Here is a 57327-nt window from a genome sequence, read left to right on the forward strand (position 1 = left end):
ACGCGTACGGCGCGCTGGAACCACTGCCCCCACTTCTCCTGCCCGACGGTGTAGCCGTATTCGATGGCGACGCGTTCGCCCGGGTAGAGCGGGAAGCGCCCCTCGGCGTTCTCGAAGAGCAGCCACACCTCTTTGAAGGCGTCCCGGTCGTGCTTCTTGCGCCAGTGCATCGGCTCGCGGGTGGGCGGGTCGCCGCAGTTGGCCCGCAGGTCGAGTTCGTCGAAGGTCAGCGGCCGGTCGCGGTGGTAGCGGTTGGACAGCTCGGGGTCGTGCGGGTAGCGGTCGACGGCGACCCGGATGAGGTAGCGGGTGACCGGTTCGGTGCCGGCGTTGTAGAGCGCCCGGCGGATCACGCAGCGATAGGCGCCGTCCCGGTAGGACAGCGTGGCGACCTCCTGTTCGACGATGAGGCCGGTGCCGGGCGGCAGCCACTGCTCGGGTACGGGCGGGTCGCGGTGTGCCGAGCCGGGGGCCCGGGCGTGGCGGAGTTCGTCGTACTGCTGGAAGCAGCGCCAGATCGCGCCGCCGGCGCCGAGTACGGCCTCGGCCCGGCGGGCGAAGTCTTCGGTGGGCCGGTGTCGGCGGCCCTCGACGTGGCTGACGTAGGAGGGGTCGAAGCCCATCCGGGCGGCGAGCTGCTTCTTGGTCATGCCCCGGTCGACACGCCACCGGCTGAGCTCGGCGGCGAAGGTGTCGGCAGCCCGTTCGATGGGCGAGATGGTCATCGCACGTCCTATGGGCCGGGACCTTCAAGTCTCCGTTCTGACTCGCCCAGCCGGGCATCAGTGCCTTGTTACCGACATAACTATTGACAAAGGCGACATGCGCCGAAGACCGTACGGCCAGATTGATCGACGGCCGGCCCGGGTACCCCCACCCACATGACGACGAGCCGCGAAACGCCGGATACCGAGAGTGGCGATTGTGGCGTCAACACGCCCCGGCCTGGTTAGGCTAGCCTTATCGCGCTATCGTGAGCCGTCCGCGCAGGTGGCAGGGGGATTCTCAAGGTGACAGGCAAGACCATGGGACAGGGGCTGGCCCTAGTCACACCCGCCGCGTGGAACCTCACCCACCCCGGAACCGGCGACCCAGCGTGACCGCCACCGTCGACCTCCGCACCGCTCCCGGGCCGCTCGGCCCGGTGACGGCGACGCTGCGGGCGACGTTCGGCACCGACGACCTGCCCGGCCTCGCGCCCGGCCTGCTCGTCGACGACGAGCGCGGCTGGCTGCCGGCGACGGAACTGGTCGACGGCAGTCAGCTACCGCATCTGCTCGACTCGGCCGGGCGGCGCTGGGGCGGCTCCTCGCACGCCGCGACCGCGCTCGCCTGGAAGGCATACGTCTACTGGCTGGCACTGCCGGCGGTTCTGGGCTGGGCGTCGGCCCGCCGGGTGCCGCTGCCGCACCCGTCCGACGTGCTGGTACGCGTCGACGACGACGGCCCGCTGGTCACCATCGGCCTGCGCCGCTCGACGACGATCGCGGTGCTGCCCGGCGACCCGCTGGCCGTGGCCGGGCTGCCCGAGGTCGTGGTGGTCGACGGTGAGGCCGAACTGCTGGCCGCGCTGCGCACCGCGTTGGTCGACGACCACGTCACGCCGATGCTGGACGCCATCCACGATCGGGTCCGGCTCGGCACCCGTACGCTGCTCGGCTCGCTGGCCTCCGGGGTGGCGCACGCGGTGCTGCGGGCGGCCGACGCGCTGCCGGGCTCCTCGGCGCAGACGATCCGTACGCTGCTGGCGACGTTCGACGTGGGCGATCTGGTCGACCTGGTGCCGGGCCCGAACGGCGACCTCACGGTGCAGCGGCGCACCTGCTGTCTGGCGTTCACGTTGCCCCGGCCGAAGGTCTGCGCGGGCTGCTGCATCCGGTCGGAGCGAGCCTGACCCGGGCGTCAGTTCTGTTCCGCACCGCCCCGGCCCCAGACCAGGATCGACCGAATTGTGATGCGGATCACAGATCAATGCCGACCGGCATAGCCGCCAAATCGCCCACCGCCGGACACCACGCAGCGACCCTCGCCGATTCCAGCCCAACGGCCTCTTGCGCAGGGGCAACCGGTGTGATGATCTCCCCTGGCGACATGTCACGGAAACGTGACGGAAACCTGCTCCCTGAGCTGCCCGGCTCCCGCAGGCGCAAAAGTGGTAACCAGACCGTAACGGACGTAGTCCCCGAGAGTGACGTAGGTAGGCCAAAGCTGGCCGTATGATGGCCATATATCAGCCTTTGGCATGGGCAAACATGGCCCAACTCGAACATTCTGCCTACATCAGACCCTGACTTTCCTTACGGTCGCTCTAGATGGTTCACTCTTTCGGTCCCGGGCAGATCAGGTTCAGAGCGTGAGGAATCTACGCATGACACAAATTACGGGGGATCAGCGAGTCCAATCAGAGGTCCTCGAAGGCCTCGCCACCGCCGTAAACCACCGGCGCTGGTTTGTCAACCTCGCCATCCCCCACCTCGGTGACAACCCGATCGAAATCGGCAGCGGGTTGGGCGACTACGCCCTGGAATGGGCCAAGCACTTCGACCGCTTCACCGCCACCGAAGCCGACCCGGACCGTCTGGTGCTGCTCAAGGAGCGCATGTCCGCGGTACCGAACGTCGAGGTCCGCCAGATGCTGCTGCCGCACTCCGAGCACGGCGACTACAGCGCCGCGGTCTCCTACAACGTGCTGGAGCACATCGAGGACCATGTCGAGGCGCTGCAGAGCATGCGCGACCTGGTCCGGCCGGGCGGCAAGATCGTCCTGATCGTGCCGGCCTTCCCGTTCGCCATGAGCCCGGTCGACATCGCCACCGGGCACGTCCGCCGCTACACCAAGAAGACGATGCGGGCCGCACTGGAGGATGCCGGCCTCACCGTCGAGAAGCTCCACTACGCCAACGCACTCGGCCTCATCGGCTACTACATGGCGACCAGCGTCTTCAAGCTGACGCCGAAGGAAGGCCCGATGGTCAAGGTCTACGACACGTTGGTCCTGCCGACGACGAAGGCCGCCGAATCGCTGGTGCGCCCGCCGTTCGGGCAGTCGGTCTTCGCGGTCGCCCGCGTCCCGTAACCGGCCGCCGGACCGGCCCCGCCGGCAGCACATCCGACACCGACGCGCCGGTCCCGGCGCCGTGGCACGGCGGCCACGGCGCCGGATCAGCGCCTCGCTACTCCTTGACCGCGAACGTCGGCCGGATCGTCGCCCGCGCCAGCGTGTGGAACGCCAGGTTGAAGCCGACGACCGCCGGCGTCGACTCCGGCGACACGTCGAGCCGGTCGACGTCGAGCGCGTGCACCGCGAAGACGTACCGGTGCGGCCGGTCACCGGCCGGCGGCGCCGCACCGCCGTACCCGTGCGAGCCGTAGTCGGTGCGGACGCTGAACGCGCCGCCGCCCGCCACACCGCCGGCCGTCGCCTCGCTCCCGGCACCCCGGGGCAACTGGGTGACCGACACCGGCACGTTGACCAGGACCCAGTGCCAGAAGCCACTGCCGGTCGGAGCGTCCGGGTCGAAGCAGGTCACCACGAACCCACGGGTCTCGGCCGGGAAGTCCGACCACGCCAACTGCGGCGACAGGTTCTCCCCGCCGACGCTCAGGTGCGCGAACTCGACGTCCATCGGCTCGCCGTCACGCACGTCCTCGCTGATCAGCGTGAACGACGGCACGGGCGGCAGCAGGTCGTACGGATCCGGGGCGATCGGGCGCTCAAGACTCATGAGGCTTCCTTCCGTTTGGTGTGCGCTCATGGGTTCATACCCCATCGCGCGCCGGCCGCGCGTACCGAACCGCCCGTGCGGAGACCCGCTACGACCGCCAGTACCGGCCACCCGGCTGCGACCTGGCCATGAACTCCACCGAGTTCTCCTCCGCGAAGCAGCCGCTGAGCGCGGCGCAGCCCAACAGGCCGGGCCGGGCGTCACCCTCCACGTCCGCCGGACCGATCGACGACGGCGTCATCCACGCCAGGTACGACCGCCAGGCCGCCGCCCCGACCCGCGCCGGGACCGGCAGCCCCAGACCGGCGGCGGCCGTGATCACCCCGGCCACCCGGTCGTCGGACGCCCCGAGCAACGCCAGCTTGACCCAGTGGTGGAACAGCTCCCAGTCGGCACCGACCCACGTCCCACCGAGCCACTGCAGGCGCTTCATCCCCACCCAGTCGGGGCTGGTCAGGTGCCCGGCGTACGCGTCGAGGGCCGCCGCCCGGTCGGGCAGCGCGGCCAGCGCCGACGCGACCGGGGGAAAGGCGACCGACAGGACGTGCCCGTACCAGTCCACCAGCCGGGGCGAGAGCGTCGCTCCGGCCGCCGCCACCGCCGCGTCGACGGCGCCGACGTCGACATGCCCCCGCTCGACGGCGGAGACGTCGTAGACGGCACGGGCCAGTAGCGCCACCACCAGATCCGACCACCACTGGTCGGGAAGCCCGGTCACCGCCGCGACGTCGCCTTCCAGCGGCACCGGCGCGTACGAGGGGAAGAAGATCGCCCGGAACGTCGGCTGGGCCTTCAGGGGCCACGCCTGGGTGTGCGACCCCGGCGTGACCCCTTTCAGCCTGTTCACCAGCACCGACCGGGCCGTGCCGCCGACACTGTTCGACGCCTGCGCGGGCAGGGCGGCGAACAGCGCGGCCAGCGGATCGTCCGTCGGCGGCACGGGTCAGCCCACCGCCGCCGCGCCGGCGTCCTGCGGGCGTACCTCGATCGTGAACGTCACCGGCTCGGCCGCCGCGACCTCGTTGCGTACGCCGATCCGGTAGCTGCGGCGGGCCATCACCGGCGGGTACTCACCCGGCGTCTTCCAGGAGAGCTGCCCGGTCTCCGGGTTGAAGACCAGGAAGTCCGGCGGCGGCTCGGACAGCTCGAAGGTGCGCGGCATACTGCCGGGCTCGCCGAGGGCCGGACCGAACCGGCCGTCGTTCTGGTACGTGTACAGCGTCAGGTCCTGCATGGTCAGCGCGCCCGGCTGCGTCGACTCCATCTTCAGCCACCAGCCGCGCCGGTCACCGACCATTCCGACACCGCCGTTCACCTCGGCCAGGTAGCGCCAACCACCGCTGCCGTCCGGCATGGACAGTGCGAACTCGGCGCTCTCCGGCCGGCCGTCGGGGCCGGTGCCGGACGTCGACAGCACCTCGGCCCGCCACCACTGCCCCTGCCCGGCGGCCGTGGCCGGGCTCGCGGCCAGCCGCCCGTCGACGTACGTCAGGCAGTACGACGTCAGCAGCCGGTCCGCCGGCCTGGCCCGCAGCGTCGCGGTGAACCTGGCCCGGCCCTGGACGTCGGTCGTCAGGTAGAAGCAGGTCGCCGAGGTGCGGTCCAGCCCGCCGAGGGTGACCGAGCCGTCGGCGTTCATGGTCAGGTAGCGCTCGCCGAACCGCAGGGCCGCGCCGACGAGCTGCGGACGGCCCTTGGCCGGCTCGGCGACCCGGAAGTACTCGACCGCGGTGCCGTGCGGCATGTAGTAGCCGGCCTTGTCGGCCGCCCCGGTCGCGAACTGGTTGACCGCCGACTTCGGCTTCGGCCCGAACAGCATGATCAGGATCAGGACCACGCCGGCGATCGCGGCGAACGCGGCGACGGCGGTCATCGCCGCCGCGATGCTGGCCACCGCGAATCCGCCGATGGTGGCGACCCCGAAGTAGCCCAGCACCCAGCCGCCGGCGATCGCGAACAGTTCGAGGGCGGCGGACCCGAGGAACAGCGAGTTGGCGATCGTGTCCATCTCCGAGGTGGAGTTGGCGATCGCGATCGCCGACAGCACGATGTTGATGATCGCGAGCGCGGCGCCGAGCCGGGTGGCGACGAACTCGTCGAGGTTGCGTCCCAACAGCTTCGTCATCATGGTCTGCTCGTACTCGCCCGCCTGCATGAACAGGGTGCCGAACTGCTCGCTGGCCTGGATCTCGACCCGGCCGGCCTGGATCAGCCACCGGCTGACGCCGGTGTTCATCCGACCCTCGGCCAGCCGCAGGGCGTCGCCCTTGAACGTCTTCCACAGGTTGGCCCAGGTCACCCCGTCGGTGCCGAGCACCTTGGCGTACGCGACACCGCGCTTGACCAGCGCGGTGCTCATCTGCACGAAGACGTCCAGGCCGCCGACGATGAGCTGGGTACGCTCCATCGGGTCCTTGACGTCCTGCCAGTTCATGACGCCGAAGACGAACGCGGCCGTACCGGCCGAGCAGCCGGCGAGGGTGATCAGCTTCGCCGCCCCGAGCGGGATCTTGCTCATCTTCGGCCACTCGCGTTCGAACTTCGCCGCGACCTGCTCCCACGAGTAGACGCCGGCGAAGGTGGACGCGAGGTTGGCGAAGCCGTCGAGCACCTCGCGGGTCCAGTTGTGGTCCAGCGCCTCCTGGAACTGCGTGAGCATGTCCTGGATCGCCGGATCGGGGGAGTCGACGTACATGGTCACGAACTGCTTGAGGATCTCCTCGACCGCGTAGCTGAACGTGTCGACGTTGCCGGCGTAGTCGATCAGCTTCGGCAACACGTTCGTGAGCTGGAACAGCTGGATGATGTTGGCGTACTCGTGCACGAAGGAGCCGGACGGGTCCAGCACGCCGAGCGTCGCGACGTTCGTCTGGATCCGCCGGGTGTACTCCGACCCGTCGAGGTAGCTGCCGTTGAGCGACATCAGTTCCAGCAGCCGCAGCGCCGCCGGGCTGGTGGCGTGCCGCAGCAGCTTGTACGCCCAGTACCGGCCGTCCTTGCCGACCTCGGCGAGCCGCTCGATCGTCTCGACCAGGTCTTCGACCCGGTCGGGGGCGTCTTCGGTGTTGGCCACCGTGGCCCGCACCTGTGCGATCCACGCCTGGCTGTCGGCCTCGATCACCGCCTCGTACGCCTCGTAGTTGGCGTACTGGTCGATCAGGTAGTCGTCGACGTCGGGGTTGAGTTCGACGTACCGCCGGGTGTACATCTCCGGTGCCTGGGCCTGGTAGACGGTGGCCTGGGAGACCGCCTCCTTCAGCCAGGCCTGGGCCTTGCGGTCGTTGAGCTTCGCCGCGTCCGGGTCCTCGGTCCGGGCCAGCGCCTGGGTCAGGTACGCGATGCTCAGCGTCTCGTACCAGCCCTTCGCCTTCGTGCCGTCCTTGCCCGGCAGGTCGGCGATCTGCTTCAGCGCCGGATCGAGGTCGACCTTGTTCGACGTCAGGTACGTCTCCCGCAGGTCCTTGTCCATCTGGTAGAGCAGGATCTTGTAGAAGTCCTGGCCGGCGAGGTCCTGCACCCGGTCGATCCACCGGCCCTTGTCGTCCTTGCGGAACTGGGTGAAGCCGGCCAGTTCGTCGACCGACAGGTTCGGCGCCCGCCGGGCCGCGACCCGCCGGGCCCGTTTCGCCGTACCCGGCTGGCCGGCGAGCGCTTCCCGGTGCCCGGCCAGGCTCTCGTAGCTGGTGCGGTGACCGGCCGCGATCCCGGTGCCGGACAGCACCCGGGCACCGTCCGGTGAGAAGAACCAGGTGCCCGCCGGCGGCAGTCCGGTGGCGATGGCGGCGGCCCGGTCCAGCCCGCGCCACGACACCGTGTCGCCGCGCCGGTGCAACACCGCGACCGGTCGCTCGTCGACGACCAGCTCCCCGGCGCCGAGCCCGACCGCGATCCAGCGGCCGTCCGGCCGGCGCAGCCGGTACATGCCGATCGTCGCGCTGTTGTCGGCGACGCCACGGACCGCGTAGACGCCGGTGGCGGGGTTCGTGCCGGTCCGCACCGCCCCGGTGATCGAGTCACCGAACGGGTCGAAGTCGAACGCCATCTCGTACGGCAGCACCGACTGGATGCCGGACGCCGGTGCCGGCAGCCCGCTGCGGTCGTCCTCCGGCGGCTCCACGTACGGGTAGGCGGTGAACGTGAACCGCAGGTCGCCGTTGACCAGGTAGGAGAAGTCGCCGACGTCCGGCGTCCAGTCGACCCCGGTCTGCAGGTCGGCGAAGGCGACCCGGACGTCGTACTGCGGGGCGCCGACCGCCGGGGCGGCGGTGATGTCGTAGCCGAACCGCAGCGCCCGGTCCACCCAGGTCGCGGCCGTCCACTTCGAACTGTCCGGGGCCGGCCAGGTCAACGCGTGGGTCGCGGTGTTGTAATAGGCGCCGGCGTCGGCCGCCAGGTCACAGGTGTATTCGATCGGGGCGAGCGTCACCTCGACCGGGCTGGTCCGGTCGCCGACCGTGGTGCTGCCGTACCCGGTCAGGCCGTCGGGCGTGAACTCGACACCGCCCGCCAGGTGGTGGGCGCCGGTGCCGTACGACCAGTGCAGCCGGTTCGCGCGGCGGTCCCAGCCCCAGTTCCGGGCCGGAATCGGATGGTGGTCGACTAACAGCAGTTCCCGGCCCTCCGTACGCGGGTTGGCGCGGACCAGGGTCAGCCGGGCGACCCGGGGCGCGTCGCCGCCCGCCGGCATCTCGCGTACCAGGTACGAGCGGACCCGCCGCATGCGGCGGTCCGCGACCGAGACCGGGCCGGGGCGGTCGGTGGTGGGGTGGTCGATGGTCATTTCGGGTTCCTCACGGGATCGGTGTCGGCGGCTGGCGCTCGCCGGTGAGGCAGACCCGTGATCCGGTGCCCGTGATACGGCTACGCACCGTCATGAACCCGACATGCTCGCGTGCCGGCCCGGTCCCGGCGGTGCCGGGCCGCCGATACCGGAGCCGCCGGTCAGCCCGCCCCGAAGCAGACGAACGCCGCCGCGGTCGCCGACCGCTCGTCGAGGGTGCCGTTCATCGCCGCCTGCGCCGCCGCCAGCGCGGCCGCCGCACCGCTCCCGCCGGCCAGCCGGCGGTGCAGGTCCAGCATCAGTTCGAGGGTGGCCTCGTCCTGGGCCGGCAGCACACTGCCGAGCACCGTCGCGGTCCCGACCCCGAGCAACGCCGCGGCCAGCCCCATCAGCTCGTCGCCCGGATGCACGGTCGACAGCCCGGACTCGCACGCCGACAGCACCACGACCGCCGGCGGGCGGGCCACCTGCTCCAGGTCGTAGACGGTGATCGGCCCGTCGGCGAGCCGCAGGTAGGAGAACATCGGGTTGTCCGACCGGAACCCGCCGTGGGCCGCGACATGCGCCAGCGGGGCGCCGTCGAGCGCGGCCAGGACCGGTTCCGCGCCCGCCGCCGCCCCGACGAACACCTCGGCCGGCGCGAGCGCGTCGGCGAGCCGTCGTACCTCCCGGTCGACGTGCGTCAGCCCCGGTCCCGCCACCAGCAGCGGCCGCCCGCCCGGCGAGGCCCCGGCCGCCCGCGCCGTCGCGTCCAGCCACGCCGTCGCCGACGGCGCGACGCTGACCGCACGTCCCCGGCAGGTCGGCAGCAGCGCCCACGGCGTCGCGTGCAGCAACCCCACCGGTACGACCACCAGTTCGCCGTCCCCGAGCCAGCCCCGTACCGGCGCGAACAGCGCCCGGTCGAGCTGCTCGGCGGCGTGCCGGGCACCCTGCACGGCGGCGGACCGCGACGCCGGCCCGCCGTGGCGCAGCACGATCCGGCGCAGCGCGAACCGCAACGCCTCCAACTCCGCGACCACCCGGTCCGTACGCCCCAACGGCCGGCTCCGGAACCGGCCCCGGTGCACCACGATCACGTGCAGCTCGCCACCGATGTCGATCAGCTCGAACAGGGTGCGGTCGGCCAGCTCCCCACCGAGGCGGGCGAGCAGGTTGGGGGACCGGCTGGCCGAACCACTGCCCCGGGCGTGCCAGCTCCGCCGCCGGATCCGCTCCTCCAGCGCCCGCCGCTGCCGCCACAGCGCGTTGACCCGCCCGGCCGCCACCCCGGAGTCCGCCTCGGCGACCGCCCGACGCAGCTCGGCGAGGTCGGCGGCCAGCGCCGGCTCGTGCGGCGGCCGGGCCGGCGGCAGCCGCAGCGCCGCCGCCTTCCACCGCTCCGCCCACCACAGCACCGACCGGGCCCGCCCGGTCTGCCGGGCCAACCGCAACCCCGTCGCGGCAAGGTCGGTGGCATAGCTGGCGGCCAACGTACGCAGCTCGGTCGCGCCCAGCGCGGCCCGGTAGGTGTCGAGAATCCGGGCCCCGGCCAGCAGCGCCCGGCGGGCACCGGCGGCATCCCCGACCGCGTCGCGCAGCAGGGCGGCGGCGTGCCAGGCGCGTACCCGCAGCTCCGCCGGCCCGTTACGGCCGGCCGCCAGCACCAGCCGCAGCTCCTCGGCCCCCTCGGCCCGGCCGGCGGCCAGCCCGGCGGCGTAGAGGCGGGCGTCGAGCGCGGGCGTCGGCCAGCCGGCGGCGGCGAGTTCGGCGGCCACCTCCCGGGCCCGGCGCAGCCGCCGCGCCGGCGCCGTCTCGTCGGCCGCCCGCAACGCCGTATACCTGGCCAGCGCCGCCCACGCCGGTCGGCCCTGCCGCACGAAGGCGCGGTACGCGGCCGACGCGTGCCGGCGGGCCGTCCGGCGGTCACCGCCACCAATCGCGACCTCGGCCAGCATGAGCCGCGCCTGCGCCTCGTAGAGCCGGGTCCGGCCGGCCCGCGCCGCCTCCAGCGCCGCCTGCGCGACATCTCGGGCCTCGGGCAGCAGCCGGGCCCGCAACAGCAGCTCACCACGGTCCATGAGGGCGATCGCGGGACGGCCGTTGCGGGCGAAGTACTCGTCGGCGACGTCGTACCACCGCAACGCCCCCGGCACGTCACCGGCCTGCGCGGCCACGAACCCGAGGTTGTGCCGCACCTGCGCCACCGCCAGGTGCTGCCCGAGGTCGTCGTACAGGCGCTCGGCGGCGAACAGGTCGGCCTCGGCCTGCCGCAGGCTGCCCCGGTAGGCGTGCAGGACACCGCGGTTGGTCAGCGCCCGGGCCTGCCAGAGCTGGTCACCGGCCCGCCGGAACGCCGCGATCGCACCGGTGTAGCCGTCCATCGCCTCGGCGAACCGGCTCAGCCGGTCCAGCGTCAACGCCCGCTGCATGCCCAGCCGGGCGGCGGGCAGGCCGTCCAGCGCCGGTGCCGCCTCGTCGAGCTCACGCAACGCCTGGCCGGGCCGCCCCACCTCGGCCAGGACCAGCGCCAGACTCATTCGCGCCTCGGCCGTCCGCTGCGCCAGCCCGGCCGCCCGGGCCACCCGGACCGCCCGCCGCAGGTGCCGCAGCGCCGTACCGGAGTCGTTCAGCTCCCGGGCCGCCAGCCCGAGCGCCCGCTCGGCCGTCGACTCGGCGTCCCGGTCCCCGGCCCGGCGCGCCTCGCGCCGGGCCTCCACCGCCAACCTGCCCGCCTGCCGCGGATCGGCGGTCACCAGTCGCAACGCCCGCTGGGCCGGCCCGTCCCCCAACGCCCCCTCGATGGCGGTCACCGGACGATCCTGGCACGCCGCCCGGCTGTCGGGTACCGGACGTATCGGCGGCCCCGGTACCGCCGTCTGATCTATGAGGTCAGACAACGTCCACGAAAGACGAACCGGGAGGCCCCATGTCACCGTCCGACGACCGGCTCGCCGGCTACCACCACCGCCGGCAGCGCCGGCTGCGGAGCCTGCCCAGACTGCGGTCCACCGCCACCCGTCCGGACCACCCGGTCTGGTACGTCGCCGACGAACTGCTCGTGGTCGAGGAGGACCGGCGACACGTGGAGCGTTACCTGACCGGCCAGCGCCGGGAGGTGAACGCACTCGGCGACGAGGAGGTCGTACCCGGGCTGCGCCGCTACTTCGCCACCGGCCTCGACGTGCCCGACACCGTCCGGACCGTACGCGGCGGCGCGCCCCGGGGTGCCGCGGTGCTCTGCCCCAACCACGTCTTCCTCGGCACCCCGTTCAACCACGGCGGGCCGTGCGGGCCGCCGGTCCCGGCCGGTGCCGCCGAGCTGGCCGGCCGCCCGCACGACGAGGACCTGGTCTCGGTGGCCATCGTGGACACCGGGGTGTGGGCCGACAGCAAGCTGCCGGCCGGCTACTACCGGCCCGGTGGCGTCGACGTGGAGACCGAGACCGACGTCGACAACGACGGCCTGCTCGACGGCGACGTCGGACATGCCAACTTCATCGCCGGCGTCATCGTCCGGCACGCGCCCCAGGTGGAACTGAGCGTGCTCAAGGTGCTGGACACGTTCGGTGTCTGCACCGAGGAGCAGCTCGTCCGGGCGCTCGGCCGGCTCGATCCGACGGTGCAGATCGTCAACCTCTCCCTCGGCGGCTTCACCGAGGACGACCTGCCGCCGGTCGGGATGCGGGTCGCTTTGGAGAACGTGCTCGCCGTACCGGACCGGGTGGTGGTCGCCGCCGCCGGCAACAACGGCAACCGGACCAGCCCGTTCTGGCCGGCCGCGTTCGCCGGTGCCGGGCACCCGTGGAGCGACCGGATCGTCGCCGTCGCCGCTCACGACGGTGCCGCGATCTGCGACTGGAGCAACGCCGGCCCCTGGGTGACGCTGGCCGCCCACGGCCAGGACATCCACAGCACGTTCATCAACCACGACAAGTTCTTCCCGTCCGGCTGGGCGGAGTGGAGCGGTACGTCGTTCGCCACCCCACGGGTGGTCGCCGAGATCGCCGGTCACGTCGCCGCCGGCCGGTCGCCCGTGGCGGCGCTGCGGCAGGTCGTCGGCACCGCCGGTAGCACCTTCGACGGCTACATCGGACTGCCATGAGCATCTCCGTCGACCCCCGCCCCGGCCGGCACCGTGGCCGGGCAACCACCGCCACCGCCCGGATAGGCTCCGAAGCGATGGACGCCGACCCGAACACCCTCGTCGCGGCGGCGGCCGCCGGCGACCGCGACGCCTGGAACTCCCTTGTGGACCGCTACGCCGGACTGGTCTGGGCGACCGCGCGGGCCTTCCGGCTCAACGACGCCGACGCCGCCGACGTCAGCCAGGTCACCTGGCTACGCGCCGTCGAACACCTCGACGATCTGCGCAACCCGGCCGCACTCAGCTCGTGGCTGGTCACCACCACCCGCCGCGAAGCGCTGAACCTGCTCCGCCAGCGCCGCACCGGCGCGCTGCCGGACGCCGACGCCCCCGAGGTGGCCGACGACGAGCAGCCGCCGCCCTGGCACGACATCCTCGTCGACGAACGCAACCGCGAACTGTGGACCGCGTTCCGCCGGCTCTCCGCCCGCTGCCAGACCCTGCTCCGGCTGCTCGTCATCGACCCGGCCGGCAGCTACACGAAGGTGGCGGCCGCGCTCGACGTACCGGTCGGCAGCCTCGGCCCGACCCGGGCCCGCTGCCTGACCACCCTGCGCGGCCACCTCGCGCAGTCGGGAGTGGACGGATGAACCCCGCCGAGCACCCGGACGACACCGCCCTGCTCGCCGAACTGCGCGACATGCTGTGGCGGGTCGACCCCGTACCGGCCCGCGCCATCGAGGCGGCCCGCAACAGCTACGACTGGCGGACGCTCGACCTCGAACTCGCCGCACTCACCGCCGACAGCTCGCTGGCCACCGCCGACGTCCGGGGCGAACCCGCCCGGCTGCTCAGCTACGAGGCCGGGTCGTGCTCGATCGACGTCGAGGTCGGCGAGGCCGCCGGCCGGCTGCGCATCCTCGGCCAGCTGGTGCCGCCGCAGGCGGCCCGGCTCCGCGTCGAGCAGCCCGGCGTGAGCGTCGAGGTGACGGCCGACGAGATGGGCCGGTTCACCGTACGCGACCTGCCGCCCGGCCCGACCCGGTTCGTCGTCGAGCCGGCGGACCCGGCCGCACCCGGGAGCGGCGTACGCACCGACTGGGTCCGGCTGTGAACGGATAGGAGGCCGGCCACCGACCGCTTCGCCGGCGGAGTCAGTCGATGACGGCGGTGGCCTCCACCTCGACCAGCAGATCGGGCTCGCCCAGGGCGGCGACACCGAGCAGGGTGATCGGCTTGACCGGGTCGACCCCCAGTCGCGCGGCCGCCCGGCCCACGCCTTCGCCCAGCGCCGGCAGCTTGTCCGGAGACCAGTCGACGACGTAGACGGTCAGCTTCGCCACGTCGTCGAACGAGCCGCCGGCCGCGGCGAGAGCCGTGCCGATGTTGACGTACGCCTGCTCGACCTGGGCGGCCAGGTCCCCCTCGCCGACCGGGTTCCCCTCGGCGTCGCGGGCGACCTGCCCCGCCAGGAACACCAGCCTCGAACCGGTGGCGATCGACATCTGTCGGTACATCTCGGGCTTCGGCAGCCCGTCCGGGTTGATCAGTTCCACGGCCATGAGTCACTCCCTGCATCCGGTGGTCCGTTGGCTAAACATAGCAGCGCTATGTAATGTGACGCCATGGTCCGAACAAAAGACCCCGCGGTCCGCACCCTGCTGATCGAGCGGGCCGCGCAGATGCTGCGCGCCCGGGAGCCGGTAACCCTGCGCTCGATCGTCGCGGGCACCGGCGTGTCGACGATGGCCGTATACACGTACTTCGGCGGCATGGACGGCCTGTGGCAGGCGGTGCGTCAGGAGGGATTCACCCGGTTGGCCGCCAGACTCGCGACCGTCCCCCTGACCCCGGATCCCGTTCGAGACCTCGCCGCCCTGGGTGCCGCGTACATGTCCAACGCCCTGAGCAACCCCGACCTCTACCGGGTGATGTTCGACGCCGGCTTCGCCCTGGAAGACCCCGCCGCCGCGGACGAATCGCTGCACTCCCTGGTACGCGCCATCGAGCGGGCCAAGGACACCGGACGGTTCCGTCCCGACGTCGACACCGTCGCCCTGGCCACCCAGACCTGGGTCATCGGCCACGGGCTGGTGTCCCTGGTGGCCACCGGCCCTCTGCCGCGCCAGGCACTCGACCACGGCGTACCCATGCTCACCGCCCTGTTCACCAGTTGCGGCGACGCACCGGACCGGTCCCGCCAATCGGTCGAACTCGGCTGGCACCCGAACCCGTGAGCCGCCGTCGACCCGACAGGAGCGCTACCAGCGGTCGGGGCGGGCATGCACGGCGATGAGCGCGGCCTCGACCCGGTTCCGGGCACCCGTCGTACGCAGGATCGAGGTGACGTGCGCCTTCACCGTGCCCTCCGACAGGAACAACCGGCCGGCGATCTCGGGGTTCGACAACCCGTCGCCGATGAGAAGCAGCACCTCCCGCTCACGTGGCGTAAGCCGCTCGAAGCGCCGGCCGGCCTCGTCCTGCTCGATGAAGCGGGTGGTGACCCGGGAACCGATCAGCTTGCGGGAGATCGCCGGCGAGAAGAAGGCACCACCGGCGGCGACCGCGTGCACCGCGAGGAGAATCTCACGGGGGTCGCCGGACTTCAGCAGGAACCCGTCCGCGCCGAGGGTAATCGCCCGGGCGACGTACGCGTCCTCGCCGAAGGTGGTGACCATGAGGACCCGCGGAACCTCACCCGTGCGCCGCAGTTCCTCGAGCGTGCGAAGGCCGTCCATGCCTGCCATGCGGATGTCCAGCAGCACCACGTCGACCCGGTGGCCGCGGACGAAACTCAACGCCTCCTCGCCGCTGGCGCACTCGGCCACGACCCGGATCGCGGGATCCGTGCCGAGGATGCTCGCCAGGCCCAGCCGGATCAGTTGTTCGTCGTCGACGATCAGCACCCGCAGTGCCGCGCCGTCACCGTGCGGACCGCCGCCGCTCACCGGTGCCCAGCCGAGATCAGGTCGGCCGACGCGACCACGTCGCCGTCGAAGCAGATCCGGTAGTAGTCACCGGACGCGTCGTCCAGGGGATTCGAGGTGACGGCGTAGTAGGAGCAGTCGCCCCCGGCCGGCGGGTCGTCGTCGATGTCGAGTTGCCCGCCGGGCAGCAGCGGTTCGACACCGGCGCGGGCGTCGCCGGGAGCGATCTGGGCGAACACCTCCGGTTCGAGTTCCGCCTCGCGGGCCCGCTGCAGAGTCAACAACTGGACCGCGACCGCGATGCAGCCGACGGCGACGACCGGAACCAACGCCGCCGCCCAGATCAGGGCCGTGCTGCGCCGCCGCGCCCGCACCACCTCGTTCGGCGCCTGCCCGACCGATACCGGCCGGTCGGCTGTCACGGTCCCCTCCCTCGGCAGCACCACCGACAGCGTGAACCCGTCACCGTCGCTCGTCTCGACCGTGCCCCCGGCGAGGCGGACACGTTCACCAAGCGCCACCAGGCCGTAGCCGCCCCCGCCCCCGGAGCGGTCGGATCCCCGCCCGGCGGGTACGTCGTTGGTGACGGTGATGCGCAGCCGGTTTCCCGCGTCGTCGAACCGCAGCGTCACCGGCTGCCCCGGGGCGTGTTTGACAGCGTTGGTCACGCCCTCCTGGACAACGCGGAACACGGTCGCGGCACCGAACTCGGCCACCCGGTCGGCCGATGGCCGGCCAACCACCTCGATCAGCGCACCGGCGGCGCGGGCATCCGCCACCAACCCGTCCAGGTCGACCTGCCGATGCCGGGACACCAGCGCGGCTTGCTCGCCACTGCGCAACACCTCGACCGAGGCGCCGAGCCGGGCGACCGCCTCGGCCACCTGCCGGCGGGACGCGGCGATCGCGTCCCGGCTCGGCTCCTCGATCCTGGGCTCCAACTCCAACCTGCCCAGGTTCAACGCCACGAGGCTGAGCGCGTGCCCGAGATCGTCGTGCAACTCCTCGGCGAGCAGCATCCGCTCGCGGGCGAGAGCGGCCTCGGCCTCGTGGCGTCGTACCCGCTCACGCTGCTCCGCGGCGGCCGCCGCCGCCTCCGTCGACGCGCGACGCGCCCGCCAGGCCACCGCCACCAGCCACGGCAACACACCGAAGCAGACGTCCAGAGCAGCCACGACCAGTACGCCCTGCAGCGAGACCGCCGAGACCACCGGCGCCATCGCGCCCACGACGGCGGCCGCCAGAAGCGCCAGCCCTCCGGACCAAGCACCCCGACTCGACCAGCCACACGTCGCGGCGACGACGGCCAGCGGGATCACGAACACCCCGGACACCGGGGGCAGCACCAGCAGCACCGCGAACGCGGCCGCGACCAGGGCGTCACCGACCCGGCGCCCGCCGCCCGGCGAACGCCTCCCACCAGCGGGCGCGGACGCGCGGACCCAGGAGACCATCCGCCCCATCATCGCCCGCCGCCCGCACAGCGTGACCAGACCAGGGTCATGACCGCCACCGGCCGTTCTACGACCAGGGTCGTAGTCGACCCCGGAATCCGGTCAGAAGCACGGCGACCGCGACGTTCCTAGCGTCGAGGTACATGAACCCACCACGCCGAACCCTGCCCGCCCTCGCGCTGGCCACCGGCCTGCTCGTCGTCCTGAGCATCGTCGCGTACACCGCCCGTGACCGGCTCTACCGCGCCGTCGCCGGACTCGACCGGATGCCGCCGGAGGCGATGCGTGACGCGATTGACCTGACCGCCCGCCAGGGGCTCCTCGTCCTGGTCGCGATCACCGGACTGGTCTCGATCGTCGCGTGGCGACGAGGACGCGACTCGTTCGTCCTGCTCGCCTGCCTCGGCGCCGGCACGATCAGCGCCTACCTGACCAGCGAACTCGTCAAGCTGGTCGTACGCGAGGAACGCCCCTGCCGCACACTCGACCCGGTGACCGTGCTCGCCTGTCCGGCACCTGGCGACTGGTCCTGGCCCAGCAACCACTCCACGATCGCGGCGGCGCTCGCGACCGCGTGCATCCTCGTCGTCCGGCGTAGCTGGTACGTCGTCGCACCCATCGCGGCCCTCATCGCGCTGTCCCGGGTCGGCGCCGGCGTGCACTACGTCCACGACGTAACCGCCGGGCTCGCCGTCGGAATCGTCGTCACCTGCGCCGTCGGGCTGCTCGGCAACACCGTCGTACGGCCGCTGCTCGCGCCCCGGCCCCATCCGGTGCGGGGCCCCCGAGCTGCTGCCACCCCGACCGAGGTCCTAGAGACCCCGCCGCCGACACCGACGTGCGGCCCTCTCCCCGAGAGGAAAGGGCCGCACGCGGCTAAGCGCCTACCTACCGGCTCACTGGGGTGACCGTCACCTGGCTGGTCGCGTCCCCGATCTGGACGTCCAGCGTGATGTCGGCGCCGGCACGCAGGGCCTCGCGGGCCGCACCCCGGAAGTTGAGCGTCAGCTGGCGCGAGGCGTCCGCCTCGATCGTGACCTGCTTGGTGTCGATGGTCTCGCCCTCGTACGTGACCGTGACACGCTCGCGGCACCACGGCTTGTCGGTGCTGCACTGGAGGGTGAGCACCACCTGGGCGACGGCGTTGCCCTTGGCCGGCACGCGCGCCGTCACGGAGGTGTCGCGGATGGTCATCGGCCCGGTCGGCTGCTGCGGATTGGTCGCCGGATCGGTGGGGCTGATGTGCATCGACCGGATCTGCAGGGGCAGGTTGTCCGCGCCCCGCAGCCGCATGTCCGCGCCACCGTTCTGCCGGTTCTGGAACTGGGCGGCCGGCAGGTGCCACGTGGCCGACTTCCAGACGCCGACGTCCCCGGCGGTGACGGTGACCGGGTCGGTCGACAGGTACGCGGCGCCGGTCACGGCGTCCTCGTACTGCAGCTCGAACCTGCCCTCGACCGGCGAGCGGTACTCGATGGTGAACCAGACCTCGTGCGGCCCGCCGTAGAGCGTGGCGTCGTCCGCGGTCAGGTAGAGGTTGTTGCCCGAGTTGATCGTGTTGCGCTGGACCTGCAGGTAGCTGCCCGTGTCGTCGGACTCGAGAGTGAACGGACCGGACTCGTAGGCGATCGGGTCGAGGCCGCCCGCCCGCTCCGGGCTCCAGGACACGGGGTTGAGGACGCTGCCGGGGATGGTCGGCGGCTCCTCCTCCGTCGGCGGGTCGGGCGTGTTCGCCGGGTCGACCGTGGTCAGGCGCATCTCGGCGATCGCCATCGGGTAGTTCTGCGGCAGGCGCAGGCGGAAGTCGGCGCCGCCGTTCTGCCGGTTGTTGAACGCGGCGTCCGGGAGGTCGACGGTCGTGGTCTGCCAGGTGCCCACCTGGTCGGCGGTCACCTCGACGACGGTGGCGTTGTAGTAGGTGGTGCCGACGGCGGCGTTCTCGTACTGGACCTGGAACCGGCCGGCTGTCTGCGGCAGGTAGGTCAGCACCAGCCAGGCGTGCTGCGGACCGCCGGACAGGTAGCGGTCGTCGACCGCCATGTAGAGGTTGCCGGAGGTGGTCGACTCGGGGTTCGGCTGGGTCTGCAGCACCTGCCGGCCGTCGGCCTCGCCCCACGTGAACGGTCCGCTGGAGTATTCGACGGGAGCGAGCCCGTCCGGCTCCTGACCCGCCACCATCCGCGCGGTCACGCCGGCGGGCGCGGTGCTGCGGATCGTGATCGCCGAGATCGCCAGCGGCAGGTTCGCCGGGGCGGTGAGACGCAGGTCGGAGCTGCCGTTCTGCCGGTTGTTGAACGCGGCGGCGGGCAGCGGGATCGTCGCGGTCTGCCACGTGCCGACCTGGCCGCCCGCGATCGTCACCGGGGTGGCGGGCGAGTACGCCTCACCGATCGCGGCGTTCTCGTACTGCAGGTTGAAGGACCCGGCGACGGGGCTGCGGTACGTAACCTCCGCCGCCATGTCGAACGGGCCGCCGGACATCGCGGCGTCGTCGACCTGCAGGTAGAGCTGGTTGGCGCCGCCCATCGGGTTGGTCTGCAACTGGATCGCCCGGCGTCCGTCCACCTCGGCCTGCGTCCACGGGCCGTCCGGGTACTGGACCGCGGTCAGGCCGTCGGTCGTGCCGGCGGCGACGTCGAAGGAGACCTCGCGCTTCGCGGGAACCGCGGGGTTGGGGTCGGTGCCGCCACCGGGGTCCACCTCGGACTGGTCGAGGACGACCGTGTCGCCGTCGGCGTCGTGGCCGAGGGTGAACTCGTACAGGGTCTCGCCGCCGAGGGCCACGAACTCTGCCCGGAGGGTCTCGGGGGTGATGGTGAGGCGCATCGCACCGAGGTGCTTGTTGTCACGCCACTGGCTGCCCGTGGTCGGGGTGAAGAGTCGCGTGGTGCCGTCGCCGCCGTTGCCGGTGAGGACGAGGTTGTCGCCGTCCGGGGTGATGATGTGCTCGGTGTGGTGGTCGTGGCCCGAGATCAGCAGGTCGACCTGGGGCTGGATCGCCCAGCGGCGGTTGATGTTGTTGCCGGAGACGCCCGAGGAGTAGGGCGGCTGGTGGACGCCGGTGAGCACCCAGGACGCCTGGGAGTTCTGGACGGTGGCGAGGTAGTCGTCGTAGATCGCCGGCATCCTGGTGCCGTTGGAGGTCTGGCAGGCGCCGTTGGGGTTCACCCACTCCAGCAGGCCGTTGCCGAGAACGGCCCGGTAGGACAGCGGCACCTTGAAGTACTGCATCGAGTACTGCGCGCCGACGGCGTCACACGTGTTGCCGAAGTCGTGGTTGCCGAAGATCGGGAAGAACTTCCCCGCCTCGATGTCGGCCATGTAGGGCTCGGCCGACAGGCGGACCTGCTCCTCGGTGGCCTGCTGCTGGTTGTTGTCGCCGCCGGTGAGGATGAAATCCGGGTTCCACGAGTGGATCATGTCGGCGACGGCGTTCTGGTCCGCGCACTTGGCCGGGATTCCGTAGCCACAGGCACCGAAGTCGCTGACGACGGCCACCCGGAGCACGTCGGCGCGCGGCTGCGCCGGGTCGATGTCGCTGGTGAGCAGTTCGAGACCGGGCGCGTCCACGGCCGCGTTCGCGGTGGGGGCGAGGGTGATCAGGCCGGTCAGGGTCACGGCCGCCGCGGCCGCCGCCGCTGCCAGTCTTCGGGGGACGGGAGTTACCCGCATCAGACGCTCCTTGCTAGCTCAGATGATCGGCACCGTCGTGACGACGCCGATCACCGAACGTAAGCAAGTGCCGTTGCGCCAAGATCGCCCCTTGCCGAACCCTGCCCAGCCGGCGGGTGAAGCGTTCGTGCTGCTCAGGGGGCGTTTCGCTGTCGCGAGAGCGGAGGGTGTGGGATTCGAACCCACGAAGAGATTGCTCCCTTACCGGTTTTCAAGACCAGCGCCATCGGCCTCTAGGCGAACCCTCCTTGACCCGGCCCTGCTTGCGCCGACCCGGAGTCGTGCCTAGTGTGCCACGGTCATGCACGCCTCACCCGGAAGGAGGACGCGGGTGCCCACCAGCGTCGAGCGACCGCAGGCAGTCGTGCTGCTCACCGGCATCATGGCCGCCGGCAAGTCGACCGTCGCGCAGGCGCTCGCCGAACGCCTGCCCCGCTCCGTACACGTACGGGGTGACGTGTTCCGCCGGATGGTGGTCAACGGGCGCGCCGACATGACGCCCGACACGGAAGAGGAGGCGCGGCGGCAGCTCCGGCTGCGGCACACGCTGACCGCGGACGTCACCGACGGCTACTTCGACGCCGGGTTCACCGTCGTCGCCCAGGATGTCGTACTCGGGGCCGAGCTGCCGGCGATGGTGGCCCGGATCCGGAGCCGGCCGCTGCTGGTCGTGGTGCTCGCGCCGTCGGTCGCGGCGGTCACCGCCCGCGAGGCCGGCCGGCCCAAGACCGGGTACGGCGACTGGACGCCCGCCGACCTCGACGCCGGGTTGCGGGCGGGCACCCCCCGGATCGGGCTGTGGCTGGACACGTCGGCGCAGTCGCCGGAGCAGACCGTCGACGAGATCCTGGCCCAGGCCTGGTCCGAGGCGGCCGTACCGGACTGACCAGGCCGGCCGGAGCCGCCGCGAGCGCCCACAGGCGAACCAGTCGCCACGCGGGGACGGCGGATCTGCGGTATGACTGGGACGTGCACGCGATCACGATCACCGAGCCCGGCGGCCCCGACGTGCTGGCCTGGACCGAGGTCCCCGATCCGACGCCCGGTCCCGATGAGGTGCTCGTCGAGACGGTGGCCGCCGCGGTCAACCGCGCCGACCTGCTGCAACGGCAGGGCCACTATCCGCCGCCGAAGGGTGCTCCGCCGTACCCGGGTCTGGAGTGTTCCGGGGTCGTCGCCGGCACCGGCGAGCAGGTCTGCGCGCTGCTGGCCGGCGGCGGCTACGCGGAGAAGGTGGCCGTGCCGCGGGCGCACACGCTGCCGGTGCCGCGCGGGCTGTCCGTCGAGGAGGCGGCGGCGCTGCCGGAGGTGGCATGCACGGTCTGGTCCAACGTCGTACGGCTGGCCGGGCTGCGTCGGGGCGAGACGCTGCTGGTGCACGGCGGTGGCAGTGGGATCGGCACGTTCGCGATCCAGTTGGGTGCCGCGCTGGGTGCGACGGTCGTCACGACGGCCCGGCCGGGCAAGCATGCCGCGCTGCGGGAGCTGGGCGCGGCGCACACGATCGACTACACGAGCACCGACTTCGTCGAGGAGGTACGCCGGGTCGCCGGTGGCGCGGACGTGATCCTCGACATCATGGGTGCCGCCTACCTGGACCGGAACGTCCGGGCGCTGGCCACCGGCGGGCGGCTGGTCGTGATCGGGATGCAGGGTGGGCGGAAGGCCGAACTGGATCTGGGTGCCCTGCTCGCCAAGCGTGGCTCGGTCTTCGCCACCGCGCTGCGGTCGCGGCCCGACGACGAGAAGGCCGAGATCGTCCGGGGCGTACGTGAGCAGGTGTGGCCGCTGGTCGAGTCGGGTGCGATCCGGCCGGTGATCGACCAGCGGGTGCCGATGCCGGACGCGGCCCGCGCCCACCGGATCGTGGAGGGCAGCGACCACCTGGGCAAGGTCCTGCTCACCCTCGGCTGAGGACGGCCGCCGGACCGGTGAGAACCGCCGGCCCGGTGGCGCTCAGCCGCGGCGGCGGGGCCGTACGGGCGGTTGCGCCGGTGCCGGGCGGCCGGGCTGCATCAGCCGGGGGCCCGGCCCCTCGGCGGCCAGGGTGTCGTCGGGGTTGTAGAGGGCGCAGCGTTGCAGGGACAGGCAGCCACAGCCGATGCAGCCGCTCAGGTCGTCGCGTAGCCGGGTGAGCAGGTCGATCCGCTCGTCGAGCTTGGCCCGCCAGCCCGCCGACAGCCGGGCCCAGTCGGTGGCGGTCGGCGTACGGGCGTCCGGCAGCGAGTCGAGGGCGGCCCGGATGTCCGACAGTGGCACGCCGACTTGCTGGGCGATCCGGATGAACGCGACCCGGCGCAGTTCGGCCCGTTCGTAGCGGCGCTGGTTGCCGCCGGTGCGTCCGGCGCGGATCAGGCCGAGCCGCTCGTAGTAGCGCAGTGCGGACGCGGCCACCCCGGACCGCGCGGACAGATCACCGATGGTGAGTGTCTCCTGCATCGCCTCGCCCTTGAGTTGAAGTCCACTTCAACTTGCAGGCTACCGGCATGACAGTCACGACAACGACCGCCGATGCGTCCGTGCTCGGCGGGCTGCTGCGCCGGGTGACCGGCGACGAGAAGCACGCCCCGAGCGCCCACTCGACCCTCGACGTGCTGTGGGTCCTCTACGACCGGATCCTGCGGGTGACCCCGGACACCGTGGACGCCCCGGACCGGGACCGGTTCCTGCTGTCGAAGGGGCACGGTCCGGCCGCCTACTACGCCGTACTGGCCGCCAAGGGGTTCATCCCGCCCGAATGGCTCGACGACCTGGGCGGGCCGGACAGCCGGCTCGGCTACCACCCGGACCGGCTGCTGGTGCCCGGCGTCGAGATCGGCTCCGGCTCGCTGGGGCACGGTCTGGGGCTGGGCGTCGGCACCGCGCTCGGCCTGCGCGCCCAGGGCCTGACCGACCCCCGGGTGTACGTCCTGCTCGGCGACGCCGAACTCGACGAGGGCGCCAACCACGAGGCGATCGCGTACGCGGGCGCCACCGGACTCGACACGCTGACCGCCGTCGTCGTCGACAACCGCTCTGCCACCCACGGCTGGCCGGGCGGCATCGACACCCGGTTCACCGTCAACGGCTGGACCGCGGCGACGGTCGACGGTCGCGACCACGACGCCCTCGCCGCCGCGCTCACCGCGCATCGGCCCGGGCGTCCGCACGTCGTGGTCGCCGTTGTCGCCCCGAAGCACTGACCGATCCGAGACGGAGAAACCCCATGCGTGACACCTTCATCGAGACCACGACGACCCTGCTGGCCGAGAATCCGCGTACGGCGGTGGTGCTGGCCGACATCTCGGTCGTCGCACTGGAACCGGCGGCACGCCGGCACCCCGACCGGGTGCTCAACGTCGGCATCCGCGAGCAGTTGATGATCGGCGTCGCCGGCGAGCTGGCCCTGACCGGACTGCGGCCGATCGTGCACTCGTACGCGACGTTCGTGGTCGACCGCGCGTACGAGCAGATCAAGCTCGACCTGGACCACCAGGGGGTCGGGGCGGTCCTGGTCAGCGTCGGCGCCTCGTACGACGGGGCGGAGATGGGCCGGACCCACATGTCCCCTGGTGACGTACGGCTCTTCGACACGCTGACCGGCTGGACGGTGCAGGTACCCGGGCACCGCGACGAGGTGCCGGCGCTGCTGCGGGCGGCGGCCGACCACGACGAGCCGGTGTACGTCCGCCTCAGCACCGCGTCGAACGCGACCGCGCTGCCCGGCAGCGGGCGGCTGCGGGTGGTCCGCCGGGCCGGCGCCGGGGCGCCGCTGGCGGTGGCGGTCGGGCCGACCCTCGATCCGCTGCTGGCGGCGACGGAGGGGCTGGACGTGACGGTGGCGTACACGCACACCCCGCGCCCGTTCGACGTGGCCGGGCTACGGACGCTCGCCGGCCGCGACGTGATCCTGGTGGAGCCGTATCTGGCCGGGACGTCGAGCGCGGTGGTGGCCCGGGGGCTGTCCGACCTGCCGCACCGGCTGCTCGCGCTCGGTGTGGGCGGCAGTGACCTGCGGCGCTACGGCACCCCGGCCGACCACGACCGGTGGCACGGGCTGGACGCCGCCGGGCTGCGGCGTTCGATCAACGCTTTCCTGGCTTGACCTGGCGGCGGGCGCGTTCCCGGCCCAGGATCCACAGCGCCTCGACGCCGTCCTTCCAGGTGATCTTCTTGCCTTCCTCGCGGCCCCGGGCCCGGTAGCTGATCGGCACTTCGTAGGGGCGGATGCGGCGGCGCAGCAGCTTGCCCGTCACCTCCGCCTCCATGCCGAAGCCCTTGGAGCGCACGTCGAGCGACCGGTAGAGGGCGACGGGCAGCAGCTTGAAGCACGTCTCCAGGTCGCCGATGTAGGAATTGAACATGACGTTGGCGGCGGTCGTCACAGCCTTGTTGCCCATCACGTACCAGAAGCTGTAGGCGCTGTGGCTGCCGAAGGTCCGATTTCCGTAGACGACCGTGGCACGACCGTCGAGCACCGGGTCGAGCAGTTTCGGAATGTCCTGCGGGTCGTATTCGAGATCGGCGTCGAGGATGACCATGTATTCACCCTCGGCGTTGTCGACCGCCGTCCGGATCGCCGCACCCTTGCCGGCGTTGCGCTGGTGGGTGATCACCCGGACCCGGGCGTCGTCGGCCCGGCCGAGGATCTCGGACGTGCCGTCCCGGCTGCCGTCGTCGACCACGACCAGCTCGATCTCGCACGGGTAGTCGACCGCCAGAGCCTGCTTGAGCGCGTCCGCAACGCGGTCTTCCTCGTTGTAGACCGGCATGAGGATCGAGAGTTTCACTTGAACTCCACCTTACGGACGACTGGTCGGCTTTAGCCTAGCCTGGAGAGACTCCGCCACCGGCCCCGGTCGCGGATCGGCGCTCAGCATGGTGGTGTTTACTTCCCGCCATGTCGGCTGCGTGGTCACCCCTTCTCGTGACGCCGGTCGTGGCGTTCGGCGCGCTCGTCTATGCCACGTGGCCGCCGGCCGGCACCATCGCGCCGCTGCGGCTGGCGGTGGTGCGCGCCGCGCTCGCCGTCGGGGCGTACGCCGTACTGGTGGTCGAAGGGCTCGGCGCGCTCGGGGCGTTGACCGCCCCGGCCGTGGCGCTGGCCTGGCTGCTGTTCCTGGCCGGTGCCGGCACGCTGGCCGGGCTGCGCCGCCGCCGCGGCGCGGACCACCGCCCGTGGGCCTCCGCCGTCGGCCGGCTGCGCGGGTTCCGGCGTACGGCCGGTCGCGGCGAGCTGCTGCTGGCCGGCGGGATCGGGCTGCTCGTCGTCGCCGAGCTGGTCGTGGCGCTGCTGGCCGAGCCCAACAACTTCGACTCGCAGACCTACCACCTGCCGAAGATCGAGCGGTGGGTGGCGCAGGCCGACCTGACGCCCTGGCCGACCGCGATCCACCGGCAGGTCACGATTCCGCCGGGTGCCGAATACCTGCTGCTGCACCTGCGGCTGCTGACCGGCGGCGACGCGCTCTACAACCTTGTGCAGTGGGCCGCCGGGGTCGGCTGCCTGCTGCTGGTGGCCCGGATCGTCGCCCAGCTCGGCGGCGGCCGGCGGGCGCAGCTGCTCGCCGCGTTCCTGATCGGTACGACCCCGATGGTGACGCTCCAGGCCACCAGCACCCAGACCGACCTGGTCGTGGCGGCGTGGACGGTGTGCGTGGCCACGCTGGCGCTCGACGGGCTGCGCCGCCGGGCGACGGCGGGCGAGATGCTGGCGCTCGGCGCGGCGACCGGGTTGATCGCGATCACCAAGACCAGCGGGCTGCTCGGTGCCGCACCGATGCTGGTGCTGTGGGGGGTCGCCCAGTTGCGGGTGACGACGACCGGCTCGGCGGTCGACGCCGGGCCGGCCGGCGGCGGGTGGTGGCGGGGCACCCTGCGTACGGCCGGCGCGTCGGTCGCCATCCTGATGGTGGCCGCCACGCTGGCCGGGCCGTTCCTGATCCGGATGACCGCCGACTTCGACCACCCGCTCGGGCCGCCCCGGCTGCGCGAGTCGATCCCGATGCAACGCCACGACCCGCAGTCCATCCTGGTCAACGGTCTGCGGATCGCCCACACCGCGCTGGACACCCCGATCGCGCCGCTGCGCGACGTGTCGGCGGCCGCGATCGAGGGGGTGGCCCGGCTGGTCGGCGTCGACCCGCAGGACCGGGCGATCACCTTCGGGACGACGACGTTCCCGGTCCGGTCCTGGTATCCCGACGAGGACCGGGTCGCGTTCCCGCTGGCCGGAACGCTCTGCCTGATCGGCGGCACGCTGGCGCTGCTGCGCCCCGGGCGGATCGCCCCGGCGCGCGCCGGGGCGGTGCGGGCGTACGCCGCGGCGGTGGGGGTGGCGGTGCTGCTGCACGTCTCCACCATCAAGTGGCAGCCGTGGGGCAACCGGCTGATCCTGTTCGCGCTGATCCTGGCCGCCCCGCTGGCGGCGCTGTGGCTCGACGCGCTCTTCCGCCGCCGGGCCACGATCGGGGCCGGGGCCGGGGCCACCGACACGGGCCGGCCCCGCGCGGCAGCCGGGCGGCGGTCCGTGGCGGCCGGGCTGGCCGTCGCCGTGCTCGCCGGATCGGCGCTGGCCGGGGTGCTCGCGATCTCGTACGGCTTCCCGCGCCGGCTGGTCGGCGCCGGCTCACTGCTGACCACCAGTGACTGGGACACCCGGTTCATCCGCCGGCCGCAGTGGGCCGAGGAGTTCCGGTGGGCGGCCCGGCAGGTCGACGAGGCGGGTGCCCGCCGGGTCGGGCTGGTGCAGCAGAACGACAACTGGGAGTACCCCTGGTGGCTGCTGCTGCGGGACGGGGCACCGCACGGCCGGCCGGACCGCGAGATCGTCGCGCTCCAGTCGGTGCTGCCGCAGCGTCCGGCGGCCGATCCGGCGGGTGTCGACGCGATCGTCTGCACCGGAAACCGGGACGTGTGCGCGGACCTGGTGCCGGACGGCTGGCAGCTGGAGTTCCGCGGGTACGTCGGCTACGCCGTCCCGCCGACGTGAGCGCCCGCCGGGTCGAAACGGTCAGCCGGTCACCGGCTCGGCGTGTTTGCCGAGCGCCGAGCGCAGATGGGCCTTCGGCCGGGATCCGACGACCGATCCGACGACGTCGCCGTCGCGGAACACCAGCAGCGTCGGTAGCGACATGACGCCGTAGGCCCGTGCGGTGGCCGGGTTCTCGTCGATGTTCAGCGTGGCCACGGCCATCCGGTCGCCGAATTCGGCGGCCAGCTCGACCAGGCTCTGCGAGATCGCCTTGCAGGGCGGGCACCACTGCGCCCAGAAGTCGACCACCACCGGCCGGTCGCTGGCCAGCACGGTGCTCGCGAAGGTGTCGTCGGTGACGACGGCTAGCGCACCGGCTTCGGTGTCGTGCAGCATGTTTCCTCCCGGTTGGCGATGGCGAGGGTGAGTTGCGTGTGCAGCTGCCGGCGTACCGCGCTCAGCCGGTCGACGTAGGCGTCGACCTCGGCGATCTTGCGCCGAAGCACGGCCACCGAGTCCGGGCAGACGTCACCGGAGCTGTTCCCGGCGCGCAGGCAGGCGACGAACGGGCGGATGTCGTCGAGGCCGAAGCCGACGGCGAGCAGGGTGCGGATCTCGTGCACGACCCGCAGCTCCGCCTCGTCGTAGTCCCGGTAGCCGTTGGCGGAGCGCTCGGCCCGGACCAGCCCGTGTTCCTCGTAGTACCGCAGGGTGCGGGTGCTCGTGCCGGCGCGTCCCGCCAGTTCGCCGATCCGCATCTTCGACCTCCTTGCCCGGCCCGTCACAGCCACGCTAAACGTTCTCGCCGGCGTCAAGGCAAGGTGCGCACGTCGACACAGGGACGGTGACCTGGAAATCAACCGGAAACATATTTAACGAAATCTATTCACATCTGCCCGCCCGTCACGCTACGTTCTGAAGACTCGATCGATCCTCGACGATCAGATTGAAGGGAGTGCGTCGATGCCTGGCACCCGTGCGCCGGGAGGACGCACCGCGCGAACGTCCCGGCGGCGCAGCCTCACCGCCGCGACCCTCGTCGCGGGACTCGTCCTTCCCCTGCTCGCCGGCGTGGCCACTCCGGCCGGCGCCGCCGACCGTCCCGTCGTCCAGCCGCTGCCCGCCAACCTGGAAGCGATCCGCGCCGCCGAGGCGACCGAACTCTACGGCAGCCCGGCCATCCGCCCGTTCGAGCAGCGCAAGGCCGCCCTCATCACGATGGGCGACAGCGAGATCTCCGGTGAGGGGGTCGGCAACTACGTCCCCGGCACCCATCAGGCCGGCAACTGGTGTGACCGCAGCTTCGACCAGGCCGTGTTCCGGACCGGCATCGCCTCCGACGTGCAGTTCAACGTCGCCTGCTCCGGCGCCACGCCGTGGAACCTGGTCGCCGGCGGTCCGACCCAGTGGAACGAACTCAACCAGGGCGACAATCTCGCGATCAAGGCCCGGAACACCCGGATCAAGCTGATCTGGGTCGTCGCCGGCGCCAACGGCGAGGGCACCATCCAGTTCGGACCCGTCGCCACCGACTGCGCGATCAGCCGGGTCTTCTTCCTCGGCAACTGCTTCCCCGACTACACCGACCAGTGGACCATCCGCACCGACGGCAGCCGCGCGGCGGTCGAGGAGGCGCTGAACAGCATCCGCGACACCATGACGAAGGCCGGCTACCTGCGCACCGACTACGAGCTGGTGCTGCAGTCGTACCCGGGTCCGGTCAGCCCGGACGTCGAGGACAATCCGAACTTCCCCGGCTGGTACTCGGGCGGCTGCCTGTTCTACCTGTCCGACACCGCGTTCGCCCGCAACAAGGCCGTACCGCTGTTCGAGGCGGCGCTGCGCCGGGCGGCGACCAACACCGGCACCCGCTACCTCGACGCCAGCCGGCTCTTCCACGGCCACGAGGTGTGCACCGACGACACGTCGGTGCGCGGGCTCTTCATCGAGGTCGGGATCTGGGACGAGAACGCCGCCCGGCAGTCGTTCCACCCCAACTACCGCGGCCACGGCATGTTCGCCGAATGCATGACGGCGTTCTACAACTCCGGACAGGAGCGGGCGACCTGCGTCGACCCGGCCAGCACCGGGAGCGGCGTCCTCTACCCGGGCCTGTTCGAGTTCAAGCAGCTCCGCAACGCCGGCACCGGCAACTGCCTCGACGGCAAGGGGTACGACTCACGCAACGGCACCCCGCAGCAGCCGTACACCTGCCACGGTGGCCGGAACCAGGGCTTCTGGTACGACCCGACCAACCGTTCACTGCACTCGGAGCTGTCACACGACCGGTGCCTCGACGTCTCCGGCGGCACGCTGGCGGCCGGCCAGGCGGTCAACATCCACGACTGCCACGGCGGCGCCAACCAGAAGTTCGTCTTCGCCGGCAACCAGATCAAGCCGGCCGGCGCCGGCAACCTGTGCCTCGCCTTCGACAACCCGATCATCGGTTCGCCCCGGCTGCGGCTGGCCAACTGCGGCGGCAACGCCCGGCAGCAGTGGTCGTTCGAGTCGCCCTCGTTCGCCAACCCGGTGGGCTACGGCCACGACGACTTCATCGGGTCGCGGGTCTACTGACGCCCGCGGGCGAAGGTGCCCGCCGGGCCGATCGGGCGGCTCGGCGGGCACCTCCGTCACGTCGAACCCGGACACCCGACGGTGCCCGGGTTCAGAACGCGACGGCGGGGCTGAGCTTCGGCGCACGGGGAGCGCCGGCCAGCCCCTTTCGGGTCTCGGTGCGGTCCACGGTGATCCGCGGCCGGAAAAGGTGGGTCAGCAACGCGTCGACGTGCCAGACCTGCTTCGGTTGGCTGACCGGGATCGCGAACCGCTCCCGTACGCCGTCGACGGCGGTGGCGGCCACCTCGATCGCGGACGTACGCGGGTCCGGGTTCCAGGTCACGTTGCTCAGGTGCCGCAGTTCGGTGTTGAGGTGCAGGCGCAGCCGGTGCAGCAGCCGGGTCTCCTGGGTGACGACGAGGCGCCGGTAGGTCAGCAGCATCAGGAACTCTCCCCGCAGCGGGCGGTCGACCCGGATGCAGCGACTGACCAGCACGGTCGCGTCGTCGGCCTCGACACACCGGCGGAAGACCGGCATGTGCCGGCTCACCGTCGGGATGGCCACCCCGGCCTCGGCCGCGGCGGGAAGGAACGTACGTGAGAACACGTCCATGACCTGGTTAACGACGCGTTGACACATTATGACGCGGCGTCGGTCGTGAAAAGTGCGGCTAAAGAAGTTCCACGATGGTCGCGTTCGCCATCCCGCCGCCCTCGCACATGGTCTGCAGGCCGTAGCGGATGCCGTTGTCCCGCATGTGGTGCAGCATCGTCGTCATGATCCGGGCGCCGGAGCCGCCGAGCGGGTGACCGAGGGCGATCGCCCCGCCGCGCGGGTTGAGCCGGGCCGGGTCGGCCCCGGTCTCGCCCAGCCAGGCCAGCGGCACCGGGGCGAACGCCTCGTTGACCTCGTAGACGCCGATGTCGGTGATGTCGAGACCGGCCCGGCGCAGCGCCTTCGCGGTGGCCGGGATCGGCGCGGTCAGCATGATCACCGGGTCGTCGGCGGCGACCACGGCGGTGTGCACACGGGCCAGTGGGCACAGGCCGTGGGCGCGGGCCCACTCCGAGGTGGTGACGGCCAGGGCGGCGGCTCCGTCGGAGATCTGCGAGGCGGAGCCGGCGGTGACCACGCCGTCGGCCCGGAACGGGGTCTTCAACTCGGCGAGCCTGGCGACCGAGGTGTCCCGGCGTACCCCCTCGTCGGCGGTCACCTTGCCGCCGTCGGGCGTGCCGACCGGCGCGATCTCGGCGTCGAAGGCACCGGCGTCCTGGGCCGCCGCCGCCCGCTCGTGGCTCGCCAGCGCGAACTCGTCGAGCCGGGTGCGGGACAGGCCCCACCGCCGGGCGATCATCTCGGCGCCGACCCCCTGGTTGAACGGGACCGGCTCGTCGACCGCGAACCCCTCGACGCCCCGGTAGCGGTCCCGCACCTGGTTGCCGTACGGCAGCCCGCCGGCCGCGCTGGCACCCATCTGCACCCGGCTCATCGACTCGACGCCGCCGGCGACGACGAGGTCGGCCTGGCCGGAGACGACGGTGGCGGCGGCGAAGTGCAGTGCCTGCTGGCTCGACCCGCACTGCCGGTCGAGGGTGGTGCCGGGGACCGACTCCGGCCAGCCGGCGGCGAGTACGGCGTTGCGACCGACGTTCCACGACTGGTCGCCGACCTGTGACACGCAGCCCCAGACCACGTCTTCGACGTCGGCGGGGTCGAGGCCGGTGCGCTCGGCGAGGGCGCGCAGGACGTGGGCGGAGAGGTCGACCGGGTGGACGCCGGACAGCCCGCCCTTGCGTCGCCCGACCGGGGTCCGTACCGCGCCGACGATGACCGCATCCCGCATATCTACTCCCCGGTAACTTGAGTCGGATCGATACTACCGCCCGCCACGCGCACCCGCCCCCTCAAGATCGCGTCGATCAAGGGGATGTCCCCGACAAATCAGGGCGCGAATCCCGCAACTACTCCTTGATCAGCGACAAGAAGCGGCGGGGGCAGCAGAAGGCGGCGGGGGCGGGTGGCGGGGAGGCGGGGTGGCATGCTCGGGGGATGGGTGACGTGGGTGTGGTGACGAGTTGGCGGGTCGCCCGGTCGATGCCGCTGCTCAAACTCGTCAGTGCCGCGGCGCTGCTGCTCATCGGGTACGGCCTCGCCGGCGGTGACCCGGTCACCCTGGGCCTGGCGGTGCTGGTCGCGGTGGTCCTGCTGGGCTGGGCGGTACGCGACCTCGTCGTGCCGGTCCGGCTGGCCGTCGACGAGGACGGCGTCACCGTCGTCACCGGCTATGCCCGCCGACGACACCTGCCCTGGGGCCGCATCGAGCGGATCACCGTCGACACCCGGCCCCGCCTCGGGCTGCGTACCGAGACCCTGGAGATCGACGCCGGGGATTCGCTGCACCTGCTCGGGGCGTACGACCTCGGCGCCGCCCCGGCCGACGTGGCCGCCACCCTCCAGGCGGCCCGGCGGGTGGCCGCGGGCGACCCGCCCGGCTGACCATCCGGCCCGGCCCGCCCGGGTAGGCGGCCACCGGCCGTCAGATGCTCAGCATCGCCGTTCGCATGATCGTCAGGGCGACCAGCAGCAGGAAGATCGCCCCGCAGCCGACCCCCTGGACCAGGTTGCGGTGCTCGCGTGGGGCGTACGCCAGGATCGTGCCGACCAGCCCACCGACCACCATGCCGCCGAGGTGCCCGGCGATCGAGATCCCCGGTACGGCGAACGTGAACACGATGTTGATGATGATCACGGGCAGCACGGCCGAGGTGTCCCGGCCCATCCGGCGCAGCAGCAGGAACAGCCCGGCGAAGAGACCGAAGATCGCGCCGGACGCGCCCGCGGTCAGCGCGTTGGGGGCGAAGTAGTAGACCGCGACGCTGCCGCCGAGCCCGGACAGCAGGTAGAGGCCGAGGAAGCGCAGCGGTCCGAGGGCGGATTCCAGGTTGCGGCCGAGAACCCACAGCGCCCACATGTTCATCAGCAGGTGCAGCACGCCGTAGTGCAGGAACAGCGAGGTGAACATGCGGTAGTACTCGCCCTGCACGATGCCGCCGATGAGCGTCCCGTCGGAGAGCTGGGTCTGCAGCACCGGGTCGCCCGCGTAGTTGGCGCCCCAGCCGATCAGCGGCGTGTAGCCGCCGAGCAGGCCGCCCCAGCCACCACCGGCGAGGCCCTCGCCGCCGCCGGAGATGACCGAAAGGATCATCATCAGGACGTTGAGCCCGAGCAGGGTCTTGGTGACCAACCCCCGCTGGCCGGCGGCACCGCCGCCGAAGGCGGTGCGCACCGGCCGCTGGGTCCGCCGGCCCTCGGCCACGCATTCGGGACACTGGTGACCGACTGCTGCGTCACGCATGCATTCGGGGCAGATCGGCCGGTCGCACCGGGTGCACCGGATGTAGGTCTCGCGGCCCGGGTGGCGGTAGCAGACCGGGACGGTCGGCGGGGACTGGCTCACCGGGTCGCCCCGCGCCGGGGCGACCGGCGGTGATCATCGACGGCATGGGGCGGGACGGCCCGCGAGCAGCGCTCGGTCATGCCGGCAAAGATACCCGCAGGACGTATCAGGCGGCGGTGCGCTCGATCTCGACCCGCTCGATGACGACCTCGCTGCGGGGACGGTCGCCCGGGCCGGTCGGGGTGTTGGCGATCGAATCGACGACCTTCTTCGACTCTTCGTCGGCGACCTCACCGAAGATGGTGTGCGCGTTGGTCAGGTGCGGCGTCGGGCTGACGGTGATGAAGAACTGCGAACCGTTGGTGACCGGGCGCGAGGTGTTCGCCATACCCAGGAGGTAGGGCCGGTTGAAGCTCAGCTCGGGGTGGAACTCGTCGGCGAACGTGTAGCCCGGGCCACCGCGGCCGGTGCCGGTCGGGTCACCCATCTGGATCATGAAGCCGCTGATCACCCGGTGCGAGATCGTGCCGTCGTAGTACGGGCCGCTGCCCGGCTGGCCGGTGCGCGGGTCGGTGTATTCCTGGGTGCCCTCGGCGAGCCCGACGAAGTTGCGGACCGTCTTCGGCGCGTGGTTGGGGAAGAGCTCCAACCGGATCGCGCCGTGGTTCGTGTGCAGAGTGGCGTAAATGGCCTCGGCCACGGGTACTCCTCTGTCGTTGGTCAGTTCCTTGCGGATCCTCCCATGTGCCCGTTCCGGCAGTGCGGAGGCATCCGAAGGTGCAGGATGACATTGGAACAACACCCAGGGAGGTGGGGACTGGTGTTTGGAATCGGGCGGCGCAAGACCCATGGCCAGCTCGCCAAGTCTGAACTGAGCGAGAGCTTCGACCATCTGAGGCAGGCCGCGACACACGCGGCCGGCGGGGTCGGCGCGACCGTCGGACCGCGGGTCCAATCGGCACGCGAGTACATGCAGCCGACGGCGGGACGGATCCGCGACGGCGCGATGTCGGGCTGGGGGTCGACGATGGCCGCGCTCGCACCGCTGGCCGTCGCCGCGTCCGACGGAGCGCGGCAGGCCGGCACGGTGGCGCGCAAGGCCAAGAGCAACAACCTCAAGAAGCTGCGGAAGCCCGGGTCGAAGCGGTCGGGCCGCAAGTGGCCGATGATCACCGGACTGGTGGTGGCGGGGGCCGCGGTGGGCACGGTCGGCGCGATCGCGATGCGCCGCCGGCAGCAACAGCAGTGGGAGGAGTACGACCCGAGCCGCCCCCTGGACACGCTGCCCGACGACCCCGCCTCGGCCATCGACACCGCGCCGGACAACCCGCTGCGCGATCCGGCGGCGGGACGTTCGACGACCGGCGAGCAGGTCGGATCGATGGGCGACCGGACCGCCGCGGCGATGGACGAGGCGAAGAACCGGGCCGCCTCGGCCCTGAGCGAGGCCAAGGGCAAGGCGTCCTCGGCCGCCGACTCGGCCTCGTCGAAGGCGAAGTCGACGACGGAGCCCGCCAAGCAGAGCACCGGCAACGCCATGAAGCCCGACGGGGTGATGAGCAACGCCTCCGCGCCGTCGCGCAACAGCCGTAGCTGACCGGCCCGGCTCGGCCCCGGCGTGGCACCGCCCGCCGGGGCCGATTCGTGTCCCGGCGCGTTTCGCCCGGTCGCGGGACGGGTCGTTTCGCGAGGTCGCGGGACGGGGTCAGAGCCAGCCGTTACGGCGGAACCAGCGGTAGAGCCCGACCGAGCTGAGCACCATCACGGTGAGCACGATCGGATAGCCGTACCGCCAGCCGAGTTCCGGCATGAACGTGAAGTTCATGCCGTAGATGCCGGCGATCGCGGTCCACACCGCGGCGATACCCGCCCACGCGGCGATCTTGCGCATGTCGTTGTTCTGGTCGACGGTGACCTGCGCCAGCCGGGCCTGCAGGATCGAGTTGAGCAGGTCGTCGTACGAGTTGACCTGCTCGACGGTGCGGGTCAGATGGTCCTGCACGTCCCGGAAGTAGCGCCGGATCTCCTTCGGCACCTCGCGGTTGATCTGCGCGGTCAGCGTCATCAGCGGCCGCTGGAGCGGAGCCACCGCCCGCTTGAACTCGACCAGTTCGCGCTTCATCTGGTAGATCCGCTGGATCCGGCCGTGGCCGTGGCGGGCGAAGACCTCCGACTCCAGCGCGTCGAGGTCGATCTCGACCTGGTCGGCGACCGCGATGTAGAGGTCGACGACCCGGTCGGCGACCGCGTACGCCACCGCCCACGGACCGTGTGCCAGCAGGTCCCGCTTGGCTTCCAGGTCGGCCCGGACCGGGGAGAGCCGGCAGGCGTCGCCGTGCCGCACGCTGATCACGAAGGACGGGCCGATGAACAGCATCACCTGGCCGGTCTCCACGACCTCGGAGTTCTCGGTCAGTTCGCCGTGCTCGACGTAGCGGGCGGTACGCAGCACCAGGAAGTTGATCTCACCGAAGCGCTCCAGCTTCGGGCGTTGTTCGGCCTTGACCGCGTCTTCGACCGCCAGTTCGTGCAGCCCGAACGTCTGGGCGATCTGCGTCATCTCCGGCAGTTCGGGCTCGTGCAGGCCGACCCAGACGAAGGCGCGGTCGGCCTCGCGGGCGGCGGCCAGCGCGTCGGCGTAGTGCCATTGGCCCGGTTGCCGCGTCCCGTCGACGTAGAGGGCGCAGTCGACGATGGCGCTACGGCCGGACGACGGCGCGGAACGGGTCGGCGGCCGCGGGGGTTCGGGGGTGAGGATGCGGGTCACCGCTCGTACGGGGCCCCGCCAGGCACGTCGGTTCATGTCGACCTCCCTCCACCGGCACGGGTGTGCGGGTTGCACGGTACGCCGCTCGGGCGGGGTCCGGCGGGAGGATCACGAGGGTGTGCCGGCGTGCCGACGGGGTGGCGCCGGGCGGACCGACCGCTTACAGGGGGGTGGGGTGCGAGCGGCCCGCCCGGCGCCGAGGGGCGGGGGTGGTGTCCAGGGGGTCATCCGTACGGGGATCGACCGCTCGCAGCATTGTGGGCCGTTGGCCGGCCCGGCGGGAACCCCGGACCGGCCACGACGGCTCATTGTCAAAAATCCGACACAAATTTAGCGGCGGACGGCCTCGACGGCAGCCGCCAGACGACGTACACCCTCGTCGATACGATCGACGGTCACCGCCGAGTACGCCAGCCGCAACGCGTGCTCCCCGCCCTCGGCGACGAAGTCACTGCCCTTGACGACCGCCACACCGCGCTCCTGCGCCGCGACGAACACGTCCGCCGCGAACACGTCGTCGGGCAGCTCGATCCAGAGGAAGTAACCGCCGTCCGGCTCGGTGAACCGCACTCCCGGGATGTGCTCACGCAACGCGGCGGCCAGCAGGCCGGCCCGCTCACCGAGCGCGTCGCACACGGTGCGGATCGACCGGTCGATGTCGCCGGAGACGCAGAACTGGTGGACGATGCCCTGCGCGACCATGCCGGGCGAGATGTAGAGGTTGGTGGCCCGCTTCGCGATGTCGGCGATCAGCGCCGCCGGCCCGATCAGGTAGCCGACCCGTACGCCCGGGCAGACCGTCTTGGTGAAGCTGGACGCGTGCACGACCACGCCGTGCTCGTCGAGCGAGAGCATCGACGGCAACGCGTCGCCCCGGAACCGGATGTCGGCGTACGGGTCGTCCTCGAAGATCGTGAAGCCGTACTCGACGGCGAGGGCGAGCAGGGCGCGGCGCTTCTCCAGCGACAGCGTCACCCCGGCCGGGTTCTGGTAGTTCGGGATGATGTGCGCCAGCTTCGGGCGTACTCCGGACTCCAGCAGCTTGCGCAGCTCGTCGGTGTCGACGCCGTCCGGCGTGATCGTGACGGCGTGCACCTCGGCACCCTGCTGCCGCAGGTTGAGCAGGGTGCGGTCGTACGTCGGCCGCTCCACCACGACCGCGTCGCCCTCACGCACCAGGTAGTCGAAGAGGAACGCGTCGGCCTGCAGCGACCCGTTGGTGATGAGCACCTGCTCCGGGGTCACGCCGTGCTTGTCGGCGATCCACTTGCGCAGCGGCAGGTAGCCGACCGACGTGCCGTACGCGGTAAGGCCGGCCGGGTCGGCCTCGAAGGCGCGCACAGCCGCGGCCTTGAGCCCTTCGATGTCGACGATGTCCAGCGAGGGCGCCCCACGGGCGAAGGAGATCAACTGCTCGGCGGTCATGGTTCTTCAGCCTACGGCCGCCGTCGCGCCCTTTTCCGGCGACCGGGCGAAGTCCGCATCCTGAGCAGTCCGGCGTGGGTCGCCTCGTCCTGTTCGAGGGTTCCCCCTGATCGCTACTGTCAGGGCGTGTCCACCGAGCCCCTCTCGTGCGCCGGAGCGTTGATCGTCGACGACGACGGCCGGATCTTCGTCCAGCGCCGGTCCGCCGCCCGCAAACTCTTCCCCAACTGCTGGGACGTGGTCGGCGGCCACGTCGAGCCCGGCGAGAGCATCGAGGACGCGCTGCAGCGCGAGGTGACCGAGGAGACCGGGTGGACCGTGTCACACGTGCTCGGTCTGGTCGGTGAATACACGTACGTCGGCGACGACGACATCGCCCGGGTCGAGAGCGACTTCCTGGTCCGGGTCGACGGCGACCTGACCCGACCCCGGCTGGAGGCCGGCAAGCACACCGAGTTCCGCTGGCTCGCCGAGCACGAGACCGTCCTGCTCGACGAGCACCGGCACGTCAACGACGGGCTGATCCGGCGCATCGTCGAGGACGGGTTCGCGGCACTGCACGTCATCGGCCTGTGATCGACCCTGTCCCGCTCGACCCGCCGGGCTTCGCCGCCCTGGTCGCGCCGGCCGTCGACCGGCTCGTCGTCGGCACCGCCGCGACCGGCTGGGAGCGCGGCGGCGCGGCCCTGAGCCAGCGGTACGGCGGGCCGGCGGCGACCGGCTTCCTGATGGAGTTCCGCACCCGGCTCGCGGCGCCGGGCGGCACCGTCAGCGCCCCCGGCTTCGCCGCCGTCACCCGCCACCGCGACCCGGTGCGCTGCCAACGTGGCCTCGACAAGCAGGTCGCGTACGCGATGATCCACCGCACCGCGGAGGGCGGGTTGCAGGCCACCGAACGCGGCCGGACCTACCTCGCCGAGGTCTACGAACTGCACGCCCGGATCACCGGCGAACTGTGGGAGCAACGGCACGGCGGGCGGGTCGCCCGGCTGGTCGACGTACTCGGGGTGCTGGTCACCGAGGCGGCGCGCGACGGTGGCGACGCCTTCGGCGCGCTGGCCCCGCCGTACGAGCCGGACGGCTGCCCACCCGGGGTGCTGCTACTCAACCGGCTGAGCGTGCTGCGCCAGCACCGGGCCGACGCCCACGCCGCCGCCTGGACCGCCGCCGGCCACACCCGGCTCACCATCGCCGACCTGCCATCCGGCCCGGAACGCCTGGCCATCGAACAGGAAACCGACCGCCGCTCCGCCGCCCCGTACGCCGCGCTGGCGCCGGAAGCCCGCCTCCGCCTCCTGGCCGATCTGGCCGCCCTCCCCACCTGACCCGTTTTCCTTGATCGCCCCTATCCGCCGCGCCCGCCAAGATCCCCGTGATCAGGGAATAAGTCGCGCGTGTCGTCGGCGCGGCGCGGCTCCAGGTCCCTGATCACCCGGATCTTGGAAGGCCGCCCGACCGCCACGACCGGTGGACCGGTTGGTGTGGCGGATATCCTCCGTCCGTCAGGTGTTCACCTTCAGAGAGGATCTCGTGATGATCGGTCTGGTGCTCGCCGCCGGTGCGGGCCGCCGGCTGCGCCCTTACACCGACACCCTGCCCAAGGCCCTGGTGCCGGTCGATGGCGACACCACGATCCTCGACATCGCGCTGCGCAACCTCGCCGAGGTCGGCCTCACCGACGTCACGGTCGTCGTCGGCTACGCCGCCGGCGCGGTCGAGGACCGCAAGGCCGGCTTCGAGCGGCGCTACGGCGTCAAGCTGACCCTCGTGCACAACGACCGGGCCGAGGAGTGGAACAACGCATACTCACTCTGGCTCGCCCGCGACCGGTTCGCGCAGGGCGCGCTGCTGGTCAACGGCGACACCGTCCACCCGGTCGGAATCGAGAAGACCCTGCTCGCCGAACGCGGGCCGGGCATCCTGCTCGCCATCGACAACGTCAAGCGGCTCGCCGACGAGGAGATGAAGACGACCTTCGACGCGTCCGGCCAGCTCACCCGGATCACCAAGCTGATGGACCCGGCCGCCGCGTTCGGGGAGTACATCGGGGCGACGGTGATCGAGCCGCACGCCGCCGCCGGCCTGGCCGAGGCGCTGGAGGCGACCTGGCGGCGCGACCCCAACCTCTACTACGAGGACGGCTACCAGGAATACGCCGACCGTGGCGGCGAGGTACGCGCGGCCACCATCGGCGAGGTCGACTGGGTGGAGGTCGACAACCACGACGACCTGGCCCGGGCGCGGGAGATCGCGTGCCGTTACTAGCCCGGACCGTCAGCACGCCGCTGGCCATCGAGGTACGCCGCGGCGCCGTCGCCGAACTCGGCGCCCTGCTCGCCGACCGGCGGATCTCGGCCGGCGGCGACGTCGCCCTGGTCGTCGGCCCCGGACAGGGCGAGCGGATCGCCGACCTGTGCCTGCCCGGGCTGCACCGGGCCGACCTGTTCACCGTCGCCGGCGGCACCCTCGACGCCGCCAACCAGCTGGGTGACCGGTTACGCGAGCGGTCGTACGACGCCGTCGTCGGCATCGGCGGCGGCAAGACCATCGACACCGCCAAATACGCCGCCAGTCGGCTCGCGATCCCGATGGTGTCGGTGGCGACCAGCCTCGCCAACGACGGGATCGCCTCCCCGGTCGCCTCCCTCGACCACGGCACCGGCAAGGGCTCCTACGGCACCCACGTGCCGATCGCCATCGTGGTCGACCTCGACTTCGTCGAGAACGGGCCGGACCGGCAGACCCAGGCCGGCATCGGCGACGCCGTCAGCAACATCAACGCGGTCGCGGACTGGGAACTCGCGCACCGGGTCCGGGCCGAGCCGATCGACGGACTCGCCGTGACGCTGGCGCGTACCGGCGCCGAGGCGCTGGTCAACCACCCCGGCAAGATCACCGACGACGGCTTCCTGACCACACTCGCGGAAGCACTCATCCTCGGCGGAATCTCGATGGCGGTCTGCGGCTCCAGCCGCCCCGCCAGCGGCGGCTGCCACGAGATCTCCCACGCCATCGACCACCTCCACCCCGGCACCGGCTCGCACGGCGAGCAGGTCGGGCTCGGCGCGCTCTTCTGCACCTTCCTGCGCGACGAGCCGGAACGGTTCGGGCAACTCGCGCTCTGCCTGCGCCGGCACGGCCTGCCCGTACACCCGGCCGACCTGGGACTCACCGACGAGCAGTTCGTCGATGTCGTCGCCCACGCGCCGGCCACCCGGCCGGACCGCTACACCATCCTCGAACACCTCGCGATGGGGCCCGACGAGATCCGTAGGCGGCTGGCAGACTACGCCGATGCACTCCGCGACCATGCCGGTTGATCTTCCCCGGCCGACGTTCAACGACTTCTACCGCGTCAACCGTGGTGGTGGGCTGTTCAGCGAGGCACTGAGCCAGCGGCTGGGCGCCGCCTTCGCCCTGACCGGCCAGCGCTTCGGGCTCAGCCCCACCGCGCTGACGCTGACCAACCTGGTCATCGGCCTGTCGGCCTCGGTCGCGGTGATCGCGCTTGCCGGGCCGGTCGCGGACGGGTCCCTGCCGGCCTGGGTGGTCGGACTGGTCGCGCTGGTCGGCTGGCAGGTCGCATACGCCCTGGACTGCGCGGACGGTCAGTTGGCCCGGGTCACCGGCAAGGGCAGCGCGGCCGGCGCCCGGATCGACATCCTCTGTGACGTGGCCGCCCAGATCGCCCTGGTCACGGCACTGTCCGCGACCACGGTCGCGCAACGGCCGGACACTCCGGTCTGGCTGGTCGCGGTGTTCGCCGGCACCTGGATGGTCAACCTGGTGACGTCGGTGCTCCAGTCCGGAGACAACGCGGCCAGCATGGTCACCTCGACGTCGCTTCCGGTGCGTCTGGTGAAGCTGATCCGCGACTACGGCGCGGTGATCTTCGTGGCCGCGCTGGTCCTGCTGTTCGCCCCGGCCCTGACGGTGTGGCTGATCGCCGCCTTCAGCCTGGTCAACGGTGGCTTCCTGCTGGCGAGCATCGCCTTCTCCGCCCGCGCCGCCGTCCGCTAGACCGCGTCCCTACCGCCCCGCTCGCTGTTGGAGCGCCCCGAGATCCGCGTGATCAGGGAGTTCGTGCCGCCGCCCGCCGACGGCACGTGCAAGTCAACCCCTGATCACGCGGATCTCGGGGCGGACATGTTGGCGTAGACGTCGAGCAGTTGCTTGGTGACCACGTCGGGGTGGAAGGTGCGTTCGTAGCGGGAGCGGGCGACCGCCGACAGTTCAGCCGCACCGGCCCGGGCCACCGCGAGCGCGGCCGACATCGCCGCCGGCTCCGCCGGCACCACCCACCCCGCCGGCACCTCGCCGGACCCGTCGGCACCGAGCAGGTAGGGGATGCCGCCGAGCGCGGTGCCCAACACCGGCCGGCCGGCCGCGAACGCCTCGATCACCACCGTCGGCAGCACGTCGTGCCAGGTCGACGCGGCGACCACGACCGCCGAGGCCCGCAGCGCCCGGCGTACGCCGTCCCGGTCGAGGGGCCCCAGGAACTCGACGTCCGACCGGTTCGCCGCGACCTCTTCGGCCAGCGATCGCAACTCGCCGTCACCGGCGATCCGCAGCGGCCCCAGCGCCCCGTCGGGGTGCCGCCGCCACGCGTCCAGCAGCAGCCCGAGCCCCTTCTCCGGCGACAACCGGCCGAGGAACAGGAACCCGTCGCCGAGCGGAGCCGGTGGTCCCGGGTCGGGGATCGCGTTCGGCTTGACCACGATCCGGTCGGCCGGTACCCCGTAGTCGACCAGATGGTCCTTGATCGCCGAAGTCAACGCGATGTAGCGGTCCACCGACTTCCACGTCGGCCGGTGCACCGCCAGCGTCGTGGCCATCAGGGCGCTCTGCGCCCGTGAGTCCCGGTAGCACCGGTTCACCACCGCCGGCAGCCCGAACGCCTTGCCGCGGCAGTCCTGGCAGATCTTCCCGTCCCGGAAGTAGAGCCCCGACGAGCACACCTGCCGGTAGTTGTGCACGGTCTGCACGACCGGCACGCCGTGCCGGTGCGCGGTCCGCACGATCCACGGCGAGATCAACGGGTACGGGTTGTGCAGGTGCAGCACGTCCGGCCGATGCTCGGTGATCAGCCGGGTCAGGTCCTGCTGCGCCTTCGGCGCGTAGATCGGCGAGAGCGGCAGCAGCGCCTTGCCGGCCTTCGACATCGACGGGATCTCGTCGGAGCTGCGCAGGAACGGCAGCACCTCGACACCGGCCGCCGTCAACTGGTCGATCTCCAGGTCGACGATGATGTTCTCGCCGGACGGCTGCGCCTGCCGGTAGCGGTTGTGCGCCACCACGACCTTCACCGCGCCACCCACCCGTCTGTTCCACCTGCCCGGTCGCGCCAGAGGCTACCTTTGATGACGTGCCCGAACTACCCGAGGTCGAAGCACTCGGCGCCTACCTGCGCGAGCGCGCTGTCGGCCGGCGTGTCGAGCGGGTCGAGATCGCGGCGATCAGCGCCCTGAAGACGTACGACCCACCGCCGACGGCGGCCGCCGGCCGTACCCTGGTCGGCGCCACCCGGCACGGCAAGTTCCTCGACGTGGTCCTCGACGGCGACCTGCATCTGGTCGTGCACCTGGCCCGGGCCGGCTGGCTCCACTACCGTGACTCGTTCGCCTCACCCGCCCCGCTCAAACCGGGCAAGGGCCCGATCGCGGTCCGGGTACGCCTCGACGACGGCTCCGGCTTCGACCTGACCGAGGCCGGCACCCAGAAGAAGCTGGCCGCCTACCTGGTGACCGACCCGGCCCAGGTGCCCGGCGTGGCGAAACTCGGCCCCGACGCCCTGGCCGCCGACCTCGCCACCTTCGGCGACCGCGTCCGCGGCCGGCGCGGCCAGATCAAGGGCGTGCTCACCGACCAGTCGGTGCTCTCCGGAGTCGGCAACGCCTACTCGGACGAGATCCTGCACGCGGCGAAACTGTCTCCGTTCGCGATCTCCAGCCGGCTCACCGACGAGCAACTGGCCACCCTGCACGGCGCCACCCGCGAGGTGCTCACCGACGCCGTCACCCGGTCGGTCGGGCAGCGGGCCGCGACCCTCAAGGGCGAGAAACGCTCCGGGCTCAAGGTGCACGCCCGCACCGGACTGCCGTGCCCGGTGTGCGGCGACACCGTACGGGAGGTGTCCTTCGCCGACTCCAGCCTCCAGTACTGCGCCACCTGCCAGACCGGCGGCAAGCCACTCGCTGACCGTAGGTTGTCCCGACTTGTGCGGTAAGTAACAGCGGTGCTGTCACGCTGAGGGAAACGTCCGCGAAGCGATGAACCACGCACAACGGAGACTTCCCACAGCATCATCCATCGGTATAGTGACCCGGTCCGCGCGTCAGTCCGCGGCGAAACCACAGGGGCCACGCCGGTGTGACAGCCCGGCGTAATGTCTCCCGGGTCACCGTCCACGAACGGTCACCATGCAAGACTTGAGCGGTGGCGACCCGGACCTCGGTGGCTTCGGGCGGCACGTGTCATACGGGAGGACGTAGGTGAGGTGACGACCAGCCTCCAGCGCCCGGTGACCTACATAGGCCGGAGCACCGTGCGCCACCTCAACAGCTTCGAGATCCAGCCGACACCGCCGCCGGCCCCCAACGGCGTGCCCCGGTCCGCATGGTCGCGTTCGCGTCGGCGGGCGTCCCGCTGGCACCGTCCCTACACCGTCGCGCTGCTCCTGCTCGACTTCGCCGCCGCCGTACTCGCGAGCTGGATCTCGATCACCCTCTTCGAGAAGGCGACGGCCGGCTTCACCGACGCCGACCAGGACGCCACCTGGTTCCACACCGTCACCTACCTCCTGCTGCCGCTCGGCTGGCTGATCGTGCTGTGGGGCAACGGGGCGTACGACCGCCGATATCTCGGGCTCGGCACCGACGAGTTCAAACGAGTCATCCGGGCCGCGGTCACGGCCACCGCCAGCGTCTCCTTCCTCGCGTTCGCCACCAAGACCGACCTCTCCCGGCTCTCCGTCGCCACCGCCCTCGTCGGCGCGATGGTGCTGATCCTCCTGGCCCGCTACCAGGCCCGGTTCGTCCTGCACCTCATCCGCAAACGAGCCGGCCAGGCCGGCCACCGGATGGTGCTGGTCGGCACCCTGCCGGAGTGCCTGGAGGTCTACACCGCGGTCACCCGCAGCCCCGCCGCCGGGCTGGTGCCCGTCGCCATCCACATCACCGACGGATACGCCGCCGCCCGCGGCATGCAGACCCCGATCCCGGTGTACGCCGGACGCGACGTACTCGCCCTCGTCCGTGAGGTCGGCGGCGACACCATCGCGGTCTGCGGCTCGGCCAGCTCCGAACCCGGCGAGCTGCGCCGGCTCGCCTGGCAGCTCGAAGGCTCCGGCATCGACCTCGTCGTGGCGCCACAGCTCACCGACATCGCCGGCCCACGGGTGCACATCCGCCCCATCGAGGGCCTACCGCTGCTGCACGTCGAAGAACCCACCCTGTCCGGCGTCGCCTGGCTGGTGAAGAACCTGATCGACCGGGTCGCGGCCGCCGTCGGCCTCATCGCGCTCGTACCCGTCTTCATGGCCATCGCCATCGCCATCCGGCTCTCGGACCCCGGCCCGGTGTTCTTCCGCCAACCCCGCGTCGGCCACGAGGGCCGCACCTTCCGGGTCTGGAAATTCCGGACCATGTACGTCGACGCCGAAGACCGCCTCGCGTCACTGGTCGACCAGAACGAGACCGACGGCATGCTCTTCAAGATCCGAAAGGATCCCCGGGTCTTCCCCGTCGGCCGCTTCCTGAGGGCCAGCTCGCTCGACGAGCTACCCCAGTTGATCAACGTGCTCTGGGGCGAGATGTCCCTCGTCGGCCCGCGCCCCCTACCCGCCGACGACGGCGACTTCCTCGGCGACGTACGCCGCCGGCTCCTGGTCCGCCCCGGCATCACCGGCCTCTGGCAGGTCTCCGGACGCTCCGACCTCTCCTGGGACGAAGCCGTCCGCCTCGACCTCTACTACGTCGACAACTGGTCCCTCGCCTACGACCTCAGCATCCTCTGGCGCACCATCGGCGTCGTCGTGGCCCGCAAGGGCGCGTACTGAGTTAGTTGGTCCTCGCTCCGCTCGGACGGCTCGCTCCGCTTCGCGCCGCCTAAATGCACCGTCTTCACCCTGCGGGCATGACGGCTTCGCCGCATGTCCTCGGGCTCCAGACGGTGCGGCGGCGCTCGGTCGACTCGCGACCTGGGTTGCGGTCCAGGGCTGTCCGTCGATTGCTTCGTCGATCGGTGGCGGGCCCGCGTGGCTCGAGTGTCGGGGGGCGTATCTGGGACGGCCGTTGTTGATCTGGGCGGTAGCCACCTGACCGGCGATGAATAAGGTGGTTTGCGCCCAGATCAACTCACCATTCGTGCGCTGCGGGGTGCCTGTCGCGTGTCGTTTGGTGTGGGTGGTGGTGCTCGCCTCTGGCGGATCGGGGGGCGAACCGACAGGATTTCGGCGTGGGTGCCAACCTGTCCGCCGTACTTGCCGTGCTGGCGCTGGTCAGCGCGCTGGCCGGAGCGGTGTTCGCGGTCGTACGACTGCGCGCCCGGCGGGGCATCGCGACCGCCACCCAGCGGGCCACGTACGAGGTGCTGCACACCGCCGGCCTGGCCGCCGAGCCGCTGCGCACCGGGCTGAGGCCGACGGGCGCGGCCAAAGCCGTACGGCATCTGCGGGCCCTGGTCGGCGCACCCGGACTCGCGGTGGTCGACGGTGCGGAGGTGCTGGCGATCGACGGCCGGGGCGGGCACCACTCGGCGCAGTTCGTCGCGGCCGCCAGGCGGGCACTGGACACCGACCGGTCGACGGTGCTCGGCCAGCGGGAGCTGCGCTGCGACCGGGTCGACTGCCCCGTACGCGGCGCCGTGGTGGCGCCGATGACCGGGCCGGACGGTCAGGCGGCCGCGGTCGTGGTGTCGATCGCCGACAGCGAGCCCGCACCCGGGCTGGTGCAGGCGACGCTGGAGACCGCACGCTGGGCCGGGGCGCAGTTGGCGCTGGCGGAACTGGACTCGTCGCGGGAGCGGCTGGCCCGCGCCGAGGTCCGGGCCCTCCGGGCGCAGATCAGCCCGCACTTCATCTACAACGCGCTGACGGCGATCGCCTCGTTCGTACGCACCGATCCGGAACGGGCCCGCGAGCTGATCCTGGAGTTCGCCGACTTCACCCGCTACTCGTTCCGGGCCCACGGCGAGTTCACCACGCTGGCCGAGGAACTGCGGTCGATCGACCGCTACCTGACGATCGAGCGGGCCAGGTTCGGCGACCGGTTGCAGGTCAGGTTGCAGATCGCGCCGGAGGTGCTGCCGGTCGGCCTGCCGTTCCTGTGCCTGCAACCGCTGGTCGAGAACGCCGTCCGGCACGGACTGTCGCGCAAGCCGGGCGTCGGTATGGTGAGCATCGAGGCCCGTGACGCCGGCGCCGAGTGTCACATCACGGTCGAGGACGACGGCGTCGGCATGGATCCGGCCGTGCTGGCCGCCCGGATCGCCGAGGGGGTCGTCGACCCGGCCGACGACTCGGGTCAGCACGTCGGGCTGTCGAACGTCGACGAGCGGCTGCGGGCGGTCTTCGGCGACCAGTTCGGCCTGGTGGTCGACACGGGTGTAGGGGCGGGTACGAGAGTGAGCATGCGGGTTCCGAAGTTCCACCGCCACGTTCGGGCAAGCACGTGACCGAGCGGCGCGGTGAAGCCGAGCGGAGCGAGGTGGCACCGTGACCGCGTTCCTGCGGGTGCTGGCCGTCGACGACGAGCCGCCGGCCCTGGACGAACTCGCCTACCTGCTGCGGGCAGATCACCGGGTCGCCCGGCTGCACACGGCCGGCGACGCGACCGAGGCGCTGCGGGTGCTGCGCGACAACGACATCGACGTGGTGTTCCTCGACATCCGGATGCCGGGGCTGGACGGGATGGAGTTGGCCCGGATCCTGCACCGGTTCGCCCGGCCGCCGGCCATCGTGTTCGTGACCGCGTACGACGACGGTGCGGTGGACGCCTTCGATCTCGGGGTCACCGATTACGTACGTAAGCCGGTGCGGGCGGAGCGGTTGGCGGAGTCGTTGCGGCGGGTGGTCAACTCACGGGTGGTGCCGTCGCATCCGGCGGCGCTGGCGCGGGCGGAGGACGATCCGACGATTCCGGTGGAGTTGGCGGGGACCACCCGGATGCTGCCCCGCTCGGCCGTGCGCTGGGTGGAGGCGCAGGGTGACTACGCCCGGCTGCACACCGCCGACGCCTCCCATCTCGTACGGGTGTCGCTGGCCACTCTCGCCGACCGGTGGGCCGATGCCGGTTTCGTTCGGATCCATCGCTCCTTCCTGGTGCAGTTGCGGCTGATCGCCGAGTTGCGGCTGGCCAACACCGGCTACGTGGTGGTCATCGACGGCACCGAGCTGCCGGTCAGCCGCCGGCACACCCGGGAACTGAAGGACAAACTGGTACGGGCGGCGAAGCAGGACTGGAACCGCTGACCGGTGGGTGAGAACGGCTCGGGCGGTACGACAGCGGCCGAACTGCTCGGCGTACGCCTGCCGTCGCCGCTGGTCCGGCTGGTGGACGACCGGGTGGACCGGCACGGCGTACGGCTGCTGCTCAAGCGCGACGACCTGCTCAGCCCGGTGGTGCCGGGCAACAAGTGGCGCAAGCTGAAGCACAACCTGGTCGCGGCCGGCCGGGGTGGGCACCGGACGTTGCTGACGTTCGGCGGCGCCTATTCGAACCATCTGCGGGCGGTCGCGGCGGCGGGACGGGCCTGTGGGTTCGCCACGATCGGGGTGGTTCGGGGCGAAGAGCATGTCCCGCTGAACTGGTCGCTGTCGCGGGCCAGCGACTTGGGGATGACGCTGACCTACCTGGACCGGACGACCTGGCGGCGGAAGACGTCTCCGGAGGTCGTCGCCGCGCTGCGTCGCAGGTTCGGCGACTTCTTCCTGATTCCCGAGGGCGGCAGCAACCGGCTCGCGCTGCCCGGCTGCACCGAGTTGGTGGCCGAGATCGCCGAGCCGTTCGACGTGATCTGCTGCCCGGTCGGCACTGGAGGCACCCTGGCCGGCATCATCTCGGCCCTGTCCACCAGACCAACCGAAGCCGCCGGCCCAGCCGGCCACGCCCACCCGGCCGAAGCCGCCAACCCGGCCGGACCCCGGCCCCGGGCGATCGGCTTCGCGGCGTTGAAGGGCGGCACGTTCCTGACCGCCGAGGTCGCCGCCCTGATCGACCCGGCCGCCCCGTCGACCGAACCACACCGGACCGCCGGCCCCGCATCCGACCGGGCGGCACCGCGCAGAACGCACCGGGCGGCGGCATCCGAACCGGGCGTCGACTGGGCTGTGGAAACCGACTTCCACTTCGGTGGGTTCGCCCGTACCACTCCCGAACTCGACGCGTTCGTCGCCGATTTCGAGGTCCGGCACGGCGTCCGGCTCGACCGGATCTACGTCGGGAAGATGCTCGCCGGCCTGTTCACGATGATCGGGGCGGGACGGTTCGCGCCGGGTACGACGATCGTGGCCGTGGTGACCGGTCCGGCCGAGCCCTGACGAGCGCGATCCACAGCCCGCACAACACACAAGTTATCCACAGGCCATCTGAGTTATCCACAGCTTGTGCACAGAGCTGTCCACCTTGTGGATAACACCTCGTCTTGACTTTCCGCCGCAGCCGGCCAGACTGCCGGCATGGAGGCCCCCGCCGACCCGCCCCCACCCCGAGCCGCAGTCCCGCGCCCGGCCACGAACCCACCACCCACCCCGGCCACGGAGCCTCGGCCGGCCCCGAACCAACGCCCGGCCGCGAACCAAAGCCCGACCCCGGGCCCGAGTCCGACCCCGGACCAACGCCCGGCCCCGGACCGGCAACCACAGCCGCCCACAACCCCGCAGCGAACCAGGGTGGTGCTCGCCGACGTCACCCGCCGACCGGCCGACGACGACCGCACCCGCAGTGAACTGACCGAGCAGACCCAGGTCGGCGAGGCCCTCGTACGCGGTCTGGTCCGGGCCCAACTCGCCCTCGCCCTGCGGCTCTGCCTGGTCGTCGCGATCGGTCTCGGCGCCCTGCCGCTGCTGTTCGCGGTGGCGCCTACGGTCAGTGACGTGCAGGTTCTCGGCGTCGACCTGCCGTGGCTGCTGCTCGGGCTGGGTTCCTTCCCGTTCCTGGTCGCGGTCGGGTGGACCTACGTCCATCTGGCCGAACGCAACGAGCAGGACTTCACCGCCGTGGTCCGGCGCCCGGAGCGCTGAGTGGACAACCCGTACATCGTTCCGGGCATCGTCGCGGTCACCCTGGTCACCGCCGCGATCGGCTTCTACGGCCTGCGGCTGGCCCGGACGACGTCGGACTTCCTGGTCGCCTCGCGTACGGTCAGCCCGACCTGGAACGCGTCGGCGATCGGCGGCGAATACCTGTCGGCGGCGTCGTTCCTCGGGGTCGCCGGCATGATCCTCGCCGAGGGTGTCGACATGCTCTGGTATCCGGTCGGGTTCGCCGCCGGCTACCTGGCCCTGCTGCTCTTCGTGGCCGGACCGTTGCGCCGCTCGGGCGCCTTCACCCTGCCCGACTTCTGCGAGGTGCGGCTCGGTTCGCGCCGGCTGCGCAAGCTGGCCACCGTCTTCGTGATCTTCATCGGCTGGCTCTACCTCGTACCGCAGTTGCAGGGCGCCGGCCTGACCCTGAGCACGGTCACCGGCAGCCCGTACGAGCTGGGGGCGGTGCTGGTCGGCGCGGTCGTCACCGCGAACGTGGCGCTGGGCGGGATGCGGGCGATCACCTTCGTGCAGGCGTTCCAGTACTGGCTGAAGCTCACCGCGCTCGCCGTACCCGCGATCTTCCTGGTCCTGCAGTGGCAGGCCGACGGGCGGCCGGCGATCACCCCGCCGGACGGTCCGGCGTTCCGGACCGCGACCACCGTCGTGGTCGAGCAGTCCGCGACCCTCACCCTCGACGACGGCACCACCATCCGGGTACGCCCCGGCGACGAGCTGTCGTTCGCCGCCGGTGATCCGGTGCCGCAGGTGGCAGGGGTGCCGGACGGGTTGGACTGGCTGCTGCCCGGCGATCCGACGCAGGAGGGTGGCGGGCTGTTCGCCACCTATTCACTGATCCTGGCGACGTTCCTGGGCACGATGGGGCTTCCGCACGTACTCGTCCGCTTCTACACCAACCCGGACGGGGCCGCCGCCCGCCGGACGACGCTGGTGGTGCTGGCGCTCGTCGGGCTGTTCTATCTCTTCCCCACCCTGTACGGCGTGCTCGGCCGGGTCTACACCCCGCAGTTGGTGATGACCGGGCAGACCGACGCGACGGTGCTGCTGCTGCCCGGCGCCGCGCTCGGCGACGGGCTGACCGGCCAACTGCTGGCCGCGCTGGTGGCCGCCGGGGCGTTCGCCGCGTTCCTGTCGACCTCGTCCGGGCTGCTGACCAGCGTCGCCGGGGTGATCTCAACCGATGTGCTCGGCCGGGGTTCGGTGCGCGACTTCCGGCTCGCCACGCTGATCGCGGGTCTGGTGCCGCTGGTGCTCGCGATCAACGTGGCCGGGCTGGACGTCTCGCAGGTGGTCGGGTTGGCGTTCGCGGTGGCCGCGTCCAGTTTCTGCCCGCTTCTGGTGTTGGGCATCTGGTGGCGGCGGCTGACCGACGCGGGCGCCGCGGCCGGGATCGTCGCCGGTGGCGGCGCGGCGGTGGTGGCTGCCCTGATAACGGTCGCCGGTCCGCCGCTGGAAGGCTGGCCGGCGACCCTGGTCGCACATCCGGCGGCCTGGACGGTGCCGCTCGCGTTCGCCGTGATGGTGCTGGTGTCGATCGCCACCCGGCGCCGTACGCCGCTCGACGTCGGCGCGACCATGCTCCGGCTGCACGCGCCCGAGTCGCTGCGTCTCTGACCTCCCGGAACCCGCGTCGGGGCAGGTCCTTCCCGAGGAGGAGCGGAAGATCCCCCGTGGGCCGGAGCGCGCCTCACGGGTACGGGATAACGTCGTCTCATGACTGGTGAGCACGCCGCACTCGCCCTGCGCGGGCTGGCCAAACGATTCGAGACGAAGGTCGCCGTACGCGGCGTCGACCTCGACGTTCCGGCCGGTTCCTTCTACGGGCTGCTCGGCCCGAACGGCGCGGGCAAGACGACCACCCTGTCGATGGCGGTCGGCCTGCTCCGCCCCGACCACGGCCGGGCGTGGGTGCTCGGCCACGACGTGTGGGGCAGCACGACCGAGGCGAAGCGACTGCTCGGCGTGATGCCCGACGGCGTACGTCTCTTCGACCGGCTCAACGGCGCCGAACTGCTCGCGTACAACGGCTTGTTGCGCGGCATGGACCCGCAGGTGGTCGACCAGCGGGCACACGAACTGCTCGACGTGCTCGCCCTCGGCGACGCCGGAAACACGCTCGTCGTCGACTATTCGGCGGGGATGAAGAAGAAGATCGGCCTGGCCTGCGCGCTGCTGCACGGCCCTCGCCTGCTCGTGCTCGACGAGCCGTTCGAGGCGGTCGACCCGGTCTCCGCCGCCCTGATCCGCGACATCCTCCAGCGCTACGTGGCCGGCGGCGGCACGGTGATCTTCTCCAGCCACGTGATGGAGGTCGTCGAGCGGCTCTGCAGCCACGTGGCGATCCTCGCCGACGGGGCGATCAAGCGGGTGGGAACCCTCGCCGAGGTGCGCGGCAACCGTTCGCTGGAGGAGGTGTTCGTCGAGGTGGTCGGCGGACGGACCGCGACCGGTGCGGAACTGGCATGGCTGTGACCGCCACCGGCGGCGGCCCCGCCGGTCCTGGGCCGGCGGGCGTCGGCGAGCCGGCGGCGGTGACCGCACCGGCCCGGCAGGGTGTCCGGCCGGTCACACCCGGGTTGTTCGTACGGCTCAAGCTGCGGGTGATGGCCAACAACTTCCGTGGCCAGGCCTGGCGGATCGGCCTGTTCGTCGGCGGCGGCCTGGTCGGGCTGTTCTTCGCGGCCATGGGATTCCTGCTCTTCGCGGTCACCGGGGTGGCCGACGACATCGGCATCGCCCGCCTGGCGGCGGCGTTCGGTGGCGGTGCCCTGGTGCTCGGCTGGCTGTTGTTGCCGCTGGTCTTCTTCGGCGTCGACGAGACGCTCGATCCGGCCCGGTTCGCGCTGCTGCCGCTGCCCCGGCGGACCCTGGTCGGCGGCCTGTTCGTGGCCGCCCTGGTGGGCGTGCCGGCACTGGCCCTGGTGATCGCCACGTCCGGGCTGATCGTGTCGGCGGGGCTGCACGGCGGTTGGTTCGCCGCGCTCGTCGCCGCGGTCGGCGTGGTCGCCGGGCTTCTCCTGTGCGTCGCGGTGAGCCGGGCGGTGACCAGCGCCTTCGCCACGATGCTGCGGTCGCGGCGGGTCCGCGACCTGGCGGCCGTGCTGCTGGCCGTACTCGCGGCGCTGCTCGGCCCGCTGCAGATCGCCGTGCTCGGCGCGGCGGAGAACACCGACTGGCGCCGGTTCACCGGTGCCGCGGAGATCATCGGGTGGACGCCGTTCGGTGCCCCGTACACGATGGGCCTGGACGTCGCGGATGGGCGGCTGTGGGCCGTACCGGTCAAGCTCGCGCTGCTCGCGGCGACCCTGTCGCTGCTGCTCTGGTGGTGGTCGCGGTCGCTGGAGTCGGCGATGGTCGGCGCGGTCAGCGGCGGTCCGGTCCGGGCCGCGAAGGGCGAGCCCGGGCAGGCCGTCGACCAACTCTTCCCGGCGAGCCTGCGCTGGGTGCCGCGTTCCCGGTTCGGTGCGCTGGTCGCCCGCGAGGCTCGCTACTGGTGGCGGGACGCCCGTCGCCGGGCCAACCTGATCACGCTGGCGATCGTCGGCATCTTCGTCCCGGCCATGATCAACTTCACCTCGTTCGAATTCAACGGCGAGGTCTCCGGCCTGACCGCCTCGCCGACGACCGTCGCCCTGTCGATGCTCTTCGTCGGCATGCTCGCCGCGGTCACCCTGGCCAACCAGTTCGGCTTCGACGGGAGCGCGTACGCGGCCAACGTCGTCGCGGGGGTGCCCGGCCGGGTGGAACTCCAGGCCCGGGTGGCGGCGTTCTCGCTGTACATCGTGCCGTTCCTGGCCCTGGTCACGGTCGGCTTCGGCCTCCTGCTCGGCGAGCCGGGCTGGATCGGGATGATCGGTGGCACCGTCGCCGCCGCGTACGGCACCGGGCTGGCGGTCAACCTCGTCATGTCGGTGGCCGCCGCGTACGCGCTGCCGGAGACGTCGAACCCGTTCGCGATCAACACCGGTGCCGGCGTGGCCAAGAGCATGCTCAGCCTGGTGGCGATGGTGGGATCGGCCGCCCTGGGCCTGCCGATGATCATCGCCACGGCGCTGCTGCCCGACTTCTGGCTGTGGCTGGCACTTCCGGTCGGCATCGGCTACGGCTACGGCGCGGTGGCGCTCGGTACGTACATCACCGGCGACATCCTCGACCGCCGGATGCCGGAGCTGTTGCAGACCGTCACCCCGCGCCGCTAGCCGGGGACAATGTTTCACGTGAATCATCCGGAGCCGGGTGGACGTATCCACCACACCGACCCGTTCGCCGCGCCGGCCCACGAGCGGTCGCCCGTACGCCGGTTGCGGGGCCGGCTGGCGGCGGCCGTGACGCTGTGGACGGCGCCCGGACCGGCGGGCCTGACCGTGTCGTCCACGCTGGTCGCCGACGGCGAGCCGGGCCGGCTGCTCGGTCTGGTCGACGACGAGTCCGACCTGTGGGCCGCGGTGTCCGCCGCCGGGCGCTTCGCCGTCGCGCCGCTCGGGCCGGCCCACCGGCAGCTCGCCGACCGCTTCGCCGGCCTGATGCCGGCACCCGGCGGCCTCTTCAGGGGGCACGACTGGACGGAGACCGACTACGGCCCGGTGCCGGCCGACGCCGGCGGCTGGGCCGGGTGCCGCCTCGACGGCGCCCGCGAGTACGGCTGGGCGCTGCTGGTCGAGGCGACGATCGAGCACGTCGAGCTGGGTGACGACCCGGGACCGCTGATCCACCACCGGGGCCGCTACCGCACCTGATCCCGCGATCAGCGCCTTCTCCGCCGTTCGGCGACGTGACCGGGGTCACTCGGCGCAGCCAACCGCCCGTTCGGCGCACCCGGTCGCAATGACGAGGATCACAGCTTCCCGTCGATGGGTACACCTCCCTACGGTGCGCAGGACCCACTCACGTCCTGCACAAAGGTGGTGACCCGCATGAGTACGGATACACCCGCGCCGACCACGTCCACGCCGGACCGATACGTCGTCGTGCAGCGTTCTGACGAGTTCGCCGGGCTACGCAAGGCGTTGCGCGGCTTCATCTTCCCGATGACCGTCGCGTTCTTCCTCTGGTACGCGCTCTACGTGATCCTCTCGGCGTACGCGCGGGACTTCATGGGCACCAAACTGATCGGCAACATCAACATCGCCCTCCTCTTCGGCCTGCTCCAGTTCGTCACCACGTTCCTGATCGCCTGGCTGTACTCCCGGTACGCCGCCCGCAAGGTGGACCCGATCGCCGAACGGATCCACGCCGACCTCGAAGGGAAGGGTGACAAGCGGTGAGCGGCAACCTGACGCTCGACGGCGTCGTCGACGGCGTACGCAACCTCGCCGCCGAGGCCGGCAACAGCACGGCCCGGACCCTGACCATCACGCTGTTCCTGGTGTTCGTCGCGGTGACGCTCGGCATCACGCTCTGGGCCAGCCGGCAGACCAAGACCGCCACCGACTTCTACGCCGGTGGCCGGTCGTTCTCCGGCTTCCAGAACGGGATGGCGATCGGCGGCGACTACATGTCGGCGGCGTCGTTCCTCGGCATCGCCGGCATGATCGCCCTGTACGGCTACGACGGCTTCCTCTACTCGATCGGCTTCCTCGTCGCCTGGCTGGTGGCCCTGCTGCTGGTGGCGGAGCTGCTCCGGAACTCGGGCCGGTACACGATGGCCGACGTGCTGGCGTTCCGGATGCGGCAGCGTCCGGTGCGTACCGCCGCCGCCGTCTCCACCATCACCGTGTCGATCTTCTACCTGCTGGCCCAGATGGTCGGCGCGGGCGCCCTGGTGGCGCTGCTGCTCGGCATCCGGCCCGACACGACGTTCCTCGGCATGGACGCCGACACCGCCAAGGTCGCCACCATCATCCTGGTCGGCGCCCTGATGATCATCTACGTGACGGTCGGCGGCATGAAGGGCACCACCTACGTGCAGATCGTCAAGGCGTTCCTGCTGATGGGCGGCGCGCTGATCATGACGGTGCTGGTGCTGGCGCACTACAAGTTCAACCTGTCGGCGCTGCTCGGCGACGCGGCGGCCACCTCCGGCAAAGGCAACGCGTTCCTCGAACCCGGGCTGAGATACGGCGTCGAGGTCGCCGGCAACGCGACACAGACCTTCTACAACAAGATGGACCTGCTGTCGCTGGGCATCGCGCTGGTGCTCGGCACCGCCGGCCTGCCGCACATCCTGATCCGCTTCTACACGGTGCCGACAGCCAAGGCGGCCCGCAAGAGCGTGCTCTGGGCGATCGGCATCATCGGCACCTTCTACCTGTTCACCCTGGCCCTGGGCTTCGGCGCGGCGGCCCTGGTCGGCGGCGAGGCGATCACCACCCAGGACGCGGCCGGAAACACCGCGGCACCACAGCTCGCCCAGGCCCTCGGCGTCGACTTCTTCGGCGGCGAACTCGGCGGCGCGGCGATGCTCGCGGTGATCGCCGCGGTCGCGTTCGCCACCATCCTGGCGGTGGTGGCCGGCCTGACCCTGGCCTCGTCGTCCAGCCTGGCCCACGACTTCTACGCCAACGTGCTCAAGCGGGGCGAGGCGTCGGAGCGCCAGGAGGTACGGGTGGCCCGGATCTCCGCCTTCGTGATCGGCGCGGTCTCCATCGTGTTGTCGATCTTCGCGCAGAACCTCAACGTGGCGTTCCTGGTGGCGCTGGCCTTCGCGGTCGCCGCCTCCGGCAACCTGCCGGCGATCCTCTACAGCCTGTTCTGGAAGCGGTTCAACACCTCGGGCGCGGTCTGGTCGATCTACGGCGGTCTGCTCGCCGCGGTGGTGCTGGTCTTCTTCTCCCCGGTGGTCTCCGGTGCCCCGTCGTCGATGTTCCCCGACGCGGACTGGCAGTGGTTTCCGCTCTCCAACCCGGGCATCATCTCGATCCCGCTCGGCTTCCTCGCCGGCTGGATCGGGACGGTGATCTCCAAGGAACGCGACGAGGACAAGTACGCCGAACTGGAGGTCAGGTCGCTGACCGGACACGGCGCGCACTGACCGCGACCGGTGCCGGGTGGGTCGACACCCACCCGGCACCGGCGGGTCGGGCGCCGGGGTCCACTCACCTCATGCCGGGCCCGATCGCGACAAGTAGGCTGACGGCATGGTGGTAGCTCAACGTTATGGAAAAGGTCAGCGAATCCTCGTCACCGGCGGTGCGGGCTTCATGCCGTCGCATCTCGTCGATGCGCTGCTGGCCCGGGGCTGCGCCGTCGTCGCGATCGACAACTTCGTGACCGGATCCAAGAACAACGTTGCCCACCTGGCCGAGAACCCGCTGTTCACGCTGGTGGAGGCGGATGTTTCGGACGGTCTGCCGGTGCACCACCCGGCCGTGGCCGAGCGGTTCGACGCCATCATGCACATG

52 protein-coding genes, 1 tRNA gene and 1 pseudogene (2 of these 54 running past the window's edge) are annotated in these 57327 nt (G+C 71.6%); 33 read left to right on the forward strand and 21 right to left on the reverse strand.

The window, feature by feature from the left end; translation table 11 throughout:
• Positions 1 to 725: the 5' end (the start) of a peptide deformylase gene (locus tag AB0I42_RS07005; protein WP_357534932.1), read on the reverse strand. The gene continues 910 nt to the left of window position 1, outside the view; the window shows 725 of its 1635 coding nt (coding positions 1–725); the start codon lies at positions 723 to 725; the stop codon falls past the left edge of the window.
• Between the two features lie 371 nt (positions 726 to 1096).
• Between AB0I42_RS07005 and AB0I42_RS07010 the strand changes: the two genes are divergently transcribed.
• On the forward strand, positions 1097 to 1894 hold the full coding sequence (locus AB0I42_RS07010; protein WP_357534934.1) for a ferric iron reductase: 798 nt from the start codon (positions 1097 to 1099) through the stop codon (positions 1892 to 1894).
• 474 nt (positions 1895 to 2368) lie between these two features.
• Positions 2369 to 3076, forward strand: a complete 708-nt coding sequence (locus tag AB0I42_RS07015; protein WP_357534936.1) for a class I SAM-dependent methyltransferase — start codon at positions 2369 to 2371, stop codon at positions 3074 to 3076.
• Between the two features lie 97 nt (positions 3077 to 3173).
• Here AB0I42_RS07015 and AB0I42_RS07020 read toward each other — a convergent pair whose 3' ends face one another.
• The 4 genes from AB0I42_RS07020 to AB0I42_RS07035 all read right to left on the reverse strand — a co-directional run bounded on the left by AB0I42_RS07020 (position 3174) and on the right by AB0I42_RS07035 (position 11288).
• Positions 3174 to 3725: a YbhB/YbcL family Raf kinase inhibitor-like protein gene (locus AB0I42_RS07020; protein WP_357534937.1), complete on the reverse strand. Its 552-nt coding sequence runs from the start codon at positions 3723 to 3725 to the stop codon at positions 3174 to 3176.
• Between the two features lie 88 nt (positions 3726 to 3813).
• On the reverse strand, positions 3814 to 4665 hold the full coding sequence (locus AB0I42_RS07025; protein WP_357534939.1) for a hypothetical protein: 852 nt from the start codon (positions 4663 to 4665) through the stop codon (positions 3814 to 3816).
• A gap of 3 nt (positions 4666 to 4668) precedes the next feature.
• Entirely contained in the window at positions 4669 to 8505 is a 3837-nt protein-coding gene (locus AB0I42_RS07030) for a hypothetical protein (RefSeq protein WP_357534940.1), read from the reverse strand.
• Positions 8506 to 8666: 161 nt separating this feature from the next.
• The gene (locus AB0I42_RS07035) at positions 8667 to 11288 is read right to left on the reverse strand and encodes a CHAT domain-containing protein (RefSeq protein ID WP_357535243.1); all 2622 of its coding nucleotides are present in this window, start codon (positions 11286 to 11288) and stop codon (positions 8667 to 8669) included.
• A 125-nt stretch (positions 11289 to 11413) separates the two neighbouring features.
• Between AB0I42_RS07035 and AB0I42_RS07040 the strand changes: the two genes are divergently transcribed.
• The 3 genes from AB0I42_RS07040 (at position 11414) to AB0I42_RS07050 (ending at position 13685) form a co-directional block, all read left to right on the forward strand.
• Positions 11414 to 12589 (forward strand): S8/S53 family peptidase, encoded by a 1176-nt coding sequence (locus tag AB0I42_RS07040; RefSeq protein ID WP_357534942.1) that lies wholly within the window; start codon positions 11414 to 11416, stop codon positions 12587 to 12589.
• Between the two features lie 77 nt (positions 12590 to 12666).
• Entirely contained in the window at positions 12667 to 13221 is a 555-nt protein-coding gene (locus AB0I42_RS07045; protein ID WP_357535245.1) for a sigma-70 family RNA polymerase sigma factor, read from the forward strand.
• Complete coding sequence (locus tag AB0I42_RS07050) at positions 13218 to 13685, forward strand: hypothetical protein (RefSeq protein ID WP_357534944.1); 468 nt, start codon at positions 13218 to 13220, stop codon at positions 13683 to 13685. Before AB0I42_RS07045 ends, AB0I42_RS07050 begins: the two co-directional genes overlap by 4 nt.
• A 40-nt stretch (positions 13686 to 13725) precedes the next feature.
• Here the strand turns inward: AB0I42_RS07050 and AB0I42_RS07055 are convergent, their stop codons facing one another.
• Entirely contained in the window at positions 13726 to 14133 is a 408-nt protein-coding gene (locus AB0I42_RS07055; protein ID WP_357534945.1) for a RidA family protein, read from the reverse strand.
• 63 nt (positions 14134 to 14196) lie between these two features.
• Here AB0I42_RS07055 and AB0I42_RS07060 point away from each other — a divergent pair, with 63 nt between their 5' ends.
• Positions 14197 to 14808 (forward strand): TetR/AcrR family transcriptional regulator, encoded by a 612-nt coding sequence (locus AB0I42_RS07060; protein ID WP_357534946.1) that lies wholly within the window; start codon positions 14197 to 14199, stop codon positions 14806 to 14808.
• Positions 14809 to 14832: 24 nt separating this feature from the next.
• On the opposite strand, the gene AB0I42_RS07065 is transcribed toward AB0I42_RS07060, so the two are convergent.
• Entirely contained in the window at positions 14833 to 15519 is a 687-nt protein-coding gene (locus tag AB0I42_RS07065; RefSeq protein WP_357534947.1) for a response regulator transcription factor, read from the reverse strand.
• Positions 15516 to 16952: an ATP-binding protein gene (locus tag AB0I42_RS07070; RefSeq protein WP_357534948.1), complete on the reverse strand. Its 1437-nt coding sequence runs from the start codon at positions 16950 to 16952 to the stop codon at positions 15516 to 15518. Before AB0I42_RS07070 ends, AB0I42_RS07065 begins: the two co-directional genes overlap by 4 nt.
• 143 nt (positions 16953 to 17095) lie before the next feature.
• Here AB0I42_RS07070 and AB0I42_RS07075 point away from each other — a divergent pair, with 143 nt between their 5' ends.
• Entirely contained in the window at positions 17096 to 17860 is a 765-nt protein-coding gene (locus tag AB0I42_RS07075; protein ID WP_357534950.1) for a phosphatase PAP2 family protein, read from the forward strand.
• On the opposite strand, the gene AB0I42_RS07080 is transcribed toward AB0I42_RS07075, so the two are convergent.
• Together AB0I42_RS07080 and AB0I42_RS07085 are read right to left on the reverse strand one after the other, a co-directional pair.
• Positions 17841 to 20624 carry a metallophosphoesterase gene (locus AB0I42_RS07080; RefSeq protein WP_357534952.1) on the reverse strand — a complete coding sequence of 928 codons (2784 nt, stop codon included), beginning with the start codon at positions 20622 to 20624 and terminating at the stop codon, positions 17841 to 17843. The two genes, AB0I42_RS07075 and AB0I42_RS07080, sit on opposite strands and share 20 nt — an antisense overlap.
• A 161-nt stretch (positions 20625 to 20785) precedes the next feature.
• A tRNA-Ser gene (locus AB0I42_RS07085) sits at positions 20786 to 20872 on the reverse strand.
• Positions 20873 to 20955: 83 nt separating this feature from the next.
• Here AB0I42_RS07085 and AB0I42_RS07090 point away from each other — a divergent pair.
• Both AB0I42_RS07090 and AB0I42_RS07095 read left to right on the forward strand, forming a co-directional pair.
• Positions 20956 to 21510, forward strand: coding sequence for an AAA family ATPase (locus AB0I42_RS07090; protein ID WP_357534953.1), 555 nt, complete (start codon positions 20956 to 20958; stop codon positions 21508 to 21510).
• An 83-nt stretch (positions 21511 to 21593) separates the two neighbouring features.
• Positions 21594 to 22538, forward strand: a complete 945-nt coding sequence (locus AB0I42_RS07095) for an NAD(P)H-quinone oxidoreductase (RefSeq protein WP_357534955.1) — start codon at positions 21594 to 21596, stop codon at positions 22536 to 22538.
• 42 nt (positions 22539 to 22580) lie between these two features.
• On the opposite strand, the gene soxR is transcribed toward AB0I42_RS07095, so the two are convergent.
• Positions 22581 to 23063, reverse strand: a complete 483-nt coding sequence (gene soxR, locus AB0I42_RS07100; RefSeq protein WP_357534957.1) for a redox-sensitive transcriptional activator SoxR — start codon at positions 23061 to 23063, stop codon at positions 22581 to 22583.
• 47 nt (positions 23064 to 23110) lie between these two features.
• On the opposite strand from soxR, the gene AB0I42_RS07105 reads away from it, so the two are divergent.
• Positions 23111 to 23806: a transketolase gene (locus AB0I42_RS07105; protein WP_357534959.1), complete on the forward strand. Its 696-nt coding sequence runs from the start codon at positions 23111 to 23113 to the stop codon at positions 23804 to 23806.
• A gap of 23 nt (positions 23807 to 23829) precedes the next feature.
• Positions 23830 to 24708 (forward strand): transketolase, encoded by an 879-nt coding sequence (locus AB0I42_RS07110; protein WP_357534961.1) that lies wholly within the window; start codon positions 23830 to 23832, stop codon positions 24706 to 24708.
• On the opposite strand, the gene AB0I42_RS07115 is transcribed toward AB0I42_RS07110, so the two are convergent.
• Entirely contained in the window at positions 24689 to 25393 is a 705-nt protein-coding gene (locus AB0I42_RS07115) for a glycosyltransferase family 2 protein (protein WP_357534962.1), read from the reverse strand. The two genes, AB0I42_RS07110 and AB0I42_RS07115, sit on opposite strands and share 20 nt — an antisense overlap.
• Positions 25394 to 25503: 110 nt before the next feature.
• Between AB0I42_RS07115 and AB0I42_RS07120 the strand changes: the two genes are divergently transcribed.
• The gene (locus AB0I42_RS07120; protein ID WP_357534964.1) at positions 25504 to 27594 is read left to right on the forward strand and encodes a hypothetical protein; all 2091 of its coding nucleotides are present in this window, start codon (positions 25504 to 25506) and stop codon (positions 27592 to 27594) included.
• A gap of 21 nt (positions 27595 to 27615) precedes the next feature.
• Here the strand turns inward: AB0I42_RS07120 and trxA are convergent, their stop codons facing one another.
• Together trxA and AB0I42_RS07130 are read right to left on the reverse strand one after the other, a co-directional pair.
• A complete protein-coding gene (trxA, locus tag AB0I42_RS07125; RefSeq protein WP_357534966.1) occupies positions 27616 to 27972 on the reverse strand; it encodes a thioredoxin in 357 nt (118 codons plus the stop codon).
• The gene (locus tag AB0I42_RS07130; RefSeq protein WP_357534968.1) at positions 27942 to 28334 is read right to left on the reverse strand and encodes a MerR family transcriptional regulator; all 393 of its coding nucleotides are present in this window, start codon (positions 28332 to 28334) and stop codon (positions 27942 to 27944) included. Before AB0I42_RS07130 ends, trxA begins: the two co-directional genes overlap by 31 nt.
• Positions 28335 to 28539: 205 nt before the next feature.
• Here AB0I42_RS07130 and AB0I42_RS07135 point away from each other — a divergent pair, with 205 nt between their 5' ends.
• Positions 28540 to 30150, forward strand: coding sequence for a ricin-type beta-trefoil lectin domain protein (locus AB0I42_RS07135; protein WP_357534970.1), 1611 nt, complete (start codon positions 28540 to 28542; stop codon positions 30148 to 30150).
• 91 nt (positions 30151 to 30241) lie between these two features.
• On the opposite strand, the gene AB0I42_RS07140 is transcribed toward AB0I42_RS07135, so the two are convergent.
• On the reverse strand, positions 30242 to 30745 hold the full coding sequence (locus AB0I42_RS07140; protein ID WP_357534972.1) for a hypothetical protein: 504 nt from the start codon (positions 30743 to 30745) through the stop codon (positions 30242 to 30244).
• Between the two features lie 58 nt (positions 30746 to 30803).
• Positions 30804 to 31976 (reverse strand): acetyl-CoA C-acyltransferase, encoded by a 1173-nt coding sequence (locus tag AB0I42_RS07145; protein WP_357534974.1) that lies wholly within the window; start codon positions 31974 to 31976, stop codon positions 30804 to 30806.
• A 206-nt stretch (positions 31977 to 32182) separates the two neighbouring features.
• On the opposite strand from AB0I42_RS07145, the gene AB0I42_RS07150 reads away from it, so the two are divergent.
• A complete protein-coding gene (locus tag AB0I42_RS07150) occupies positions 32183 to 32629 on the forward strand; it encodes a PH domain-containing protein (RefSeq protein ID WP_357534976.1) in 447 nt (148 codons plus the stop codon).
• Between the two features lie 40 nt (positions 32630 to 32669).
• Here AB0I42_RS07150 and AB0I42_RS07155 read toward each other — a convergent pair whose 3' ends face one another.
• Positions 32670 to 33590: a rhomboid family intramembrane serine protease gene (locus AB0I42_RS07155; protein ID WP_357534977.1), complete on the reverse strand. Its 921-nt coding sequence runs from the start codon at positions 33588 to 33590 to the stop codon at positions 32670 to 32672.
• Between the two features lie 106 nt (positions 33591 to 33696).
• A complete protein-coding gene (locus AB0I42_RS07160) occupies positions 33697 to 34230 on the reverse strand; it encodes a peptidylprolyl isomerase (RefSeq protein ID WP_357534979.1) in 534 nt (177 codons plus the stop codon).
• A 120-nt stretch (positions 34231 to 34350) separates the two neighbouring features.
• Here AB0I42_RS07160 and AB0I42_RS07165 point away from each other — a divergent pair, with 120 nt between their 5' ends.
• Positions 34351 to 35127 (forward strand): hypothetical protein, encoded by a 777-nt coding sequence (locus AB0I42_RS07165; RefSeq protein ID WP_357534981.1) that lies wholly within the window; start codon positions 34351 to 34353, stop codon positions 35125 to 35127.
• 108 nt (positions 35128 to 35235) lie between these two features.
• On the opposite strand, the gene corA is transcribed toward AB0I42_RS07165, so the two are convergent.
• Together corA and AB0I42_RS07175 are read right to left on the reverse strand one after the other, a co-directional pair.
• The gene (corA, locus tag AB0I42_RS07170; RefSeq protein ID WP_357534983.1) at positions 35236 to 36333 is read right to left on the reverse strand and encodes a magnesium/cobalt transporter CorA; all 1098 of its coding nucleotides are present in this window, start codon (positions 36331 to 36333) and stop codon (positions 35236 to 35238) included.
• 294 nt (positions 36334 to 36627) lie between these two features.
• A complete protein-coding gene (locus tag AB0I42_RS07175) occupies positions 36628 to 37722 on the reverse strand; it encodes a PLP-dependent aminotransferase family protein (protein WP_357534985.1) in 1095 nt (364 codons plus the stop codon).
• Positions 37723 to 37848: 126 nt separating this feature from the next.
• Between AB0I42_RS07175 and AB0I42_RS07180 the strand changes: the two genes are divergently transcribed.
• The 5 genes from AB0I42_RS07180 (at position 37849) to AB0I42_RS07200 (ending at position 41742) form a co-directional block, all read left to right on the forward strand.
• Entirely contained in the window at positions 37849 to 38298 is a 450-nt protein-coding gene (locus AB0I42_RS07180) for an NUDIX domain-containing protein (RefSeq protein WP_357534987.1), read from the forward strand.
• On the forward strand, positions 38295 to 39047 hold the full coding sequence (locus AB0I42_RS07185; protein WP_357534988.1) for a hypothetical protein: 753 nt from the start codon (positions 38295 to 38297) through the stop codon (positions 39045 to 39047). The genes AB0I42_RS07180 and AB0I42_RS07185 overlap by 4 nt, the downstream gene beginning before the upstream one ends.
• A 208-nt stretch (positions 39048 to 39255) precedes the next feature.
• Positions 39256 to 39987 carry a phosphocholine cytidylyltransferase family protein gene (locus AB0I42_RS07190; protein ID WP_357534989.1) on the forward strand — a complete coding sequence of 244 codons (732 nt, stop codon included), beginning with the start codon at positions 39256 to 39258 and terminating at the stop codon, positions 39985 to 39987.
• On the forward strand, positions 39975 to 41042 hold the full coding sequence (locus AB0I42_RS07195) for an iron-containing alcohol dehydrogenase family protein (protein ID WP_357534990.1): 1068 nt from the start codon (positions 39975 to 39977) through the stop codon (positions 41040 to 41042). Before AB0I42_RS07190 ends, AB0I42_RS07195 begins: the two co-directional genes overlap by 13 nt.
• Positions 41017 to 41742 (forward strand): CDP-alcohol phosphatidyltransferase family protein, encoded by a 726-nt coding sequence (locus tag AB0I42_RS07200; RefSeq protein ID WP_357534991.1) that lies wholly within the window; start codon positions 41017 to 41019, stop codon positions 41740 to 41742. The genes AB0I42_RS07195 and AB0I42_RS07200 overlap by 26 nt, the downstream gene beginning before the upstream one ends.
• Before the next feature lie 104 nt (positions 41743 to 41846).
• Here the strand turns inward: AB0I42_RS07200 and AB0I42_RS07205 are convergent, their stop codons facing one another.
• Positions 41847 to 43031 carry a glycosyltransferase family 4 protein gene (locus tag AB0I42_RS07205; protein WP_357534992.1) on the reverse strand — a complete coding sequence of 395 codons (1185 nt, stop codon included), beginning with the start codon at positions 43029 to 43031 and terminating at the stop codon, positions 41847 to 41849.
• A gap of 59 nt (positions 43032 to 43090) precedes the next feature.
• Between AB0I42_RS07205 and AB0I42_RS07210 the strand changes: the two genes are divergently transcribed.
• The 13 genes and pseudogenes from AB0I42_RS07210 to AB0I42_RS07270 form a co-directional block, all read left to right on the forward strand.
• The gene (locus AB0I42_RS07210) at positions 43091 to 43951 is read left to right on the forward strand and encodes a DNA-formamidopyrimidine glycosylase family protein (protein ID WP_357534994.1); all 861 of its coding nucleotides are present in this window, start codon (positions 43091 to 43093) and stop codon (positions 43949 to 43951) included.
• A gap of 318 nt (positions 43952 to 44269) precedes the next feature.
• Entirely contained in the window at positions 44270 to 45781 is a 1512-nt protein-coding gene (locus AB0I42_RS07215) for a sugar transferase (protein ID WP_357535246.1), read from the forward strand.
• 398 nt (positions 45782 to 46179) lie between these two features.
• Complete coding sequence (locus AB0I42_RS07220) at positions 46180 to 47397, forward strand: histidine kinase (RefSeq protein ID WP_357534996.1); 1218 nt, start codon at positions 46180 to 46182, stop codon at positions 47395 to 47397.
• Positions 47398 to 47437: 40 nt separating this feature from the next.
• The gene (locus tag AB0I42_RS07225) at positions 47438 to 48193 is read left to right on the forward strand and encodes a LytTR family DNA-binding domain-containing protein (protein ID WP_357534998.1); all 756 of its coding nucleotides are present in this window, start codon (positions 47438 to 47440) and stop codon (positions 48191 to 48193) included.
• 3 nt (positions 48194 to 48196) lie between these two features.
• Positions 48197 to 49261: a pyridoxal-phosphate dependent enzyme gene (locus AB0I42_RS07230; RefSeq protein ID WP_357535000.1), complete on the forward strand. Its 1065-nt coding sequence runs from the start codon at positions 48197 to 48199 to the stop codon at positions 49259 to 49261.
• Positions 49262 to 49612: 351 nt separating this feature from the next.
• Complete coding sequence (locus tag AB0I42_RS07235; protein ID WP_357535002.1) at positions 49613 to 49963, forward strand: hypothetical protein; 351 nt, start codon at positions 49613 to 49615, stop codon at positions 49961 to 49963.
• Positions 49964 to 51601: a cation acetate symporter gene (locus AB0I42_RS07240; RefSeq protein WP_357535004.1), complete on the forward strand. Its 1638-nt coding sequence runs from the start codon at positions 49964 to 49966 to the stop codon at positions 51599 to 51601.
• Between the two features lie 99 nt (positions 51602 to 51700).
• Positions 51701 to 52459 (forward strand): ABC transporter ATP-binding protein, encoded by a 759-nt coding sequence (locus AB0I42_RS07245; RefSeq protein ID WP_357535006.1) that lies wholly within the window; start codon positions 51701 to 51703, stop codon positions 52457 to 52459.
• A complete protein-coding gene (locus AB0I42_RS07250; RefSeq protein ID WP_357535009.1) occupies positions 52450 to 54186 on the forward strand; it encodes an ABC transporter permease in 1737 nt (578 codons plus the stop codon). The genes AB0I42_RS07245 and AB0I42_RS07250 overlap by 10 nt, the downstream gene beginning before the upstream one ends.
• A gap of 3 nt (positions 54187 to 54189) precedes the next feature.
• A pseudogene (locus AB0I42_RS07255) lies at positions 54190 to 54723 on the forward strand (flavin reductase family protein); the annotation flags it as partial.
• 177 nt (positions 54724 to 54900) lie between these two features.
• A complete protein-coding gene (locus tag AB0I42_RS07260) occupies positions 54901 to 55251 on the forward strand; it encodes a DUF485 domain-containing protein (protein ID WP_357535011.1) in 351 nt (116 codons plus the stop codon).
• 8 nt (positions 55252 to 55259) lie between these two features.
• Positions 55260 to 56957, forward strand: a complete 1698-nt coding sequence (locus tag AB0I42_RS07265) for a cation acetate symporter (RefSeq protein WP_357535248.1) — start codon at positions 55260 to 55262, stop codon at positions 56955 to 56957.
• Positions 56958 to 57063: 106 nt separating this feature from the next.
• Positions 57064 to 57327, forward strand: the beginning of a protein-coding gene (locus tag AB0I42_RS07270; RefSeq protein ID WP_357535013.1) for an NAD-dependent epimerase/dehydratase family protein. Its footprint extends 714 nt past the window's final position; 264 of the gene's 978 nt are visible here — the first part of the coding sequence; the start codon lies at positions 57064 to 57066; its stop codon lies beyond the right edge, outside the window.

The organism is Polymorphospora sp. NPDC050346, assembly GCF_040655695.1.
Lineage (GTDB): Bacteria > Actinomycetota > Actinomycetes > Mycobacteriales > Micromonosporaceae > Polymorphospora > Polymorphospora lycopeni.

Bases quoted from the DNA above. Each gene is read 5' to 3' on its own strand.
- AB0I42_RS07070 (WP_357534948.1), bottom strand. From the start codon at position 16,952: ATGGTCTCCTGGGTCCGCGCGTCCGCGCCCGCTGGTGGGAGGCGTTCG.
- AB0I42_RS07075 (WP_357534950.1), top strand. From the start codon at position 17,096: ATGAACCCACCACGCCGAACCCTGCCCGCCCTCGCGCTGGCCACCGGC.
- corA (WP_357534983.1), bottom strand. From the start codon at position 36,333: ATGAACCGACGTGCCTGGCGGGGCCCCGTACGAGCGGTGACCCGCATC.
- soxR (WP_357534957.1), bottom strand. From the start codon at position 23,063: ATGCAGGAGACACTCACCATCGGTGATCTGTCCGCGCGGTCCGGGGTG.
- AB0I42_RS07055 (WP_357534945.1), bottom strand. From the start codon at position 14,133: ATGGCCGTGGAACTGATCAACCCGGACGGGCTGCCGAAGCCCGAGATG.
- AB0I42_RS07190 (WP_357534989.1), top strand. From the start codon at position 39,256: ATGATCGGTCTGGTGCTCGCCGCCGGTGCGGGCCGCCGGCTGCGCCCT.
- AB0I42_RS07015 (WP_357534936.1), top strand. From the start codon at position 2,369: ATGACACAAATTACGGGGGATCAGCGAGTCCAATCAGAGGTCCTCGAA.
- AB0I42_RS07045 (WP_357535245.1), top strand. From the start codon at position 12,667: ATGGACGCCGACCCGAACACCCTCGTCGCGGCGGCGGCCGCCGGCGAC.
- AB0I42_RS07060 (WP_357534946.1), top strand. From the start codon at position 14,197: ATGGTCCGAACAAAAGACCCCGCGGTCCGCACCCTGCTGATCGAGCGG.
- AB0I42_RS07110 (WP_357534961.1), top strand. From the start codon at position 23,830: ATGCGTGACACCTTCATCGAGACCACGACGACCCTGCTGGCCGAGAAT.
- AB0I42_RS07250 (WP_357535009.1), top strand. From the start codon at position 52,450: ATGGCTGTGACCGCCACCGGCGGCGGCCCCGCCGGTCCTGGGCCGGCG.
- AB0I42_RS07135 (WP_357534970.1), top strand. From the start codon at position 28,540: ATGCCTGGCACCCGTGCGCCGGGAGGACGCACCGCGCGAACGTCCCGG.
- trxA (WP_357534966.1), bottom strand. From the start codon at position 27,972: ATGCTGCACGACACCGAAGCCGGTGCGCTAGCCGTCGTCACCGACGAC.
- AB0I42_RS07200 (WP_357534991.1), top strand. From the start codon at position 41,017: ATGCACTCCGCGACCATGCCGGTTGATCTTCCCCGGCCGACGTTCAAC.
- AB0I42_RS07105 (WP_357534959.1), top strand. From the start codon at position 23,111: ATGACAGTCACGACAACGACCGCCGATGCGTCCGTGCTCGGCGGGCTG.
- AB0I42_RS07140 (WP_357534972.1), bottom strand. From the start codon at position 30,745: ATGGACGTGTTCTCACGTACGTTCCTTCCCGCCGCGGCCGAGGCCGGG.
- AB0I42_RS07030 (WP_357534940.1), bottom strand. From the start codon at position 8,505: ATGACCATCGACCACCCCACCACCGACCGCCCCGGCCCGGTCTCGGTC.
- AB0I42_RS07245 (WP_357535006.1), top strand. From the start codon at position 51,701: ATGACTGGTGAGCACGCCGCACTCGCCCTGCGCGGGCTGGCCAAACGA.
- AB0I42_RS07175 (WP_357534985.1), bottom strand. From the start codon at position 37,722: ATGACCGCCGAGCAGTTGATCTCCTTCGCCCGTGGGGCGCCCTCGCTG.
- AB0I42_RS07020 (WP_357534937.1), bottom strand. From the start codon at position 3,725: ATGAGTCTTGAGCGCCCGATCGCCCCGGATCCGTACGACCTGCTGCCG.
- AB0I42_RS07080 (WP_357534952.1), bottom strand. From the start codon at position 20,624: ATGCGGGTAACTCCCGTCCCCCGAAGACTGGCAGCGGCGGCGGCCGCG.
- AB0I42_RS07260 (WP_357535011.1), top strand. From the start codon at position 54,901: ATGAGTACGGATACACCCGCGCCGACCACGTCCACGCCGGACCGATAC.
- AB0I42_RS07145 (WP_357534974.1), bottom strand. From the start codon at position 31,976: ATGCGGGATGCGGTCATCGTCGGCGCGGTACGGACCCCGGTCGGGCGA.
- AB0I42_RS07130 (WP_357534968.1), bottom strand. From the start codon at position 28,334: ATGCGGATCGGCGAACTGGCGGGACGCGCCGGCACGAGCACCCGCACC.
- AB0I42_RS07050 (WP_357534944.1), top strand. From the start codon at position 13,218: ATGAACCCCGCCGAGCACCCGGACGACACCGCCCTGCTCGCCGAACTG.
- AB0I42_RS07040 (WP_357534942.1), top strand. From the start codon at position 11,414: ATGTCACCGTCCGACGACCGGCTCGCCGGCTACCACCACCGCCGGCAG.
- AB0I42_RS07120 (WP_357534964.1), top strand. From the start codon at position 25,504: ATGTCGGCTGCGTGGTCACCCCTTCTCGTGACGCCGGTCGTGGCGTTC.
- AB0I42_RS07150 (WP_357534976.1), top strand. From the start codon at position 32,183: ATGGGTGACGTGGGTGTGGTGACGAGTTGGCGGGTCGCCCGGTCGATG.